We start from the raw sequence: 57,671 nt of genomic DNA on the forward strand, positions 1-57,671 counted from the left end.
CAGTGTTCATTTTGATTTTTCATAAGTGACTATCATTAATTGATGAATTTTTAGTCAACCTATTTCAGGAAAGTACAAATCAACAGTTTTTGCTAACGTGTTTGTGTATGATTTCGTTGCGTGTTTCAGCAACTAATTTAGCAAATAAATTACATATAGAAAGTCCGCGAGGACTTTCGTAAGTAGACGATAACTAGCAATGAATTATACACGGTGTTGTAACCAGTTATTATTCTATTATCTTTTCAGTACTTGCTCCAAGCCAGTATTCAATGAATGAATCAAAACTGAAAATTAATACAATAAATAGAATAGTAATTCCAAAAGTGATTAATCTTTTTTTAATAGGAATTCTAGTTTTTGAATGAAAGCTAGTAAGCTTAATGACAATATCTTTTACTATTTCTCTATTGAAAAATAGAATTAATAATAACATTAAAAGAACTATTATGGCATTTGCTAAAGCTGGATATACATCAAGAAAAATAATATCGAATACAATTATGTTTACCATTATAGGTAATAAAATCAATACTCCTATCAATTTTGTTTTATTCCATAATAGAAACCAAGCTCCTAAAAGTTGAAAAATACCAACGAACAAAATATAAGTATATGAATGTCCCATAAATGTCCAAGCCAATGAAAATCCACTTGCCTCACCTAAAGTTGTATTAGCAATTTCAGTAGGTAATTTTCCTTTCATATAAAATTGACCACCTAATAATTTAGATAGTCCATAAATATTTATGATAATAAAAACACATTGGCGTAAGACAAGTTCGATAGTCGCTTTATAATTAAATTTATTCATAGTTGCTTTTTAAAGAAGAGAAATTCAGTTGAGATTAACTTAAGAATTGAAACACTGATGGATACTTTACGGATTTCCCATTATGATATCTGAAAGTATTAGATATTATAACTATAAAATTTATAAAATACATTACGCTGATAGTTATTAGTATTCCAGCAAAAGAAATAGTTGTTAGTTCAAGCTTTGAGGTAAGAAAAAGACCAATAACTAATAAAAACAAAAGTAGTGTCCAAGATATTTGAAAATTTAAAATGGATTTTCCGACATAGTCTATGTCTTTTATCTTATCTTTTTTAGAAGTCCAAATAATTAATGGAATTAATATACCAAGCAATGGAAATGCTATAAAACCTAGTTGGGATAAATTCAATAGTAATAAAGCTTTACTATCTTCAATAATTTGCCAATCTATTAATTCGTTAGGTGTAACATTTAAGGCGCTAGATAATCTTTTAATAGAATCTCCAGTAGGTTGGGTTTCACCATTTTCAATTCTTTGAACTGTCCGTAAACTTAAACCAGAATTTTCAGCCAAGAGTTCTTGTGACATTCCGTTTCGCTTTCTTAATTCTTTTACTCTTTTTGCTAAATCTTTATTCTTCAATTGTGTGATGTTTAATTGTTGAAAGCAAAGCTAAATAAAAGCATTGGCATTGGTGTCGTCATTTATATGACATCTTTACGTCATCTGTGTTTTAATTGGTTACAACTTGTTATATCCAAACAAATATATTTGTTTTTAGTTATATTATTCCGGATAATACAAGTTTATTATTGGTTTTATCTTCTTTTTTTAATTTCTGTAATGCAATATCTAATGGATTCTGTATCTCCATTAAATCTTTTCTTCTAACATGTGTGTAAATCATAGTGGTTTCTGGTTTGGCATGTCCTAGCAAAGATTGTATATACCTAATATCAACTCCGTTTTCTAGCAAATGTGTTGCATAGCTATGCCTTAATGTATGTGGTGTTACCGTTTTTTTAATATTAGCCTTTACACAACTTTTCTTTAAAAACTGTCGTACACTTTCAGTACTGTATTTTCCACCTTTTTGACCTTCAACAAAATAAAATTTAGGTTTGTAAGAATGGTAGTAATTAGAAAGTAACGGAATAAAACTATCCGCTAAACTAACATACCTGTCTTTTCTTCCTTTTCCGTTTTTAATAACTAATTGTTTTCTTTGAATATGAAAATCAGTCAATTCTAAATTAACCTATTCACTAATTCGTAAGCCACAAGAATAAATTAATACTAAAATGGCTCTATGTTTTAGGTTTTGGGTGCTACTTATAATTTTTAATACTTCTTCTTGAGATAAAACACTGGGTAATTTTCTAGACTTTTTAGGTCTTTCTAAAACCAAATCATTAATTTCTGTATGAGGATAAAAAACAATAAAAATCTTTAAAGCACTTATAAACTGCCTTTGCGTGCTAATAGAATAGTTGCGTGTTATAAATACGTTTTCAATAAAAAGCTCTACAGCTCTATTGGTTAAATTATTTAAAGGTGTTTTTCTGTAAAAATTTATAAAATCAGCAATAAAGAAAGTATATGTTTTAATAGTACTTTGGCTGTAACGTTTTCCCTTTAAAAAAAGATAAAAATTATTTAAAAGGTTTTTCTGCTCTTTAGTTAAATTTCTTGTAAAAAGTTCTTTTTTATGAAGTTTAGAAGTGTCAACTATTGTAATATCTTAAAAACAGTAAGAATAGTTTGTAAATTTTCTTGAGAATATTTTATGTACCAAGTATTTAAGCTTTTACTCCAATAAGACCCTTTTATAGACCTTACCAATGCAATCAATTTCTTGTGATAAGAAAACTGAATTAAAAGTTGATTTTCTTTTCGGTGAGTTTTTTGTTCTAGAAAAATTTTAGGTAGCTTTTCCAGTTTTTTTATTATAGCACTATAAATATAGTAAAAATTGTTAAAACAAAGGTTTTTTAATCTGTTAATTATCAGTTATTTATTGTTTTGTTGGTTCTTTACTGATAGAATTCATGTTTCATCAGTATATAATACAAACCCCATCAGCAGGTAATATTGGTTTCTTTATATTGATGCAGCACGTCTTGAAAAGTAATTTTAATGCGCCTCTAACCAGTTTTGGCCAATACCAATTTCTACATCTAATGGAACCGTCATTTTAAAGGCATTTTCCATTTCGTATTTTATAATCGGTTTGATGGTTTCTAGCTCGTCTTTATGTGCGTCAAAAACCAATTCATCATGCACTTGTAATAACATTTTAGATGTAAAGTTTTCTTTTTCAAATCGTTTATGTATGTTAATCATTGCCAACTTAATAATGTCTGCTGCAGATCCTTGTATGGGCGCATTTACGGCATTTCTTTCTGCACCAGATCTAACCATAGCATTTCTAGAATTAATATCTTTTAAATACCTACGTCTGTTTAAAACGGTTTCTACATAGCCTTTTTCTCTAGCAAAATCTACCTGTGCAGCCATATATGCTTTTAATTTTGGGTAGGTTTCATAATAGGTATCAATCAATTCTTTGGCTTCACTTCTAGAAAGATTGGTTTGGTTGCTTAAACCAAAGGCAGAAACACCGTATACAATTCCAAAATTTACGGTTTTTGCGTTGCTACGTTGTTCACGCGTAACTTCTTCTAAAGGAACATTAAACACTTTTGCAGCGGTAGAAGCGTGAATATCTTCGCCATTTTTAAAAGCATTAATCATTGTTTCTTCTTTGCTTAAAGCAGCTATTATACGCAATTCTATTTGGCTGTAATCTGCTGCTAATAACACATAATTTTTGTCTCTTGGTACAAAAGCTTTACGTACTTCTTGACCACGTTTTGTTCTAATAGGAATGTTTTGTAAATTGGGGTTGTTAGAACTTAATCTACCAGTGGCAGCCACAGCTTGTGCATAAGCAGTATGTACTCTACTTGTTTTAGAGTTTACTTCATTTGGCAACGCATTTACATAGGTGCTTTGTAATTTTTTATACTGTCGATATTCTTGAATATCTCTTATAATTTGATGGTCTTTTGCTAAGTAAGACAAAATGTCTTCGCCTGTTTTGTACTGTCCTGTTTTTGTTTTTTTTGGTTTTTTAACCAATTCTAATTTTTCAAAAAGTACAATTCCTAATTGCTTAGGCGAACCAATGTTAAATTCTTCTCCTGCTTGCTCATAAATACTTTTTTCTAACCTGTTGATGTCATCCGTTAAGGCAACAGATAATTCTTTTAGAAAATCGGTATTTAGATTTATACCTTCAATTTCCATAGCTGTTAAAACCGAAACGAGTGGCAATTCAATTTCGTTAAAAAGTTGGGTAACGTTGCCACTTTCTAATTCGCTAGTAAATAGGTGTTTTAATTGTAAGGTGATGTCTGCATCTTCTACAGCATATTCAGTCTGCTCTGCAATAGGTACCACTCTCATAGAAAGTTGATTTTTTCCTTTTTTACCAATTAGTGCCGTAATAGAAACCGGTTGATAATTCAAATATGTTTCTGCCAAAACATCCATATTATGGCGCATATCTGGATTGATTAAGTAGTGTGCAATCATTGTATCAAATAACTTGCCTTTTACAGGCATGTTATAATTAGACAAAACTTTGATATCATATTTTAAATTGTGCCCAATTTTTTCGATATCACTTTCAAAAAAGGGTCTAAATTCTTCTAAAATAGCTTTGGTTTCTGCTTGATCTTCTGGAAACGAAACATAATAACCTTTGCCAGCTTCGTAAGAAAATGCAATGCCAATTAACTCTACTTCTAAGGCTTTTAAACCTGTGGTTTCAGTATCAAAACAAACCGAAGTTTGTTCCATTAATTTTTTTAATAATAATTTTCTAGAAAAAGCAGAATCTATATGTTGATAAAAATGATTGGTGTTTTCTATGGTTTTAAAACCAGCAGCTACATCTGCTTCAGAAACACTTCCAGCTCCTGGAGCTGCAAATAAATCAAACTGACCTTCTGGGTTTGAAGGTGCTTTTTTGGCAGTCTTTTGAACTGCGCTCGAAGTGTCATTTGTTTCATTTTTTATTTCGCCTGTGGTGCTAGCATCAAAGGTTTTTAAGAAATTGGTTAAAAGATTTCTAAACTCAAGCTCGTTAAAAAGTTCGGTTACTTTTTCCATATCTGGTTGCACTAATTCAAAATCTTCTGCATTAAAAGTTACAGGAACATCTAGCATAATGGTAGCTAATTTTTTAGAAAGCAAGCCCAATTCTTTATTGGCTTCTACTTTTTCTTTCATTTTTCCTTTTAACTGATCTGTATTTTCTAGCAACGCTTCCATAGAACCAAATTGCGCTAAGAATTTTTTGGCAGTTTTTTCGCCAACTCCAGGTAAACCTGGAATGTTATCTGCAGAATCGCCCATCATTCCTAAAAAATCAATTACTTGTAAAGGATCTGTAACCTCAAATTTTGCTTGTACTTCTGGAATACCCCAAACATCATAACCACCGCCAAAACGTGGTTTGTACATAAAAATATTATCAGAAACCAATTGTGCAAAATCCTTATCTGGTGTAACCATAAATGTTTGGTAACCTTCTTTTTCTGCTTGTTTAGAAAGTGTTCCAATAACATCATCTGCTTCAAACCCTTCTTTAACCATAATAGGAATGTGCATGGCTTTTAAAATTTCCATAATATAAGGTACAGCCAACTTTATGGCTTCAGGTGTTTCATCTCTATTGGCTTTGTAAGCTTCAAATAATTCTACTCTGTCTGTACTGCCACCTTTGTCAAAACAAACGGCTAATTTATCTGGTTTTTCTCTTTTAATTACGTCTAAAAGCGAGTTCATAAAGCCCATTATTGCAGAGGTATCTAAGCCTTTAGAATTTATTCTTGGGTTTTTAATAAATGCATAATATCCTCTAAAAATTAATGCATATGCATCAACTAAAAATACTCTTTTTTGATCTGACATTTTAATAGATTTATTTGGAATGCTAAAGCTACAAAACTTTAACATCCTATTAAAATTCATTCATGTTTTAACAAGTATATTTGTTAGGTTTTTTTAAATATTTCTATTTTATGCGTTGGTTTATTAGATTGGTAACTTTATTAGCGATTATACTTTTGTTAGAGTTTTACGCATTTCAGGCTTTAAAAACAGTTTCCAAAAGTAAAATTTTAAAATATTTTTGGATTTTTACAAGTATAGGTGCCTATCTAAATTTCTTTTATGTTGCCTTAACTTATGATAGAAGCCAAGGCCAAACCCCACAATTTCAGATGGCAATGGGGGTAATGTTAACGGTTTTAATACCTAAAATAGTTATTTTACTAGTGCTTTTTGGAGAAGATATATATAGATGGATTGTAAAAGCAATTTCTGTACTTTCTCCAGAAGAAACAAAAGCCTTACCAAGTAGAAGAAAATTTATAGCACAACTTGCTTTAGGATTGGCTGCAATACCTTTTGCAGGTTTTATTTATGGTATTGTTCAAGGAAAGTACAATTATAAAGTTTTAAAATATCAACTAGCATTTAAAGATTTACCAGACGCTTTTGATGGTTATACCATCACACAAATATCAGACATACATTCTGGTAGTTTTACCAACAAAGAAAAAATACAATACGGGGTTGATTTAATTAATCAACAAAAATCAGATTTGATCTTATTTACAGGAGATATTGTAAATAATAAAGCGGATGAGATGGATAATTGGATTGCTGTTTTTGACAAGTTAGAAGCTAAAGAAGGTAAGTATTCCATTTTAGGAAATCACGATTATGGAGATTATATGGATTGGAAAAACCCACAAGATAAAATAGATAATTTTCAAAAAGTAAAAGACATTCACCAAAAAATAGGGTTCGATTTGTTATTAGATGAACATCGGTATTTAAAAAAAGACGGACAACAAATTGCGCTTTTAGGTGTAGAAAATTGGGGAAAAGGGTTTAACCAAGCTGGAGATTTAGACAAAGCTGCAAAAGGAGTACATAAACACGATTTTAAAATTTTAATGACTCATGATCCAAGTCATTGGGAATATCGAGTAAAAGAAGACCCTTTTCATTATCATTTAACATTAAGTGGGCACACGCATGGTTTGCAAATGGGTATAGAAATACCCGGTTGGTTAAAATGGAGCCCATCTAAATATGTCTACAAGCAATGGGCAGGTTTGTACCAAGAAGCAGATAAATTTATCAATGTAAATAGAGGTTTTGGCTATCATGCTTTTCCTGGTAGAGTAGGTATTTGGCCAGAAATTACAGTGATAGAACTTAAGAAAGCATGATAATTATTTCATTTAAAAGCTTTTAACTATATTTGTGTATTAACTAAACTCATTTTTTTACGTTATTCCCCTTTAAAATAATTATGTTGTGACTAAATTTGGAGAAATAATTAGTAAACAAAAGCCAGTTCTTATAGATTTTTATACAGATTGGGATGATACAGAAAATACTTTAGATACGCTTAGAAGTGTTGCAGCTGCATTAGGAGACAAAGCTAAAGTAATTAAAATTGATATTAAAAAGAACGAAATACTTGCAGACGCTTTGCATGTAAATGGAAACCCAATTTTTATTATTTATAAAGATGGCGAAATGAAATGGCGGCAAACAGGTTTTCAAGATGCAAAAACTCTTATTGGCTTAGTAGAGGAGTACCTTTAATTTTTAAGGCTGAATTTGTTTTAGTTTTTTTAATAAGTAGCTATTCCTGCTTTCATTACTCGCTTTTTTTTCGTTCCTCAAAAAAGAGCTCAAACACGCCATTCAATCAGGGCTAAACTTGTTAGCTAACTTATGGTATTGCTTTAAACACAAAGCCTTGTTGGGTAAATTGGGTTAATACTTTGGGCAAAACATATCGAAGTTTTTTACTGGCTTTTACACTATCATGAAAAACAACAATACTTCCATTTGTGGTGTTTTGTAGAACGTTTTCTAAACATTCTTCTTTGGTAATGCTGGTATCAAAATCTGCAGACAAAACAGACCACATAATAATTTTGTAGCCTTTTTTTAGTATTTTTTTGGCTTGTTTCTTTTTTAATTTCCCATAAGGAGGTCTAAATAGTTGCTGTTTTTGACATTTCTGTATTGCGTTTGAAATTTCAGATTCGCACTCTAAAAAATTTTCAACATACTCTTTTTTAGAAGTTTTCCAACCATTTAAGTGGTTTTGTGTATGGTTACCAACAGCGTGTTTTTCGGCAATAATTCGCTTAAAAATTTCTGGTTCATTTTTAATGTTTTTACCAATACAAAAAAAAGTAGCTTTTGCCTCGTATTTTTGTAATTCGTCTAAAACAAAGTTGGTAATTTCGGGTGTTGGTCCATCATCAAAAGTTAAATATATTTCTTTTTTTTCTAAAGAAAAACGCCAAATATATTTAGATAATAATCTCATAATACTATTTGCCGTTCTGGGGAAATATAATTTCAACTTATTTTTTAATTAGCTCTAAATCTTCTGTGCTATCTTCATCTGGCATTAAATATTCAAAACGCCTAATAGTTATCATAAAATCATCTTGAATTTTAGATATAAACTCCTTGTTATTACTACCCTGTTCTACTTGGTCTATTAAGTTTTTAAACATGTATAAAGAGGTATCTATTTCATCAAAAATAATATCAGAATCTTCTTTATCAAAGGTACTTAACCAAACTAATTTTTCGGTAATTAAGCGTTGTAAGGTTTGGACAGTTTTTTCTGCTTTTTCTTGCTCACCTAAACTGTAATACATTTCTGGATAGCCTAAAGATAGGCTGTAATGGTCAAATTTTTCTATCGGCATTTTATCAATAGATAAATCTAAAACTTCAACAGCTTTTAGCGTATCTCCTTCTTTTGCAAAGGCTTCAGATAATCGCATTAAGCTATTTCTTAAAGAAATGGCATTTCTTTTGGTTTGTTCGTCTAAATAAATTTCGCCACTATTTATGTTTCTCCACTCTAATTTGTTAATATTTGCATACATTTTTTCTGGATCTATTCTACCAATATCAAACAAACTAATTTCTCTAACTCTACCACTTTGGTCTTTGTATTTAGAAGGTGTTCTTATAGGTACTAGTTTAAACGCCAAACCATCTAATTGTAGATAGTCTTTTAACCAAATATATTCTTCGTCTGCATTTGCACCGCCCGTAAAATAAATAGGTCGTTCCCAATCATTATTTGCTAAAATGTCTAACATTAAAATACGGTTTTTTGTAATGCCTCTATCATCTATTTCGATATCTATATAAGGTACAATTTTGTCTGCATCTTTTTGAGCAACAATACCGTTTTCTAGTACGTTTTTTTTGTTAACAGGAATTCTAATTCTGTTGGTTGGATAGTATTTTTCTTTAATTCCATTCTCTTCATCTATGTAATACGTTGCGTCATTATCAGAAGCAATCCAACGCATAAAATCTTTAATATTTATAATAGAATCTTTAAATCTTGGATGCTCTATACTGTAAGCAATATCCAAACTTCCATACTTATATTGGTCATGTGTTAATTGACTTGGTATTGGAGCAGCTTCATAGGTAGCACGTTTCATTTGATCTATGTACCAATCTGTGGCAAATAAACTAGTATTTACCAATTTTATATCGGTTCTAATACCTTCTACTTCTTGCATGTACCAAAGAGGGAAGGTGTCATTATCACCAATGGTAAACATAATGGCATTTTTATCTGTACTTTCTATATAAGCTTGCGAGTTTAAGCGTGTTGTAAATCGGTCTGATCTATCATGGTCATCCCAATTTTGTGAAGCCATTAAAGTTGGCACTGCTAAAAGTGAAATTACAGAAATTGCAATAGCAATAGTTTTCTTGTTGGCAAATTTCTTTAAATATTCATACATAGCTAAAACACCAAAGCCAATCCAAATCGCAAAAATGTAGAAACTACCTACTACTGCATAATCTCTTTCTCTAGGTTCAAAAGGTTTTGGGTTGGTATAAAATATGATGGCAAAACCTGTAAAAGCGAAAAATAGAAAGAGCACAAAAAAGTTTTCTTTGTCCCATTTTATCTGAAAAAATAAGCCAATAAGCCCTAAAATTAGCGGTAAAAAGTAATACGTATTTCTTCCTTTATTTTCTAAAGCTTGTGTTGGCAATTGTTTTTGAGAACCCAATCTCATTTCATCAATGGCGTCAATGCCACTTAGCCAATTTCCATTAAAAATATCTAATCGACCTTGTATATCATTTTGTCTTCCAACAAAATTCCACATAAAATAACGCCCATACATATAGCCAAATTGATAGCTAAACATAAACTTTAAGTTTTCGGCAAAAGTGGGTCTTCTTTTACTATTTGGTGGTATGCCAGCAATGGCTTTGTACATTTTTTCTGATGCTGGATCTACCATTCTTGGGATAAAACCTTTGTGTTTATCAGAATAATTAGGGGATACGTTTTTGTATTTATTTACAATTACATATTTACCGTTTTTCTTCTCGTATTTTGGTTTATCGTCTTTATAGGGATTGTCTGTATCTTGTTCCCTTTGGTAAGAATTAGAGTAATAGGTGTCGTAAAAAACATTGGCATCTCCATATTGCTCACGTTCGTAATATGCTAATAATTCACGTGCACTAGATGGGTTGTTTTCGTTAATTGTTGTATTTGCATTGGCTCTAATGGGTAACATAATCCAAGACGAAAAACCAATCATGATAAACAAAACCGATAAAATAAGGGTATTTGTATGTATTTTGTTGTGTTTGCGAGTGTATTTTAATCCGAAGTAAAAAAGCGCCACTAAAATTATACCTGCTATAATAGTACCAGAATTGTAAGGTAAACCTATAGAGTTTATAAAAAATAACTCAGAAGCACTAAAGAATTTTAAGGTAAATGGGAACAAGAATTTAAACACAAAAGCCAATACCAAAACCGATAAAACTGTTGCAATAGCAGTTGATTTTAAGGTGATGTTTTTATAAGTTTTAAAGAAATATAGCATTACAATTGCTGGTATTACCAGTAAAGAAAGGATGTGTACCCCAAATGATAAACCTACAACAAAGCTGATTAATATCAACCATTTGTTACCTCTTGGTGTGGTAATTTCGCTTTCCCATTTTAAACCCAACCAAAATAAAATAGCCATTAAAAAAGATGACATGGCATAAACTTCACCTTCTACAGCACTAAACCAAAAACTATCTGAAAACGTGTATGCTAAAGAGCCAACAACACTACTACCTAAAATGGCGATATAGCTACCTTCAGTAATTTTATTTGCTTTTAAGGCTAATTTTTCACCTAAATTGGTAATCGTCCAAAACATAAAAAGAATGGTAAATGCACTAGCCAAGGCAGACATGAAATTTACCATTTTAGCAATGTCTGAAACATCTGAGGTAAACATCGCAAAAAATGCACCCAACATTTGAAAAAGAGGTGCTCCTGGCGGATGCCCAACTTGTAATTTAATAGCGGTTGCAATGTATTCTCCAACGTCCCAAGAACTTACGGTTGGTTCTATAGTTAAAGAATAGGTTGTTAGGGCAATTACAAATGTAATCCATCCTAAGATGATGTTCCATTTTTTAAAGTTTGCTACTGTCATAAATTACGTAATAATATGTGGCGAATTTAATAATAATTATGAATAATAAGTAGCTTTCGGTTTTTTAATCCCTTTTAAAATCCTCATAAAACTTTGTTAAAGAAAAAAATTATTTAAAAATGTTTGTAAAATTAAAAGAATAGATTAAATTTGCACCCGCAATTAATGCATTGGCCTATGGTGTAATTGGTAACACACCGGTTTTTGGTACCGACATTCAAGGTTCGAGTCCTTGTAGGCCAACAAAAAGCTTCATTTTCTTATTAGAATTTGAAGCTTTTTTTTATACCCTTAAATCAATTTAACAACAAATTTTAAATGAGGAGTCTATTTTTTAAAGATATTGCCTTATTTTTATAAAGACAAAAATTATTAGAAATTTAAACTTTTTTGAAACTCATAAAATTTACTAAAAAAGGCATTTATTGTATACCAGGAAAATTCTATTTAGATCCTTGGTATCCTGTAAAATATGCAGTTATTTCTCATGGTCATGCAGATCATGCACGTTGGGGAAACCAACATTATTTATGTCAAAACGATTCTAAAGCAATTTTAAAACATAGATTAGGGAAAGATATTTCTATAGAAAGTTTAGGATATAATCAGCCAAAAAATATCAACGGAGTTCAAGTATGTTTTTTTCCTGCAGGACATGTAATTGGTTCTGCTCAAATTAAATTAGAATACAAAGGTTTTGTAGTTGTTTTTTCTGGAGATTATAAAACGCAACCCGATTTTATTTCAACACCTTTTGAGCCTGTAAAATGTCACGAATTTATTACAGAAAGTACTTTTGGTTTGCCCATTTACAAATGGAAAACAGAACAAGAATTACAACAAGAATTACAAAATTGGGTACTTCAAAATCAACAAAACAATAGAACAAGTGTTTTTTTAGGTTACAGTTTAGGGAAAGCGCAACGTATTTTAAAGTTGATAGAGCATGTAGATGACGTTTTTGTGCACAGTGCCATACACAACTTAAATACAGCTATTTCAAATAGTGGCATCGATATACCAAAATCTACTTTGATTACATCAGATTTTAAAAAAGAGAATGTACAGCGTAAAATTGTCATTTTACCACCTGCTTTGTTAGGTTCTAAATTGATTAAAAAAATACCAAACGCAGCAACAGCCATTTGTTCTGGTTGGATGCACATTCGTGGTAACAGACGTTGGAAAGGGGTTGATGCTGGTTTTGCAGTAAGTGATCATGCAGATTGGGAGGGTTTGCTACAAGCAGTAAAAGCAACAGAAGCAGAAAAAGTTTATGTAACTCACGGCTCGCAAGCTGTTTTTTCTAAATATTTGAATGAAATTGGTATAGAAGCTCATGAGTTAAAAACCGAATTTGGTGACGAAGAAATTGCAGATAAAGAACCTCAAAAATCGGCAACTTTATAAGCTATGAAAGATTTTTCTAACTTAATAAGTGCTATTGAAATCACTAATAAAACCAATGCAAAAATAGAGGCATTGGTTCATTATTTTAACACCGCACCAGATAAAGATAAGCTGTGGTTAATTGCTTTGTTTACAGGAAAAAGACCTTCTAGACCTGTAAAATCTAACTTGATGAAAGAATGGTGTATGGAGCTTACAAAACTTCCTGAATGGTTGTTTTTAGAGAGTTATAGTGCTGTTGGAGATTTAGGGGAAACCTTAGCTTTATTGTTGCCAAATCCTAAAAATACTATAGAAAAACCATTACATATTTGGGTTGATGAACTTATCAACCTAAAACAAAAAACAGACGAAGAAAAAAAAGTATATGTTTTACAGGCTTGGAATGGCTTAGAAGCACAAGAACGCTTAATTTTTAATAAATTAATTGGAGGAAGTTTTAGAATCGGTGTTTCTAAAAAAACCTTAGTAAATGCGTTGGCAAAATTATCTGGTATAGATCCCAATCAGTTAATGCATAGCATTATTGGTAATTGGACGCCAAATTCCATCACTTTTGATGATTTACTAAATGGCGAACATATTAATTATGATAAATCAAAACCTTATCCTTTTTGTTTGGCGTATGCTTTAGAAAAAGACTTAACAGATTTAGGTAATGAAAACGATTGGCAAGTAGAGTATAAGTGGGATGGAATTCGTGGGCAAATTATTAAAAGAAAAGAAGAGGTTTTTATTTGGTCTAGAGGAGAAGAATTGGTGACACAACAATTTCCAGAATTGGTTGCAGCCATTTCTAAATTTCACAATGATTTTGTAATTGATGGAGAAATTTTAGCCGTTAAAGACAGTGCAGTATTGCTTTTTAACGATTTACAAAAACGCTTAAATCGTAAAAACGTAACTAAAAAATTATTAGAAGAAGTACCAGTAGGTTTCTATGTTTACGATATTTTAGAGTTAAATGATGAAGATTTTCGAGCACAATCTATGGAAAATAGACGAGTGAAATTAGAGCAATTATTTAAGGAAAATACGACTGATATTTTAAAGTTATCAGAAATGATTGATTTTAAAAATTGGAACGAATTAGATGCCTTAAGAAATGATGCAAGAAGTTTTAATTCAGAAGGTTTGATGTTAAAAAGAAAAACATCAATCTATCATGTAGGAAGAAAAAAAGGCGATTGGTGGAAATGGAAAGTAGATCCATTAACCATTGATGTGGTTATGATTTATGCGCAAAAAGGAAGTGGAAGACGAAGTTCTAAATACACAGATTATACATTTGCTGTAAAAAACCAAGATCACTTTGTAACAGTTGCCAAAGCCTATTCTGGCTTAACGGATAAAGAAATTACAGAAATTTCTAAGTGGGTCAATAAAAATGCAATTGAAAAATTTGGCCCAGTAAGAACCGTAAAACCAGTACTGGTTTTCGAAATTGCATTTGAAGGAATTGCCTATAGCAAAAGACATAAAAGTGGTGTAGCTTTGCGTTTTCCAAGAATAAAACGTTGGCGAAAAGACAAAACCGTAAAAGATATTGATACCATTGAAAGTGTAAAAGCGCTCATTGAAAATTAAGATTAAAGTATAACAACAAATAAAAATTAATTTTAAATAATACGAAAACTATAAATTCAAAAATATTTTATTTTGATATTCAAATTTTGAATTTAAAATTTTAAACTCGGAATTACAAAATTGAGCAACTTCAAAGAAACCCCCGGCTATCAAATCATTCAAAATTGGATGGAAGAAAAAGGGAATACACCCTTTAGTTTTCAGCACCAAACCTGGGAACGTTATGCAAATAACTTTAGTGGAATGGTGGTAGCTCCAACAGGTTTCGGAAAAACATTTTCTGTGTTTTTAGCTGTGGTGATTGACTATTTAAATTATCCAGAAAACTACAAAAAAGGGTTAAAACTTATTTGGATAAGTCCTTTGCGTTCTTTGGCAAAAGATTTAGCAAAAGCGATGACTACAGCTGTAGAAGAAATTGGTTTAGATTGGGAAATCGCTGTTAGAAATGGAGATACACCCACCAATATCCGTAGAAAACAAGAGCGTTCAATGCCAGATATTTTGTTAACTACTCCAGAAACTTTACATCTTTTATTTTCCCAAAAAAGAAATTCGCGCTGGTTTAAAAATGTGAATTGTATTGCTGTTGATGAATGGCACGAATTGTTAGGTTCAAAACGTGGTGTATTAACAGAGTTGGCAATTGCAAGAATTAGAAATCTATCAACAAAAACTAGAATTTGGGGTATTACCGCTACCATTGGTAATTTAGAAGAAGCCAAAAATGTTTTGATTCCTTATGATGTAAAAACCACGATGATTCGTGCCAAAGAAAAGAAAAAAATAGATATTATTTCTTTGTTGCCAGATCAAGTAGAAGAGTTGTCTTGGGCGGGGCATTTGGGTAAAACCATGAGTTCAAAAATCATCCCAATTATTTACGAGAATACCACCACTTTAATTTTTACAAATACCAGAAATCAAAGTGAATTGTGGTATCAAATAATTATAGAAGAAGAACCCGATTTAATTGGACAAATTGCTATTCATCATGGATCTATAGATAAAAAACAACGTAATTTTATAGAAGACGCTATTTCAAACGGAATGTTAAAAGCAGTGGTTTGTACATCGTCTTTAGATTTAGGTGTCGATTTTAAACCTGTAGATTGTGTTATTCAAATTGGTTCTGCCAAAGGAATTGCACGTTTTTTGCAGCGTGCAGGAAGAAGTGGTCATTCGCCTTTTGAACGCTCTAAAATTTATGCAGTTCCTACACATTCGTTACAATTAATAGAAGTGGCCGCAGTAAAAGAAGCAGTTAAACAAAACGAAATTGAAAATAGAAATCCGTTTGTTTTAACGTACGATGTTTTGGTACAATTTCTTGTAACATTGGCGGTTGGCGAGGGTTTTAAACTAGAAGAAACCTATCAATTAATTAATAAAATTCATGCTTTTTATTACTTAACTAAAGAAGAATTTAATTGGTGTATTCATTTTATCACCAAAGGCGGAAACACTTTAAATGCCTATGAAGAATTCCATAAAGTGGTTGTAGATGATGATGGCTTTTATCGTGTAAAAAGCAGAAGAATAGCTATGATGCACAGAATGAATATTGGTGTAATTGTAAGTGAAGCCATGTTGATGGTAAAGTTTTTTTCGGGTGGATATATTGGTATGATTGAAGAGTATTTTGTTTCGAAATTAAAAAAAGGAGATGCGTTTGTTTTAGGAGGAAGAGTTTTAGAAATGAAACAGATAAAAGACATGAAAGTTTTGGTAAAACGCAGCAAAAAAAAGAAAGCCATTACACCAAGTTGGTTGGGTGGCAGGTTACCATTAACCTCTTATTTAACTCATTTTTTAAGGCTTAAATTAAGCGATGCTTTAACGCCCAATAATAGAGAAAAAGAGTTAAAGTTTTTGCATCCGTTATTAAACAATCAGCATATTAACTCTCACATCCCAAAACACGATGAGTTTTTGGTAGAAATGATTGAAACCAAAGAAGGTTTTCATCTTTTTGCTTATCCTTTTGAAGGAAGATTGGTGCACGAAATTATGGCATCATTAATAGCTTATAGAATTAGCCAAATTGCAAAAAGAACCTTTACAATTGCCATGAACGATTATGGTTTTGAGTTGTTAAGCGATCAAGAAATTCCGTTAAATGAAGAAAATATTAACCCTATTTTTTCAAAAGAAAACTTAATACAAGACGTTACAGCCAGCATAAATGCGAGTGAAATGGCTTCTAGGAAATTTAGAGATATTGCTGTGGTTGCTGGTTTGGTAATACAAACTCAACCAGGAAATAAAAAAACCAGTAAAAGTTTACAATCTTCTTCAGGTTTAATATTTAGAGTTTTAGAAGATTATGAACCCGATAATTTACTTCTAAAACAAGCTTATAATGAAGTGTTTGATTACGAGTTGGAAAAAGTGCGTTTACAAGCCGCTTTTAAACGAATTTCTGAGAGTAAAATCATTTTGAAAAACGCCCAAAATTTTACACCTTTAAGCTTTCCATTAAAAGTAGATAGTTTACGAGGAACCATGAGTAACGAAGATTTGAGCAAACGTATAGAACGCATACAAAAACAAGCTTTAAAAGACTTAAAATGATCTATAAAATGCATATAGTTTCTAAAAAAATCACCCGTAAAGATGCTGTTTTAGAGATTACAAATCAACGTGTTATTTTTTGGGAAGCACAAAAAAGTTTAATTTTAAGCGATTTGCATATTGGTAAAGCTGCACATTTTCAAAAAAGCGGAATTCCCATTCCAAAAAATGTTTTAACTACAGATTTAGAACGTTTAAAACAGTTAATTCTTCATTTTAAAGCAGAAAATTTAATTATTGTTGGCGATTTATTTCATGCAGCATACAACAAAGATTTAGATGAATTTAAAGCGTGGCTCATTCAGTTTCCGTATATAAAAATTCGTTTGATAAAAGGCAATCACGATCGATTAAGCAATGCTATCTACCAACAATTTAATATGGAAGTTTTTAAAACAGAACTCACCATAAATTCCCTAAAACTTGTGCATGATGCTGTAGAAAAACCAACCAATTCTTTTATCATTTCAGGGCATATTCACCCAGGAGTTTTTATCAAAGGTAGAGGTAAACAGCGCATAAAATTACCATGTTTTCAAGTAACCGAAAACCAATTAATTTTACCTGCATTTAGTTTGTTTACAGGTTTAAATACCCGACAAAGTTTACAGAAATGTAAAAATTTTGCATTTACCAACGATGGTATTTTTGAGGTATAGAAAAAAATATTTTTTGCAGCTATTTCCTGCTTTCACTACTCGCTTTTTTAGTGCCTCAAAAGAGCTCAAACAAACCGTTCAATCAGGGCTAAACTTGTTTGCTAATACTTAGCTTTTTTAAAATTATTAAATTCTATTTAATAACGCTTTTTAGAGCTTACAGGTTTTTAAAACCTGTGAGGTCTAAAATAATTACTTCATTAAAAAAGCTTTTAAATCTTCATAAGATTTGGCTTTAATGGCTACTTTTTTATTATTTATTACTTTCTGTATTTGTGCAGGGATTTCCACTTTTACAGGCAATGTTTCTTCTACAACATCTAAAAATTTAACAGGATGAGCAGTTTCTAAAAACACCCCAAATTCGTTTTCTTGTAAACCATATTTTTCTAAACCTAAATAACCAACAGCGCCGTGAGGATCAGCAACATAACCAGATCTCGCATAAATATCTTTCATCTTTTTACGAGTTGCATCATCTGTAAAACTAAAAGAAGAAAAATGCTTTTTTAAAGTTTCAAAATCGTTGTTGTACAATTCTTGAATTCTAATAAAGTTACTTGGGTTTCCAACATCCATGGCATTAGAAATAGTAGCTTTAGATGGTTTTGGGTTGTATGTACCATTTACTAAATAATTAGGAACTGTATCATTTACATTGGTAGCAGCTATAAAATGTTTGACAGGTAAGCCTAATTTTTGAGCCATAATTCCCGCACAAATATTTCCAAAATTTCCACTTGGTACAGAAAAAACCAGTTCTTTATTCTTTGATTTTAATTGCTTGTAAGCAAAGAAAAAATAGAACATTTGTGGTAACCAACGTGCTACATTAATAGAGTTTGCAGAGGTTAATGTGCGTGCAATTTCTTCGTCTAAAAAAGCGGTTTTCACCATTTCTTGGCAATCATCAAAAACACCCTCTACTTCTAAAGCTGTAATATTTTGTCCTAAAGTGGTTAATTGTTTTTCTTGAATGTCACTAACTTTTCCTGAAGGATATAAAATAACCACATTTACGCCTTTTGCACCCAAAAAGCCATTGGCAACTGCACCTCCAGTATCTCCAGAAGTGGCTACTAAAACCGTAACTTCATCGTTATTATCTTTGTTAAAATACTCTAAGCATTTTGCCATAAACTTAGCACCAACATCTTTAAAAGCCATGGTTGGCCCATGAAACAATTCTAAAGACGCAATATGATCATCTGTATTTACCAATGGGAAATCGAAAGAAACAGTAGCTTCAATAATTTCTTTTAAGGTTTCTGTTGGAATTTCATCACCTACAAATTGTTTAATTACTTCAAATGCAATTTCGTGATTGGAATAGTTTTCGATATTTTCAATAAAATCTTTTGAAAGAGGTGTAATGTTATCTGGAAAATAAATTCCTCTATCTTTTGCCAAACCTTGCACAACTGCATTTTTAAATGTTGTTTTTGGCGATTTATGGTGTAAACTGTAGTAGTTCATTATTTTTTTGCTTTGTGCCTTAAGCTTTATGCAATAGGCAGTGTTTACGAATAGCTTAAAGCATATAGCCAAAAGCTTATTGCTTTTAAATTATTTTTATTCCCTCAGGATTTACTTTCGAGATAAATAACTCAAAATTAATACCTGTTTTTTGATAGGTTTCGTTAATGTTTTTATATACTTTTTGAGCAATTTCATCACCTTTACAAAGGGCGAAAATTGTGGGTCCAGAACCACTAATCCCTGCTCCTAAAGCACCTGCATTTAGAGCGCTATTTTTTACATTATCAAAATGAGGAATTAAGTTTTTTCTGGCGGGTTCAGCAACCAAGTCTACCAAAGAATTGCTAATTAATGTGTAATCATTTGTAAATAAACCACTAACCAAACCACCTACATTTGCCCATTGTGTAATGGCGTTTTTTAAAGGAATTTCTTTCGGCAACACCTCTCTAGCGTCTTTGGTTTTTACTTCTATTTGTGGGTGAATTGCCACAACTCTTAATGCTGTTGGTACTGGTAATTTTACAATTTCTAGAGGTTGGTAACTTCTTACCAAAACAAAGCCACCATAAATGGCAGCAGCAACATTATCTGCAATTGCAGAACCACAAGCTACTTCTTCGCCAAAAATGGCAAATTTTGTAAGTTCTAATTCAGAATATTTATTGCCTAATAATTGGTTTGCACCAAAAGCAGCACCCGCAGCACTTGCAGCAGAGCTACCTAAACCACTTCCTGGAGAAAACCCTTTGTGGATGGTTAATTCGATTCCGAAATTGGCATTTGCTTCTAACAGCATTTTTTTAACCACAGCACTTGCAGCATTTTTATCAACATTATAGGTTAAATCTGCACCTGTAATATTTGTTATTTTAACACCCTTTTCTTTGGTTTTGGTAAATGTCATTTCATCACCAATGTCATCTACAGCAAAACCCATAGAATCGAAACCACAAGAAACATTGGCAACAGTTGCTGGAGAAAATATTTTTAAATAATCCATTTATTTTGGTTTGTGGTTATTAGATTTTGGTTAATTATTCAAAAGAGAACCATAAACCAAAATCGATCAACCCATAACTATTTGTTTGCGATTCTAATTACATCTGCAAAAATACCAGAAGCAGTTACATCTGCACCTGCACCCGCACCTTTAATAATTAAAGGATTTTCTGGATATCTATCTGTAAAAAACAGCACAATATTATCACTACCTTCTAAATTGTAAAAAGGATGATTAGACGGTATGTGTTGCAAACCAACGTTGGCTTTACCATCGTTAAATTCAGCTACATATTTTAAACGACAATCTTTATCATTTGCAGCTTTAAAAATTTCCTGAAAATGACTTTCATTTTTAGTTAGAGAAGTATAAAAATCATCATTATTTGTAGTTTCTAAACTTTCTTTTGGTAAAAAGGCATTGTTTGCAATGTGCTCTAATTCTAGTTGATAACCACTTTCTCTTGCTAAAATTAAGATTTTTCTAGCAACATCAACTCCACTTAAATCAATTTTAGGATCTGGTTCTGTAAACCCTTCTTTTTGAGCTTGTGCAACCACATCATGAAAAGTAGTTTTTTGATTAAAGTTATTAAATACAAAATTTAAACTTCCTGACAATACAGCCTGAATTTTATGAATTCTGTCTCCAGAATTTACCAAGTTTTTTAAAGTATCTATAATTGGTAAACCTGCACCTACATTTGTTTCAAACAAGAAATCTGCATTGTATTTTCTAGAAACCTCTTTTAAAGTTTTATAGTTTTCGAAGTTAGAAGCACAAGCAATTTTATTACAAGTTACTACAGAAATACTATCTCTTAAATATTTTTCATAGACTTCAGAAACAGATTGATTTGCTGTATTGTCTATAAAAACACTGTTTCTATGATTAGATGCTTTTACTTTTTTGTGAAAATTTTCTAAACTAGTTGGTTCGCCATTTTCTAGAGCTTCTTTCCAGTTTTCTAGATCGATTCCAGAGTTATCAAAAACCATTTTTCTAGAGTTTGAAATACCAATAACTCTAATTTTTAATTTTAAGTTTTCTTTTAAAAACTTTTTTTGTTGATGAATTTGAGCTAAAAATCGTTCGCCAACATTACCAACACCTGTAACAAATAAGTTTAATTGTTTTGTTTTTTCTTCAAAAAATTGCTCATGTAAAGTGTTTAGAGCTTTTTTAGCATCGTATTTGTTAATAACTGCAGAAATGTTTTTTTCTGAAGAGCCTTGTGCTATGGCTCTTACATTAACATTGTTTTTACCTAAAGCGCTAAACATTTGGCCACTTAAACCTTGAAAGTTTTTCATACTTTCTCCAACAACAGCAATAATTGCCAAATCATTTTCTACAATAATGGGTTTTATTTTTTTTCTGTTGATTTCTATGCTAAAGGTTTCATCTAAAAGTTCTTGTGCTTTTTTGGCATCATTTTCATAAACACCTACACAAATAGAATGTTCTGAAGAGGCTTGTGTAATAAAAACCACATTTATTTTTGCTAACGAAAGTGTTTCAAATAAACGTTTAGAAAAACCTGGAATTCCTATCATACCACCGCCTTCTAAAGTAATTAAACTGATGTCTTCTATGTGAGAAATCCCTTTTACTTCATTGCCGTTTTTAGGTTTTTTAGTTATTAAAGTACCTGTGTTTTCTGGTTCAAAAGTATTTTTAATTCTTATTGGGATTTGCTTTCTTAAAGCAGGTTGTATTGTTGGCGGATACAAAACTTTTGCACCAAAGTGCGATAATTCCATAGCTTCTTCATAAGAAATTTCTGAAATTGCATAAGCTTGTTTTACAACTCTTGGGTTTGCAGTAAACATACCTGCAACATCTGTCCAAATTTGTAATTCGTTAGCACCTAAAGCAGCAGCATAAATAGCAGCTGTAAAATCAGAGCCTCCTCTACCCAACGTAGTAGTTTCGTTTTCTAAATTAGAAGAAATAAATCCGCCTAAAACAGTAATTTGAGCCTTATTTTCTTTAAAGAAAGAAGCAATATTTTGATTGGTAATTTTAAAATTTACCTGTGCGTTTAAGTAATCGTTATTGGTAAGTATTAAATCTCTACTTTCTTTATGGATTGCATTTAAATTTTCGCTAGTTGCATTCGCAATAATGTAAGAAGATAATCTTTCGCCAAAACTAGAAACTTTTGCCAATGTTTTGTTAGATAATTCTTGTAACAAAAAAATACCTTCATAAATAGATGTTAATCTTTCAAATAAAGAAGAAACTTCTAAAGTAACTTCTTTTTTGTTTTTGAGGATTAAATCATCTATGACTTTATAGTGCAGTGTTTTGATATTTTCTAGGGTTTCTTTTGCAACTTTAATATCTTCTAGCGCAAGATTTGCACCTGCTAAAAGATTATTTGTGGTTTTGCCAAAAGCAGAAACGACTACTGCAATTTTTTCTTTTTTAGAGGCATTTGCAACAATGGCAATTACTTTTTGTATGTTTTCTGAATTTGCGACAGATGAACCGCCGAATTTTAATACTTTCATTTTTTAGTTCTTAATGAAAATTAGTTTTATGATTTTTTATTTTCGATGACCTCGAAAAATTTTATCCTGTGTTTATATAATAATGAATAACCCCTAAAGGGTAGTTGTTGTAGAAGTGCGCGTAATATTTCCCATAGAAATACCCACTATAGATATAGTTTTGAAGGTTTTTATGTTTAAATTTGAAATACTCACAAAGCAAAAGTATTATTAAAATTTAAAAAGCACTTACTAATTAAAGATTTTTTTTAGTATTTACTTAATTAATATGATATCTATAAAAAATAGATTTATAAATTAAAAAATTACGATTATTTACTATGTAGTTTCGATTTTTCTTTAATAATTGTTGCTATGGGTTTATTTTGAATTTTACTTTCTAGCCAAGACAAAATATCTAAATATAAGAAAGCACGTTTTTCATAAGGATGATTTTCGAACTTCTTTAATTTGGTGTGTATCTTCTTGAATTCGTTTTTAATTTCATGAGGAAAAACATCACTTAAATCTCTGATAGATTCTAAGAAAACTTTTTGTACTTCCTGTAAGTTTTCCATCTTAAGTAAAAATTTGTAAGTATCTACAAATTGTCTTTCTAAGTCGTAGTCTAAACCACATTCGTAATGTGCTATTAAATTTAAAATTCTTGCAAAACATTGTAAATCTTCTGCAGAACCTAAGTGTTTAGATCTAATTATTTTTTGCAAATAGTCGATACATAACTTGTTTTTGCCCATCCCAAAATACAAACAAGCTATTTTGTAATAAAGTAAAACAATGTAATGATTGTCTAATCTATTTTTATATTTTTCAATTTTAGTATTAATAATATCTACCAAATATTCTCCTTTTTCAAAAGTACCTTCTAAAAAATGTAAGTGTAATTTATTTGAGTACAAATACATAAAAATTAGTAGTTCTGTATTGGTATTTAAAGGAATTTGTTTTTCATCAATTTCAGTTTCAAATTTTATCAATTCATTTTTAAAAATAGAGTTGTTTTTAACTAAAAAAGATGCTTCTAATAAATAGTTTTTAGATTTTAAATAAAAAACGGGGTGTAAATTTACCAACTTATTGTTGTCAAATAAATCTACACATTTGCGTGCGTATTTGTAACTAAGTAAAAAATCTTGAATTAAAAAACTATGCCATAAATGGGCTTTGTACAACCATAATTTTTCTCTAAAGCCTAAAGAATTATACTTGTATTTTGGCATTCTATTACTAAAATATTCGTTTACAAAAGTTAACTCTTCTTCATTTTTAACATATCCATTTTGTAATAAATGGCTGTATAATTGTAAAGATAAGTTAGAGAGTTTACTAGCAATTACATTGTGCTGGCTCAACTCTTTTGCTTGTATAGAAAGTTGGTTTGCTCTGTTGCTAATACTTCTTGTAATATATTGCGTTTCAATTACTTTTTCTAATTCTACAATTTCGTAGGCAATGTTTTTTTCTTCGTTATCTAAAGCCATATTTTTAGCTTTTTCTAACAATTTTAAACTTTGTTTGTACAGCCCTTTTTGATATAAAACTGTAGCAAAATCTAGTTGTTCTCTAATTTGAATACGAACGTTTTTATGTGCAGGATTTAACCGTAAACTAATTAATATTTGTTTGTATAAATGTGCTTTTAGATTTGAGAGTTGTTGTTTAGAAACAATACCACTTCCAGTAATTACTTTTTCGTTGTAAACTTTTAATTTTTCTAAAAATTTAAAAAGTGAAAAAAACTTAGCATCAATATTACCACCTAACCTACCTACATAGAGGTTAAATTGTCTTTTTTCGGACTTAGTTAAAGATTTAATAAGTACAAAAAGAGCATCATTTTGTTGATTGGCGGATGTAGATACTTTACTCATAACTAACTAATATTCAATTTATTAAATGTTGTTTATTTCGGTTAGAAATCGTTGTTGATAGCAAAATTGATAAAAAATTTAGAATGCAAGATATATATTTGATTTATAATAAAGACAATCTTTAGAAAAATTATGCAAGACAATCAAGTACAAATATTTGACACTACATTAAGAGATGGTGAACAAGTTCCAGGATGTAAATTAGATACAAAGCAAAAATTAGTGATTGCAGAAAGATTAGATTTATTAGGAGTAAATGTAATTGAAGCTGGTTTTCCTGTTTCTAGTCCTGGAGATTTTACTTCGGTTTCTGAAATAGCAAAAATTGTTAAAAATGCTACTGTTTGTGGTTTAACAAGAGCTGTAGAAAACGATATCAAAGTAGCTGCTGAAGCTTTAAAATTTGCAAAATACCCAAGAATACATACAGGTATTGGTACAAGTGATTCTCATATACAATTCAAATTTAACTCTACTAGAGATAAAGTTATAGAGCGTGCTGTAAAAGCAGTTTCTTATGCAAAATCTTTTGTAGAAGATGTAGAATTTTATGCAGAAGATGCAGGTAGAACAGATAATGATTTTTTAGCAAAAGTTTGCGAAGCAGTTATTAAAGCAGGTGCTACTGTATTAAATATTCCAGATACAACGGGTTATTGTTTACCAGAAGAATATGGTGCAAAAATGAAATATTTACGAGAAAATGTAAAAGGTATTGAAAATGTAATTCTTTCATGTCACTGTCATAACGATTTAGGAATGGCAACTGCCAATTCAATTTCGGGAGTTATAAATGGTGCTCGTCAAATAGAATGTACTATAAATGGTATTGGAGAACGTGCCGGAAATACGGCCCTAGAAGAAGTAGTAATGGTGTTAAAACAACATCCTTATTTAAATTTAGAAACCTCTGTTAATACCAAACTTTTGTACGACACAAGTATAATGGTAAGAGAAAGTATGGGAATGCCTGTACAACCTAATAAAGCAATTGTAGGCGCAAACGCGTTTGCTCATAGCTCTGGAATTCATCAAGATGGTGTTATAAAAAATAGAGAAACCTACGAAATTATGGATCCAGAAGACGTAGGTGTTACAGAAAGCGCTATCGTTTTAACCGCAAGAAGTGGTAGAGCCGCTTTGGCTTACAGAGCAAAAAAAATTGGCTATGAGTTAACTAAAGTACAGTTAGACACTGCTTATGCATCTTTTTTAGAAGCAGCAGATCAACAAAAAGAAATTAAAGATGATGATATTCATCAAATTATGACAAAAGTAAACAAGGTTTCTAAAATAGCTATTGTTTAATTTTTGTAAAAATACTTTGTCTTCTAAGGTAGTTGTTGCTTTTAATACATCACAATATTAATTTTTTCAGCTGCCTTAGATAAAGACAAATCCATAAGAAAATAGAGAATGAAATATACAATAGCTGTACTTCCTGGAGACGGTATTGGGCCAGAGGTTACCAATCAAGCTAAAAAAGCATTAGATGCAGTTGCAGAAGCGTATGATCATATTTTTTTATACAAAGAAGCAGAAATAGGAGCTTGTGCAATAGAAACATCAGGCAATCCATTGCCAAAAAAAACAATAGAAATTTGTAAAAAAGCAGATGCTATTCTTTATGGTGCTATTGGAGATCCTAAGTTTGATAAAGATCCATCATTAAAAATAAGACCAGAACAAGGTTTATTACAATTAAGAAAAGAATTAGATCTTTTTTGTAATGTAAACCCTGTGAAAGCCTTTGATCAATTAATTAAAAACTCTCCTTTAAGAAGAGAAATTATTAAAGGAACAGATCTTGTTATTTATAGAGAGTTAACATCGGGTATTTATTTTGGAGACAAACAATCTAGCAAAGATGGTAAAAAGGCCTATGATATTTGCACCTATTCAGAAGATGAAATTGCAAGAATTACACATTTAGCTTTTAAAGCCGCTCAAGATAGAAAAAGAAAACTAACGTTAATTGATAAGTCTAATGTATTAGAAACATCAAAGTTATGGCGTAAAACTGTCACAAAAATTAGTAAAGAGTATAAAGGTGTAACCCTAGAATATTTGTATGCAGATAATGCAGCAATGAAACTAATTTTGAACCCTAAAAAGTTTGATGTGATCTTAACAGATAACTTGTTTGGAGATTTGTTTTCTGATGAAGCCAGTGTAATCTCTGGTTCAATTGGGGTGTTGGCATCTTCATCAATTGGTGATAAAAACTCCTTATTTGCACCAGTTCATGGTACTTTTCCAGCTGCGGTAGGTAAAGATATTGCAAACCCATTAGCCTCTATTTTATCAGCAGCTATGTTACTAGAACATTTAGGTTTGCACGAAGAAGCAGACGCTGTAGAAAGAGCTGTAGAAAAATCTTTAGATTTAAATATAACAACAGAAGATATTAAAGGGAAAAATAAATATTCTGCATCGACTTCTAAAGTAGGTGATTTTATTTCAGATTACATTCTAAATCAAGAAGATAGTAGTCTTAATTTTATGAATATTCATGCAGGGCAAAGTACAATTATTTAAAAAAAATCAATTTTATTTGGATAAAAAATTTTAAATATTTGAAAAGTGAAAAATCAAATAGTAAATATTATTTTTAGTGTCACTGTCATCGTAATTATTGCGACATGATAAGGAAGCGATATTTGTATATTTTATAAACAAACCTTCCTATAAAATGGAAGGTTTTTTTATGTAAATAATTTGCTAATTGAACATCATTTGCTAATTGGGTTAAAGTATTGAAAAACAGGGTTATAAACGTTTTTTTTAACATCTGAAATTAAAAGTTATAAATACAATTAATTTAATAAAAACAGTAAAACATAGTAATTTAGTCAACAATTAGAAGATTTTAATAAATGGAATTAAACAAACATAGCAAAAGATTAACACAAGACCAATCTCAGCCAGCTTCGCAAGCAATGCTGTATGCAGTAGGTTTAACTGATGAAGATATGAGCAAAGCCCAAGTTGGTATTGCAAGTACTGGTTACGATGGTAACCCATGTAATATGCATTTAAATCGTTTAAAAGACGAAGTTAAAGTGGAGTGTAATATTGCTGATATGGTTGGTTTAGGTTTCAATACCATTGGGGTTTCCGATGGAATTTCTATGGGAACTTCAGGGATGAATTACTCTCTAGTTTCTAGAGATATTATAGCAGATTCTATAGAAACCGTAATGAATGCACAAAGTTATGATGCATTGGTTGCAATTGTAGGTTGTGATAAAAATATGCCAGGAGCCGTAATTTCTATGTTGCGTTTAAACAGACCATCAATAATGATGTATGGAGGTACCATTGCTTCTGGAAATTATAAGGGAAGAAAATTAAATATTGTTTCTGCTTTTGAGGCTTTAGGACAAAAAGTAGCTGGTGAAATAGAAGAAGAAGAATACAAAGAAATTATTAAAAGAGCCATACCTGGTGCAGGTGCTTGTGGTGGTATGTACACTGCAAATACAATGGCTTCTGCTATAGAATGCATGGGGTTTGCATTGCCTTACAATTCATCAATTCCTGCAGAAAATCCCAACAAATTGTCTGAAGCAGAACGCACAGCTTTGGCAATTAAAAACTTATTAGAATTAGACTTAAAACCTTTAGATATTATTTCTAAAAAATCTTTAGAAAATGCAGTTGCTTTGGTAAATGCTTTAGGAGGTTCTACCAATGCAGTGTTGCACTTTTTAGCTATTGCACATGCAGCAGATATCGATTTTACTCTAGAAGATTTTCAAAGAGTAAGTGATAGAACACCATTAATTGCAGATTTAAAACCCTCTGGAAAATATTTAATGGAAGATGTACATGGAGTTGGGGGTACACCAGCAATAATGAAATATTTATTAGACAATGGTTATTTACATGGCGATTGTTTAACAGTAACTGGTAAAACATTGGCAGAAAATTTAGCAGATGTAGAAGCTATGGAATTTGAAGATCAAGATGTAATTTATCCAAAAGATAAAGCATTAAAATCATCTGGTAATATTCAAATAATTTATGGAAACTTAGCAACAGAAGGTGCTGTGGCAAAAATTTCTGGAAACGAAGGTTTGTTATTTGAAGGAAAAGCTGTGGTTTATGATGGTGAACAAGCAGCAAATAAAGGAATTTCTAATGGAGAAGTAGAAAAAGGCGATGTCGTCGTCATTAGGTATGTTGGACCTAAAGGAGGACCAGGAATGCCAGAAATGTTAAAACCAACATCGTTAATTATGGGAGCAGGTTTAGGTAAATCTGTAGCATTAATTACTGATGGACGTTTTTCTGGAGGAACACACGGTTTTGTGGTCGGACATATTACACCAGAAGCACAATCTGGTGGTGCAATTGGCTTGATAGAAACTGGAGATAAAATTAGAATTAGTGCAGAAGATAACTCGATAAACGTTTTAATTTCTGAAGAAGAACTGGAAGAAAGAAGAGCAAAATGGGTGGCACCACCGTTAAAACACAAAAAAGGAATCTTATACAAATATGCAAAATCAGTAGCATCTGCATCTAAAGGCTGTGTTACCGATTTATAAAAAAATATAGAAAAGAGAGTATAGAAAAAAGAAGAAAGATGATAATATACTAGAAAGTCTTAATTCTTTTCTTTTTATTCTTTAATCCAAAAAGAAAAAAATATGGAAACACAAACCATAAATAAACAACAGCAAACCACCAAAACTACCGAGCGTATTTCTGGTAGCGAGGCCATTGTTAGATGTTTAATAGAGGAAAAAATAAAAGTAATTTACGGTTATCCTGGAGGTGCAATTATGCCTTTGTATGATGAGTTGTATAAATATCAAGATAAAATTCATCATGTATTAACACGTCATGAGCAAGGGGCAACACATGCTGCACAAGGTTTTGCAAGAATTTCTGGTGAAGTTGGGGTTGCAATAGCTACTTCTGGTCCAGGAGCAACCAATTTAATTACGGGTATTGCAGACGCACAAATAGACTCTACACCAATGGTGTGTATTACTGGGCAAGTATTTTCTCATTTGTTAGGTAGTGATGCTTTTCAAGAAACAGACATTGTAGGTATTTCTACACCTGTTACAAAATGGAATTGCCAAGTAACCAGAGCAGAAGATATTCCTGCAGTTTTAGCCAAAGCATTTTACATTGCAAAAAGTGGAAGGCCAGGTCCTGTTTTAATAGATATTACAAAAGATGCACAATTAGATACTTTTGATTTTTCGTACGAAAAATGTACAAAAATTAGAAGCTATAACCCAGTACCAAAAACAGAAGATAGTAGTTTAGAAGCAGCTGCAAAATTAATAAACGAAGCAAAAAGACCTTTTATTATTTGGGGTCAAGGTGTTATTTTAAGCGAAGCTGAAGAGCAATTTAAAGCTTTTATAGAAAAAGCAGGTATACCTGCAGCATGGACTATTTTAGGAGCCTCAGCTATACCAACTTCGCATCCATTAAATGTAGGTATGCTTGGTATGCATGGTAATTATGCACCCAATGTTTTAACCAATGAATGCGATGTTTTAATTGCAATCGGAATGCGTTTTGATGATAGAGTTACTGGCGATTTAAGCAAATATGCCAAACAAGCTAAAGTAATTCATTTTGAAATTGATCCCGCAGAGATAGATAAAAACGTAAAATCGGATGTTGCTGTTTTAGGTGATGCAAAAGCTAGTTTAGAAGGTATTTTACCACTAATTAATCAAAATTCTCATAAAGAATGGCATCAAAAATTTAAAGATTTATATAAAATTGAATATGAAAAAGTAATTAAAAACGATATCCACCCCACTAAAGAAGGGTTAACGATGGGTGAAGTTGTAAAAGAAATTAATATTCAAACAAAAGGCGAAGCAGCTATCGTAACAGATGTTGGTCAACACCAAATGATTGCTTGTAGATATGCTGATTTTAACAAGTCTAAAAGTAACATTACTTCTGGAGGTTTAGGAACTATGGGTTTTGGTTTGCCAGCAGCAATTGGTGCAAAAATGGCAGCTCCAGAACGCGAAGTTATTTCTATTTCTGGTGATGGTGGTTATCAAATGACAATACAAGAATTAGGAACCATTTTTCAGCAAAAAGCAGCTGTAAAAGTAGTTGTTTTAAACAACGAATTTTTAGGAATGGTTCGTCAATGGCAACAGTTGTTTTTCGACAAGCGATATGCTTCTACAGAAATGACAAACCCAGACTTTGTTGCCATTGCAAAAGGATATTATTTAAATGCAAGAAAGGTGGTAAAAAGAGAAGACTTAAAAGAAGCAGTTGCAGAAATGATTGCAAGTAAAGAAGCTTATTTTTTAGAAGTATGTGTAGAAAAAGAAGACAACGTATTTCCAATGGTGCCTTCTGGAGCTAGTGTTTCAGATATTCGTTTAGAGTAGATTTTTTTAAGTTGATAAAATGTCTCCTCGAGCGCAGTCGAGAGGTTTATTAAGGTTTCGACTGCGCTCGACCTGACAAGTTAAAATTAGCATATGAGTACAGATAAACAATTGTATACAATATCAGTTTATACAGAAAATAATATTGGTTTGTTGAATAGAATTTCAGCAATATTTCAAAGAAGACATATAAATATAGAAAGTTTAAATACTTCTCCATCAGAAATAGAAGGTGTTTCTAAATTTACCATTGTTGTAAATATGGATGAGGTAAATATTAAAAAGATTATTGGCCAAATAGAAAAACAAGTAGAGGTAATTAAAGCTTACTATCACAATCTTGATGAAATTATTTATCAAATTGCAGGTTTGTTTAAAATCAAATCAGAATTATTGTTTGAAGAACGCCAAATACAAAACATTATAAAAGAAAGTAATGCAAGAATTGTAACTGTAAATAAAGAATTTTTTGTGCTAGAAAAATCTGGCAAAAAAGAAGAAATTATAGCGCTTTACAATCAATTAAGTCCTTATGGTATTATGCAATACACACGTTCTGGTTTAATTGCAGTATCTAAAGACGAAATGAAAATATCAACATTGTTAAAAACATACAACAACTAAATTAAAAAAAATGTCAAATTATTTTAACACATTAACATTAAGAGAAAAATTAGAACAATTAGGAAAATGTCGTTTTATGGACGCTTCAGAGTTTGAAGACGGTGTAAGCGCATTAAAAGGAAAGAAAATTGTTATTGTGGGCTGTGGAGCACAAGGCTTAAACCAAGGTTTAAATATGAGAGATTCTGGTTTAGATATTTCTTATACGTTAAGACAAGCTGCTATCGACCAAAAAAGAGAATCTTACGTAAACGCAACTTCTAATGATTTTGCAGTAGGTACTTATGAAGAGTTGTTGCCATCAGCAGATTTGGTAATCAATTTAACACCAGACAAACAACACACAAATGTTGTAAAAACAGTAATGCCTTTAATGAAAAAAGGAGCCACATTATCATATTCTCATGGTTTTAATATTGTTGAAGAAGGAATGCAAATTCGTGAGGATTTAACAGTAATTATGGTAGCACCAAAATGTCCAGGTTCTGAAGTTCGTGAAGAATATAAACGAGGTTTTGGAGTGCCAACATTAATTGCAGTACACCCAGAAAACGATCCAGAAAATAAAGGTTGGGCACAAGCAAAAGCCTATGCAGTAGCAACTGGAGGTCATAGAGCAGGTGTTTTAGCGTCTTCTTTTGTTGCAGAGGTAAAATCAGACCTAATGGGAGAGCAAACTATTTTATGTGGTTTGTTACAAACAGGTGCAATTTTATCTTTTGATAAAATGGTAGCAGAAGGAATCGATGCTGGTTATGCTGCTAAATTAATTCAATATGGTTGGGAAACTGTAACAGAAGCCTTAAAACATGGTGGAATTACAAACATGATGGATAGATTGTCTAACCCAGCAAAAGTAGAAGCATTTAGACTTTCAGAAGAATTAAAAGACATTATGCGTCCATTATTCCAAAAGCATATGGATGATATTATGACGGGTCACTTTTCTAAAACAATGATGGAAGATTGGGCAAATGATGATAAAAATCTTTTAACTTGGAGAGCTGCAACTGGTGAAACTGCTTTCGAAAAACAAGCAATAACTTCAGAAGAAATTACTGAACAAGAATATTTTGATCACGGAACTTTATTAGTTGCTTTTGTAAGAGCTGGTGTAGAATTAGCTTTTGAAGCAATGACAGAATCTGGAATTATAGACGCATCTGCATATTATGAGTCTTTACATGAAACTCCATTAATTGCAAACACCATTGCACGTAAAAAGTTATACGAAATGAATCGTGTAATTTCTGATACTGCAGAATATGGTTGTTATTTATTTGATCATGCTTGTAAACCGTTATTAGCTGATTTTATGAAAACCGTATCAACAAATGTTATTGGTAAAAAATTCTCAGATTCTAATGATGTAGACAATCAAGAATTAATTAAAATTAATAAGATTATTAGAAATCATCCTGTAGAAATTGTAGGAGAAAGATTAAGAGCTTCTATGACAGCAATGAAAGTGATAAAATCTGCATAATTACATAAAGATTTTAAAATTTATAAACCTGTCAGATCGTTAAATTTGACAGGTTTCTTTTTTACTTCTAAAACATGCAATCAAAATAAATAGATAAAATGGTGCAGCAGTGGTTGGTTTAGAACTAAAAGCATCTAAAGATTACAACCTTTAATTAAAAGAATGAAAGAAAGAAAATTTTATAGCGAGTATTTAAATGACAAACCAGATTTGTTTTCGTTGTTTGTCTAACTATTTTTTTAAATAAAAAAGCATAAAAACTCGAAAGGTTTTTCGTTATTTAAGACACTAAAGGATAGTTGATAAACTATTTTTAATTAATTTTGAAGAGTAAGTGTCGTCTAAAAACTTACCATACAACAATCAAGTATTAGACAATTATTAAATTGAAATTTATGAAGAATACTTTTAAAGAAATACCAAACGAATATAAAATTACATCATTAGTAGAACAAAACACCTACTTAGTGGGTGGCGAGTTAAAAGAATGGAAAGGTGAAAAAGCTGAGGTTTACTCAACTATTTCATCAACCAAAGAATACAACCCCACTTTATTAGGTACTGTGCCAAGTTTAACAGCAGAAGAAGGTTTAGAGGCTTTAAATGCAGCTTCTAAAGCCTATGATAGAGGGCAAGGCTTATGGCCAACTATGAAAGTAGAAGGTAGAATTGCAGCTATGGAAAAGTTTGTGGTTCAAATGAAAACCAAGCGTGAAGAGATTGTAAAGTTATTAATGTGGGAAATTGGAAAATCTTTACCAGATTCTGAAAAAGAATTTGATAGAACTGTAGAATATATTTACGATACTATTGAAGATTATAAACAAATGGATAGAAATTCTGCAAAATTTGAAAAAAATAGCGGAGTTCATGCACATATTAGACGTGGTCCTTTAGGGGTAGTTTTATGTTTAGGACCCTATAATTACCCTTTAAACGAAACGTTTGCATTGTTAATTCCCGCTTTAATTATGGGGAATACAACCATTTTTAAACCTGCAAAACATGGAGTTTTATTATTATCGCCTTTATTAGAAGCATTTCAAAGTAGTTTTCCTGCAGGTGTTGTAAATATTATTTATGGTAGAGGTAGAGTTTTAGCGACACCAATTATGAAAACAGGTTTGGTAGATGTACTGGCTTTGATTGGTAATAGTAAATCTGCCAATGCAATTCAAGCCAATCATCCACAGAAAAATAGATTGCGTTTGGTGTTAGGTTTAGAGGCCAAAAACCCAGGCATTGTATTACCAGATGCAGATTTAGATTTGGCAATTAGCGAGTGTATTTCTGGTGCAACGTCTTTTAATGGGCAACGTTGTACAGCTTTAAAAATATTGTATGTGCACGAGCATATTGTAGACGAATTTAACAAGCGTTTTGCAAAAGCTGTAGATGCATTAAAGTTTGGAAATCCTTGGGAAGACAATGTAAAATTAACGCCATTGCCAGAACCAGGTAAACCAGCTTATATACAAGAATTAATAGACGACGCTACAGAAAAAGGAGCAGAAATCATTAATAAAAAAGGAGGCATAACTACTGAAAATTATATTTTTCCAGCAGTTTTATATCCTGTTTCTAAAGAATCTAGAGTTTTTGATGAAGAGCAATTTGGACCTGTAATTCCTGTTGTTTCTTTTAAAAATATTCAAGAGCCATTAGATGATATGGCTGCTTCTAATTATGGGCAACAAGTAAGTGTTTTTGGTAGCCAAGTAAAAACATTAGCGCCTTTAATTGATACTTTGGTAAATTTAGTATGTAGAGTAAATTTAAATTCTGCAGCACAAAGAGGACCAGATGTATATCCGTTTACAGGTAGAAAAGATTCTGCTGTTGCAACTTTAAGTGTACATGATGCTTTACGTTCTTTTTCAATTAGAACCTTTGTAGCTTCTAAAGACACAGAATACAACAACGCCATTTTACAAGAATTGTTAGATAAAAAAGCTTCTAATTTTATTAGTACAGATTATATTTTGTAATAAAAAAAGATTTTAATTATAAGAAAACCTTCATTATTGAAGGTTTTTTTTATCTGTTATATACGCATGTTGGTAAGAATTTTTATCAAAAAAAAATTAATTCTCTTTTTTTAGGAGTCAAAGTTCACTTTTCGTACAGTTGGTTAAATTCTGATTTCATTTTTCCATTCCTTAAAATTACTTGCATAGTACTTGTGAATCGTTAAATTATTTTTTTATGCACTTAACTTAGCCAATAATTAATCATCAAGAAAGCTAGTAAGGTTTTTGTAAGAATGCAAAATGCTAGCAATTAAGTATAAATTTTTTGAGCGTTCATTTTTATTTTTAAAGTATTAAAGGCAATGCAAATAAGGCTATTCCTAAGACAAATAAGAATGTCAAAATATGCATTTTTATATGGTTTATTTGCAAAAACACAAATTGCTCAATTGTTCTACCAAGCCAAAATATCGAATTACCGATTAAGAATACTTTTCCTAATTCTGTTGTGTGTAATTCGGTTGGGAAAGAAAAACAAATAATAGCGACAAAAAAGAAATAATATATCAATCGTAAATTTAGTATTTGCATTATTGCTCTATTGGGCAATGTAAGTTTTTGTAATGCTGTTTTCCAATTAAAAAATTTCCAAAAAAGAATATGAAAAACTCCGAAAAGAAAGGAGTAAATTCCACATATGTAAATTATAGTATTCATTCTCCAGTCATTATTTTATATTCGGTTGGTATTTCTACTCCATTGAATCTGTTTGTGAGACCGTATAATATTACTAAAGTTAGGAGTATACCACTAATCAGAATAATATAGGATTGTTTATTTGGATTAATTCCAAGTATTTTATGGTGCATTTTTTTAGAGTGAACCGCAGAGATATGTGCAAAAAATGAAACTATTGCAAGTCCATAATATGGTATGAAAAACAAGTTTAGGGGAAATGTATTTAAACCAGACACACCAAAATAAAAATTAGTATCTAAATTTAAAATTAGCCTACCAGATAATACAGCACTTACATGAATTAGTAAGAAGATAGTAAGGTAAACTCCAGTCCAAATTTGTAATTTTTCAAAAAAGTTAGATACATTCTTCCTTTTTTTTAAGAATAGTTTTATTCCTGAAATAATTTGAATTCCAACTGCTATAAGCAATATAGTTTCTATAATTATATTTCTATAAACAAGTCTAAAATTATTCATTAATTCAATATGGGCTTTTGCTCCAAAAACGCTGTATAAGTGGTTGATAAGGTGCAGTCCTACAAAAATAGAAATCGTAATCCCAGAGAAATAATGTATTTTTTTTATGTTCATGTTCTGTTTCGTAGTTCTATTTTTTTTTTCAAATAAGTTACAACCTAATTTAATACGGAAAGTTACATAGCCTAAACAGTTAGGTTAATACCACAACAAGAATGTCAAAATTTAAGAAAACTGTTATAAATTAGTTTTTAATAGCAACTTTGTTAGATCATATTGCCAATTCTTTTTTAACCTAAAATGAATTTAGCTATTTAATCTGTAAGGTTCTTTTATAGATTAATCTATCTACATGTTAATATGTTTGTTTTACCTTTATTTTAAAGTACTTCAGTCTTTTTGGGGTAAGATGATTTCTTTCTATTTAACCAATCTTTAAAGCTTGCTTCTTCAAGTTATTTTTTATAGGTTTAGCGTTAACAGTTGTCTCTTTAAAGTTTACAGACACATTAAAAGGATACCTTCCATATCTTACAACAGCGATAACAAGTAAGGCATAATCTTTGCCTACATTTTTAATGAGTTTATTAATTATTGCTTCTTCATTATAATAGGACGTAATTCCTTTTTTAACTTTTCAAAGTCTTCTTTAGTTATCATATCAATTTCCATTAATTCTTTAGCTTCTTTTAACTTTAAAATAGCTTCTTCTCTAGTCATTTTTCTATTTTTCAATAAAATTTCACCAGATTCAATTGCTAATTCAGTATCCAAAACACTTAAATATTTATTAAAACCAAAGGCTCTTCCATTTATTTCCCCTAAAACCATAACAAGATATAATGGTTTCTTTTTACTTCCTCTGTGATAAGCTTTTATTTCATTAACGATGACTTGAGTATTTTTTAAACTGTTACTAGCCATAACTTGAGCATCTCCATCCACAAAAGTCATAATACTTCCAAGTCCAGCAGGCCTTCCCATTTTTATAAACTCATACGTTTTTTTTGTTGTACTTCTTGTGTTAGAAAAACCACCACTAGCTTCTTTTCCATAACTTGCTGTGTAAGTATCTGAATTTATTTCTTGATTTGTAGGATTTCCTAAAACAACCGTGTCTCCAATTCTAATTACGTTGTTATTAATTGTTCTATACTTTTTTACTAACGTTCTATTTTTTATTTTTTTAAAAAAATTAATGTCTTGTGTGTTCTCATAAGTTAAAGAATCGATTTCTCTTTGGGCATTTAGGTTTAAAATTGATAATACGATAAATGCAAATAATGTAATAACCTTTTTCATAATTTTTGTTTTAGATTAATTTTTAGTTTGTGTTCGAGTTTGATTTATAACGATTTTTTGTTTTAGAAAGTTGCTATTTTATAAGATCGTTATTTTTCGTAAGAAAATATAAGATGCTAAAAAAGTAACAAACTTTGTATAAGCTAAAAATAGCAATTTTTTACACACGGTGTTGTAAAATGCGTGTTTAATTTTACTGTTTTAATGTTTAATAATTTCAATTTAAAGTTTTTATTTTTTTAAAATTCACTTTTTTTCAGAATTCAGTTTTACAAATAGTGAAAAATCAAACAAAAAACTCCCAAAAAAGTATTTGGGAGTTTTAATTTTTTATATAATTCTCTCACAAATGTGAGGTACTAAAAGGAATAAGCGTTTTCTAGCCTAAATAAGTCATTAATATTTTAGATCTAGAAGTATGCTTTAATCTTCTAATTGCTTTTTCTTTAATTTGACGAACACGTTCTCTTGTTAAGTCGAATGTTTCTCCAATTTCCTCTAAGGTCATAGGTTGGTGTTCACCTAGGCCAAAGTATAACTTTACAACATCTGCTTCTCTGGGTGTTAAAGTTTCTAAAGCTCTGCTTATTTCGATTCTTAAAGATTCGTGTAACAAAGTTCTATCTGGGTTTGGAGATTCTCCAGAGTTTAAAACGTCGTATAAATTAGAATCTTCACCTTCAATTAGAGGGGCATCCATAGATACATGACGTCCAGAATTTTTCATAGATTCTTTTACGTCATTAACAGTCATATCTAATTTCTTAGCAATTTCTTCTGCACTTGGTGGACGTTCGTTTTCTTGTTCTAAAAACGCGTACATTTTGTTAATTTTATTGATAGAACCAATTTTATTTAACGGTAAACGTACAATTCTAGATTGTTCTGCTAGGGCTTGTAAGATAGATTGGCGAATCCACCAAACAGCATAAGAGATAAATTTAAAACCTCTGGTTTCATCAAAGCGTTTTGCTGCCTTAATTAATCCTAAATTACCCTCATTAATTAAATCTGGTAATGTTAACCCTTGGTTTTGATATTGTTTTGCAACAGATACCACAAAACGTAAGTTTGCTTTTGTTAATTTTTCTAGCGCTCTTTGGTCTCCAGCTTTTATTAATTGTGCTAATTCTACTTCTTCATCAGCTGTAATTAAGTCTACTTTACCAATTTCTTGTAAGTATTTGTCTAAAGATGCAGTTTCTCTGTTAGTAACCTGCTTTGTAATTTTAAGTTGTCTCATGTATTCTAAGTTATAGGCTATTTTAGGATTAATGAGAAGCCTACAACAACTTATACGGAAGATGGATAGTTTATGTTACAAAAAAAAATATTTTTTTTAAAAAGCTGCTTATAATTCAATAAATATTAAAAAGAACAAAATTTAATTTTTTATAGTAAAGGTATTACCTTCTAAATAATAATTGGCTCTAACTTTTAATTCTTCTTCAAAATAAACAACTTGTTCGGGTTGCTTTTTAGTGAGGTAATTTCCTGTGTCCCACTTGTTATTTTTATTTTCATCTATAATAGCCCTAATTCTATAGGTTTTTGGTTCTAACAAATCAAACACTAAAGTTTCAGTATTTTTGATGTATTTTCTTTCTACAATTACATCATTTTCTTTACCACTTAACAAATCTATAATTAAATAATCTTGATTTGTATTTACAATATTGATAGTAATTTTACCATAATCCTCTAATTCTAATGTTTTTAAACGATATAATAAGGTGTCATTTTCTATGTTGTAAATATCTTTAAATGAGCCAGGTAAAGCTTTTATGTTATAGTGTTGTTTTTGATTTTTTTTGAATAAAAAACCAATTTTATTTTCTTTTTTAGAAATAAAGTTTGTGTACTTCACGTTTAAAGTATCTTTATCTGTAAAAGTAATTTTACTGGTATCTATAGCTATAATTGGATTGTTACCTTTAATAAAAAAAGTGTCTCTTAAATGCAATGTGCCAGATGTAGAAGGAGAAAGTTTTAAGGAATCTATTTTCTTTTTTCTAAACATTACAGTAACTGTATCTAGGTAGATGTCATTTGAAACTAAAAAATTTAAAGAATCTACTTCCAAAGGGGTGTGCCAATAGCTTAAAGTGTCTTTGTCTATTTCTAGTTTAGCAATACTCTTAAAATCTTGTGGCACATTAGAAAGTAAAGAAACCTTTAAGTCTTTAACATCGCCTTCAAAACCAAACTCAATTTTTCCTTTAGAAACTTCTTTCGCTCTTTTAAATTTATAGGGTTGTCTTTCTTTAAATAGCTTTAATGGTTTGTTAATAATACTATCTTTTGGTAGTTGTAAAGTATCGCTGTAAAATGCAATTTTATCTGTTACCGGATTATATATATAATCGCTAGTACTTTCTTTTAAAGCCAGTAGTAAATAATTACCTTCTTTTAAGTTGGTAAAATTAAATTTTGTGGTATCTAAAGCTGTTGTTACATAATTAGGCTTTTGTTTATAGATTATAGAATCTACAAAAACACTATCCAATTTATATAATAAGATATTTGTTTTTTGCGGGTCTTTTTTTAAAAAAGCATCTTTTACAAAACCTTCTGTTTTCAAAGAATCTATATAAGTGCCTGTAGAAAACACATACTTAAAAGCTTCTAATTTATTACTTTCATTATTATCTTCTATGGCATTCCCAAAATTAAAAATATAAGTAGTGTTTGGTGCGAGCGTATCTAGAATTTCTATATTTAAAAATTTACTTGCAGTTCCTTGTGGTGTAACTAAAAGCGGATTTTTAAGTGGAGGAGATACTACCAATTGCTTATTTAAATCTCTAGTTTTTACAAATTCGTTAAAAACCAATTCAACTTCATTACTTTTAAAATTGATGGTTTCATAAGGCGGCTTAGAAGTTATAAAAAGTGGAGGGTCTTCATCTTTTGGCCCACCATCAGGTCTACCTGTTTTGGCACAACCTATAATCAATATAATAAAAGTTGATAAAAAAAGATATTTATAAAAGGGTTTCACAAATGGTAAATTTTTTACAAATTAACAATTTATTTTTCACATTAAAATCACAAAATTTATTCTGTATATGCTATTGTTAAAATACTTATTTTAATCTTCTCGGTTTTAAAAAGAGCTATGGCACATGCTTCTAAAGTTGCACCTGTTGTAACAACATCATCTATAATTAAAATGTGTTTATTTTTAAAAAAGGTTTTATTGGTTAATAAGAATTGGGTTTCTTGGTTACTAAACCTTTCAAAACGAGATTTAAACGTTTGAGTTTTTGTAGCATCTTTTCTAATTAAAATATCTTCGATAAATGGTTTTTTTAAGTGATGACTCAACCTTTTGCCAAATTTTGTAACTTGATTATACCCCCTTTTTTTTCTTCTTTTGTAATGTATTGGCACTGGGACAATCACATCAATATTAGAAAATTGATTGTTCTCTGCCAAAAATGCTCCCAACCAATTTCCAAAAAGGATGCCAATTTCTTCGTTTCCTTTGTATTTTAAATCGTGAATTAACTTTTGGGTAATTCCTTTTTTTCTGAAAAATAACAAAGCATACGCTTTTTCTATGGTAACTCTTCCATAAAACATTTTAGCAACTTTGTTATCTGTAAAAGAGTTAAAGTTAGTTAAAGGTAAATCGTGTCTACAAATTGTACAAATTACATATTCATTTTGTAGTAATTTTGTGGTGCAATTTGCACAGGTTTTTGGATAAAATAAATCAAAAAAATCTTTTAAAATTTTCATTTCAATACATAGCAATCGTATTTAAAGATACTTAAAATTGGTGAATTTAATTTTTAATCTGCAAAAAAGAAGTTTCTATACTTATTCTTTCATAGAGTTTATTTAGAAAATGATGTTATTTTTTTCTTGAAAAAGTTAGCTAAACGTTTATCTTTGTCGGCATTATGGCAAAACAAGAAGATCAATTTAAAAAGGTATTATCGCACGCAAAAGAATACGGTTATGTATTTCAATCATCAGAAATTTATGATGGTTTAAGTGCTGTATACGATTATGCTCAAAATGGAGTTGAGTTAAAGAAAAATATAAGAGATTATTGGTGGAAAGCAATGGTGCAAATGCACGAAAACATTGTAGGTATAGATGCTTCTATTTTAATGCACCCAACTACCTGGAAAGCTTCTGGGCACGTAGATGCTTTTAATGATCCGTTGATAGATAATAAAGATTCAAAAAAGCGATATAGAGCAGATGTTTTAATAGAAGATTACTGTGCTAAAATTGAAGGAAAAATAGATAAAGAAGTTGCAAAAGCAGCCAAACGCTTTGGAGAGGCTTTCAACAAAGAAGAGTTTTTAGCAACCAATGGTAGAGTTTTAGGTTATCAAGAAAAAATAAATACCATTTTAGCAAGAATGGGTAAATCTCTAGAAAATGAAGATTTAGAAGATGTAAAATTGCTGATTGAAGAATTACAAATTGCAGACCCACTAACAGGTTCTAGAAACTGGACAGAAGTAAAGCAGTTCAACTTAATGTTTGGTACTCAAATTGGTGCCTCTGCAGATAGCTCTACGCAAGTATACTTAAGGCCAGAAACTGCCCAAGGTATTTTTGTAAACTTTTTAAATGTGCAAAAAACTGGACGTATGAAAATTCCTTTCGGAATTGCACAAACAGGTAAAGCCTTTAGAAATGAGATTGTTGCAAGACAGTTTATTTTTAGAATGCGCGAATTTGAGCAAATGGAAATGCAATTTTTTGTAAAACCAGGTACACAAAAAAAATGGTATGAAAACTGGAAAGAAACCCGTTTAAAATGGCATTTAAGTTTAGGGATGGGAGCAGAAAATTATCGTTTTCATGACCATGATAAATTAGCTCATTATGCGGATGCAGCTGCAGATATCGAGTTTAAATTTCCATTTGGATTTAAAGAATTAGAAGGAATTCACTCTAGAACTGATTTCGATTTAAAAGCACACGAAGAATATTCTGGTAAGAAATTACAATATTTTGATCATGAAGAAAATAAAAGCTACGTACCTTACGTAGTAGAAACTTCTATTGGTTTAGACAGAATGTTTTTAGCTGTTTTTTCTAATTCTTTACAAGAAGAAGCATTAGAAAACGGAACCACAAGAACTGTTTTAAAATTACCAGCAGTTTTAGCACCTTTTAAAGCGGCTGTTTTACCATTAGTTAAAAAAGATGGTTTGCCAGAAGTTGCTAGAAAAATAATGAACGATTTAAAATGGGATTTCAATGTTTTTTATGATGAAAAAGATGCTGTTGGAAAACGTTACAGAAGACAAGATGCAGCAGGCACACCTTTTTGTATTACAGTAGATCATGATACGTTAGAAGATGATTCTGTTACCATACGTCATAGAGATACTATGGAGCAAAAAAGAGTAAAAATTTCTGAGTTAAAAGAAATGATAAAACAAGAAGTTGAAGTAAAAAACTGGCTTCAGAAAATGTAAGTTAGTCTTTAAAATAAGCTTTCAACTTTGCTTGCTTAGATATAAGTTGTTTTTAAATAAAAAAAATCCGTTAGAAAATTTCTAACGGATTTTTTTTATTTTGAGATTTCTCCACAAGGTCGAAATATCAAGTTGATGAATAAATAATTATTTTGCACAACAGTGAAATAATTATTCGAAGCGATTCGCTGTTTACATCATTCCTGGCATTCCACCACCCATTGGAGGCATTGCACCACCTGCAGGAGCATCTTCTTTAATATCTACCAAAGCACACTCAGTGGTTAAAATCATCCCAGCAACAGAAGCTGCATTTTCTAAAGCAACTCTAGTTACTTTTTTAGGATCTATAATTCCAGCTTCAAGCATGTCTACATATTGATCAGATTTAGCATCATAACCAAAATCTTTTTTGCCTTCTAATACTTTATTGATAACTACAGAACCTTCACCACCCGCATTTTCTACGATAGTTCTTAAAGGAGACTCAATTGCTTTGTTTACAATTTGTACACCTGTAGTTTCATCTAAGTTCTCTGTAGTTAACTTTTCTAATACTTTTTTAGAACGTACTAAAGCAACACCACCACCAGCAACAATACCTTCTTCAACAGCAGCTCTTGTAGCGTGTAAAGCATCATCAACTCTATCTTTCTTTTCTTTCATTTCTACTTCAGAAGCAGCGCCCACATACAAAACTGCAACACCACCAGCTAATTTAGCAAGTCGTTCTTGTAGTTTTTCTTTATCATAATCTGATGTTGTACTTTCTATTTGAGTTTTAATTTGAGAAACTCTTGCTTTAATGCTATCTGCATCTCCAGAACCATTTACAATAGTTGTGTTGTCTTTATCTATAGTAATACTTTCTGCAGTTCCTAATAAATCTAAAGTTGCATTTTCTAAAGAGAAACCTCTTTCTTCAGAAATTACAGTACCACCTGTTAAAATTGCAATGTCTTCTAACATTGCTTTTCTACGGTCTCCAAAACCAGGTGCTTTTACAGCAGCAATTTTTAAACCACCACGTAATTTGTTAACCACTAAAGTAGCTAATGCTTGCCCATCTACGTCTTCTGCAATAATTAATAAAGGACGACCAGATTGTGAAACAGGTTCTAAGATTGGTAAAATCTCTTGTAAGTTAGAAATCTTTTTGTCGAATAATAATACATACGGATTTTCTAAATCTGCAATCATTTTATCTGCATCTGTTACAAAGTAAGGTGATAAATAACCTCTGTCAAACTGCATTCCTTCTACAACATCTACATACGTGTCTGTACCTTTTGCTTCTTCTACAGTAATCACACCTTCTTTACCTACTTTACCAAAAGCAGTTGCAATTAAATCGCCAATAACAGCATCATTATTTGCAGAAATAGAAGCTACTTGTTGTATTTTTTCTGAAGAATTACCAACTTTTTTAGTTTGTTTTTCTAAATCAGCAACAATTGCTTCTACAGCTTTATCAATACCACGCTTTAAATCCATAGGATTTGCGCCAGCAGCAACATTTTTTAAGCCTTCTTTTACAATTGCTTGTGCTAAAACAGTTGCAGTTGTAGTTCCATCACCCGCTAAATCGTTGGTTTTAGAAGCTACTTCTTTTACCATTTGAGCTCCCATATTTTCTAGCTCATTTTCTAACTCAACTTCTTTTGCTACAGAAACCCCATCTTTAGTTACTGTAGGCGCACCAAAAGATTTAGAAATAATTACATTTCTACCTTTTGGTCCTAAAGTTACTTTTACTGCATTTGCTAATGCATCAACTCCACGTTTTAAGCCATCTCTAGCTTCTATATCAAATTTTATATCTTTTGCCATTTTTATTATGCTTTATGCTAAAGGCTATATGCTGTATGCAAGAAAGCCAAAAGCTGATTTATTTTTTTAATTTTTGTTTTAATGAATAAATTTTTCTTTTAATGATATTAACTTCTTCATTTAAATTTATATATGAATTTTCATCTATATAATTTAAATCTTTAGAAAGAATTATTAAGTACTCAACTTCTGATGCTGAGCCTAAAGCAATTGTTAAAAAACGATTAAATTCACTATCCGAATCTCTACCACAACCTTCGCTAATATTTGTTGGAATAGAGGAGGATGCTCTTCTTAATTGAGAAATTATTCCATAAATCTCATCTTTTGGATAGTGTTTGGTGATGTCATATACTTTTAAAGTGAATGAATGACTCAATTTCCAAATATCATATTTTCTAAAATCTCTCATAGCTTAAGGCTTACAGCATTTTGCTTAAAGCTTAGATAATTGCTAAAATATCAGATTCACGCATCATTAAATAATCTGTTCCTTCTAATTTTAAGTCTGTTCCACCATATTTACTATATAAAACAGTGTCGCCAACTTTTACAGTTAAAGGCTCGTCTTTTTTACCATTACCAATGGCAACAACAGTTCCTTTTTGTGGCTTTTCTTTTGCATTATCTGGTATAATTATTCCAGATGCTGTTTTTGTTTCTGCTGGAGCAGGTTCTACAAGAACTCTATCTGCTAAAGGTTTAATGTTTAATCCCATTTTATTATAAATTTTGATTAATTAAATTATTTTCTCTTTCAAAATAATCAGAAATTGTGCCAACACAATAAAACTGACAATTTTTCAAAGAAATGTTTTGGTTAGTATTTTATGATAAAAAAAAATGCCAACGTGTCATTTACGTTGGCATTTTTATTTTCTTGAAAAGAAAATTATTTTAAACTATCGTTTGTAGTAGTTTCTTCTGGTTGCGTTGTAGGTGTTGTTTCTACACCATCCAATGTATTATTTAATTGAAAGTTATCATCACCAGCTCTTGGAATAGCAAAGTTGGCTAATAAAATTAAAGCAAACATTGCAATTGCTAAGGTCCATGTTGTTCGGTCTAAAAAGTTGTTTGTGTTTTGAACACCACCTAAAGATTGTGCACCACCGCCACCAAAAGAAGAAGATAAACCTCCACCTTTAGGGTTTTGTACCATAACAATTAATATTAAAGCTACTGCTACAATCAGAATTAGAATTAAAAAAGCTGTATAACTCATGATTTATGTTTTTGTAAAATTTGTATTCTTTTAATTTGGTCTGCAAAGAAACCACTTTTTTCTGGATATTTCAAACTTAAAATTCGATAAGCTTGTATTGCATTTTCGAACTTTTTTTGCTCTAGATAAACTTTGGCTAAAGTTTCGGTCATTAAAGCATCATTTTGCTTGTTATCTGCAATAGGTACTGTAATAGTTTTTCCTTTTTCTAAAGGTTCTAATTTAGGATTGGTTTCTATAAACTTATCTATTATTTCTAATGCCTTTGCAGTTTTTTTAACAGGCTTTTCTTCTGTATTTCTAACAATAGTTTTTTTAGTAGATAATTGTAGCCACTGGTGAAAAGAGTGACTTTCGTTTGCCGAAAAAGAAATAGGTTTCCCAATCGATAAATCTTTTTTAGCTTCTTCTATATCTTTCTTTTCTTCTTTTTTTGATGTTATTGCAACCTCTGCTTGCGAAGTAGTTGCATCAGCAGGTTTTTCTAAAGCTATTTTTTTTGATATTTCTTCATGAATATCCTTTTTAGAAGTAGTTGTTTTAAAGTTAGTGATATAATCGAATAAAATACTTCTGTCTGTTGTATAAGCTGCAGTAATTTTTAACTCATTATTATATTTAAAACTATCTTGATTTTTAAGTCCCTTTAAATACAGCGCTCTTGCATTTTGAAAATAAGGATATTTTTCTACAACAGCCTTTAATTGGGCAGTTTCTAATTGCTGAATTTCTTTTTTATTTTCTAATAAATCAATAAAACTGTTACTATCCAAAATTGTGTTTTTTTAAACGTCCAACTTTCTACCACTTTCCAACAGAAGCGTTAAAAATATCTTGTGTTATTCTGTCTATTATTTCTTCAAAAGCGGCTTCTTGCACTGCACCTGATAATTGTGATGTTGCTGGATAATCTGAATAAAATGAGAAAGATTTTTCGAAATCTTTCTTTTCATCTAACCTGTTTACATATCTTACATTTACAGTAATTGTAAGTCTGTTTTGCGCAGAGGTTTGGTTAGAAGATGCACTCATAGGCGCAATCCTATAACTTGTAATTTCTCCACTAAAATGCAAATCGCCACTATTAGAGTTTAGTACTAAATTGGTTTGTCTTGTAAATAAATCTCTTAATTCTTCTGTAAATTGCTGACTTAAGGTGGGTTCTATTAATTGAGCTTGATTAGGGAAAAAATCAATTTGTATTGTTTTTGCATCACCAACATCACCACCTGTAAAAGAGTAGGCGCCACAAGCAACAATGCTTAATGAGGTTACAATAAATGCTACTATTTTAAGTGTTTTTTTCATTTGTGTTATTTAAAATTCAATACATGTAATTTTAAAAAGTTTTCATGAGAATTTTGATCAAAAATAGAAATTTCTCAAAATGATATTTTTTTAAGGATTACACACTTTTTTTACAAATCGTATTGTTTAATTTTTCTGTAAAGCGTTCTTTCAGAAATGCCCAACTCTTTTGCTGCCAATTTACGTTTATTATTATTTTTTTCTAAAGATTTTTTTATCATCTCTATTTCTTTGTCTTGTAAAGATAAAGATTCATCTTCTTCTATAGTCTCTATAAAATCATAATCTTTTTCTTTGCTAGAATTTTGTGGTATGTTTAAAACCTCAATATCATGGTCTTTTAATTTTTGATCGCCATAAATTTTTTGAAGCAAATCATGATTTTCTTCTTCCAATTCTTCTACACTTCCATTTTTCATTAAGTCTAGCGTTAATTTTTTTAAATCGTTGATATCATTACGCATATCAAATAAAATTTTATACATAATATCTCTTTCGCTAGAAAAATCGTTGTCTTTTTTACCACCTATTATTGCTGGTAAATTGCCTGAAGCATTGGGTAAATATTGTTGAAGTTTGTCAGCAGTAATTGTTCTGCTTTCTTCAATCACAGAAATTTGTTCTGCTAGATTTTTTAATTGACGAATGTTACCAGGAAATCTATAATTTAAAAGTACTTTAATGGCAGTTTCTTCTAATCTAATAGACGGCATTCTGTATTTTTGTGCAAAATCTGATGCAAATTTTCTAAAGAGCAAATGAATATCTTCATTACGTTCTCTTAAAGGGGGTAAACTAATTTCTACTGTGCTTAACCTGTAATACAAATCTTCTCTAAAACGCTCTTTTTGTATAGCTTCTTGCATGTTTACATTCGTAGCTGCAACAATTCTAACATTTGTTTTTTGCGTTTTAGAAGAACCTACTTTTATAAATTCGCCATTTTCTAAAACACGTAGTAAACGAACTTGTGTGGTTAATGGAAGCTCGCCAACTTCATCTAAAAAAATGGTACCACCATCTGCCACTTCAAAATAACCTTTTCTGTCTTGTGTTGCTCCTGTAAAAGAACCTTTTTCGTGTCCAAAAAGCTCACTATCTATAGTTCCTTCTGGAATTGCACCGCAGTTTACTGCAATATATTTTGCGTGTTTTCTGTGTGATAAAGAATGAATAATTTTAGGAATATTTTCTTTACCAACACCACTTTCTCCAGTAACTAAAACAGAAATATCTGTAGGCGCAACTCTTACCGCTTTTTCTAAAGCACGGTTTAACTGCACATCATTACCAATAATGCCAAAACGTTGTTTTATTGCTTGTAAATTTTCCATATTGCCCCTTTTAATTTCCCCCAAGGGGAAAAATACTCTTGTGTTATTTTTTTTCTCTAAACTATACTCTGTAAAATTTTTTTATCCCTAATATTGGAGTTCCTTCCCTTTGGGAAGGTTAGGATGGGCTGTTTTTAATTATTATCAGAATAGCCTACTGCAATTCCTTTTAAGGTTGCAGAGGTACAGTCTTCTACTTTTACCATCACAAAATCACCTAATTTATAGTGTTCTTTAGGGAACACAATAACTGTGTTTTGTGTATTTCTTCCTTTCCATTCATTAGGGTTTTTCTTAGAAGTTCCTTCAATTAAAACTTCTTCTGTTTTACCTAAATGTTGTTGTGTTCTATATAAAGAGTGTTCTTGTTGTAAATCGATTACTTCTTGTAAACGATGTTTTTTTACTTCCGCAGGCACATCATCATCCATTTTTTTTCCTGCTAAAGTTCCTGGTCTTTCAGAATAGGCAAACATAAAACCGAAATCGTATTTTACATAACGCATTAATGCTAAAGTATCTTGATGATCTTGCTCTGTTTCACCACAAAAACCAACAATCATATCTTGAGAAAGTGCCATTTCTGGTACCATTTTATAGATATTGTCTACCAACTCCATATACTCTTCACGAGTATGTTGTCTGTTCATGGCTTTTAACATAGCATTACTACCACTTTGAACTGGTAAGTGAATGTATTTGCAAATATTTTTGTGTTTTGCCATTACATGTATCACATCTAAACTCATATCTTGTGGATTAGATGTAGAAAAACGAAAACGTGTTTTAGGGAATTTGGTAGCACACATGTCTAACAATTCTGCAAATCCTACAGCCGTTGCTTGTGCTATTTCAGAAGCTTTTTTAAAGTCTTTTTTCAAACCACCTCCATACCAAAGAAAACTATCTACATTTTGCCCAAGCAAAGTAATTTCTTTAAAGTTTTTATCTACCATGGTTTGTATTTCCTCTAAAATACTTTTAGGATCTCTACTTCTTTCACGACCTCGAGTAAACGGAACCACACAAAAGGTACACATATTGTCACAACCTCTTGTAATAGAAACAAATGCAGAAACTCCATTTGAGTTTAAACGCACAGGAGAAATATCTCCATAAGTTTCTTCTTTAGATAAAATTACATTTACGGCATCTCTACCTTCGTAAACTTCTTCTAAAAGATTTGGTAAATCTTTATAAGCATCTGGTCCAACAACAAGATCTACAATTTTTTCTTCCTCTAAAAATTTTTCCTTTAAGCGTTCAGCCATACAACCTAAAACACCAACCTTCATTTTATGATTAGATTGCTGTTTTACTCTATTATATTTTTGTAATCTTTTACGAACTGTAGTTTCTGCCTTTTCACGAATAGAACATGTATTTACCAAAACTAAGTCTGCCTCTTCTAATATTTGTGTAGTATTGTAACCTTCTTTATTTAAAATAGAAGCTACAATTTCACTATCATTCATATTCATTTGGCAACCATAACTTTCTATAAAAAGCTTTTTGGTATTTTCCTTTTTATTTTCGGTTACAAGAGCTTTCCCTTGTATTTTTTCATCTATTACCTTTTCAACTGTTTTCATATCTAAAAAATGAATTGCAAATATACAACCAAAAAAGAAATTTAATGACATATTGGCAGAAAACAAAAACTCCTTTTTAAAATAAAGTGAAATAAAATTTTTTATGTATTCATTCTTTTTTCGGCAGTCATTTATTTGATAATATTAAATTTGATGAAAATATTTGTTCATAAGAATTGTATTTTTGCTTTTCTTGTAGATAAAAATTCTTATTCTTAAAAGTAATTATTGTTTTTAGTTTTCTAGAATTTTTACTTTTTGTGGGCGGAAATTCATCAACAGAGATGAAACAAAAGATAGTTGTACAGTAATTTTTGTCTTAAAATTGTTGTAAAAATTAACTAATAAAAAATTAATAAAAAAAAACTGCATACTTTTGCAGTTCAAAAACACGCAGTTTACACTGCCAGAATTACGACAAAAAAATATACATGGCAAAGAATTTAGTAATTGTAGAGTCACCAGCAAAAGCAAAAACCATCGAGAAATTTCTTGGAAAAGATTTTCAAGTAGAATCTAGTTATGGGCATATTGCAGATTTACCTTCTAAAGAATTGGGTATAGATGTAGATGGTGATTTTAGTCCTAAATATATAGTTTCTGAAGATAAAAAACCCGTTGTTAAAAAGTTAAGAACGTTAGCAAACAAAGCAGATATTGTATGGTTAGCAAGTGATGAAGATAGAGAGGGAGAAGCAATTGCGTGGCATTTAAAAGAGCAATTAAAATTAAAAGATGTCAATACAAAACGCATTGTTTTTCATGAAATTACTAAAAAAGCCATCTTAAAAGCAGTCGAAAATCCTAGAGATATAGACTACAATATGGTAAACGCACAACAAGCACGTAGAGTTTTAGATAGGCTTGTTGGGTACGAGTTATCGCCAGTTTTATGGAGAAAGGTAAAAGGAGGTTTGTCTGCAGGTAGAGTACAATCTGTAGCAGTGCGTTTAATTGTAGAAAGAGAACGTAGCATACAAGAATTTAAACCAGAAACACATTATAAGGTAGTTGCAGAGTTTTCAAATAAAGAAGGCAAATCGTTTAAAGCCACCATTCCAAAAAATTTCGACTCTAAAAAAGCAGCAGAAGATTTTTTAAAATCTTGTGCAAATGCTGATTTTTCTATTGCAGATTTAACAAAAAAACCTGCCAAAAAATCGCCAGCAGCACCTTTTACAACATCTACTTTACAACAAGAGGCGTCGCGTAAATTAGGTTTTCCTGTTGGAAAAACCATGCAAGTTGCACAACGTTTGTACGAAGCTGGTTTAATAACTTATATGAGAACAGATAGTGTAAACTTATCTGTAGATGCTAGAAACGAAGCAGAAGAAGAAATTACCAATTATTACGGAAAAGAATATAGCAAACAACGTGTTTTTAAGTCGAAAGCAAAAGGTGCACAAGAAGCCCATGAAGCAATTAGACCAACCAACATGAAAATGCATGCAATAGATACAGAGTATGACCAAAATAGATTGTACGATTTAATTTGGAAAAGAACTCTGGCTTCTCAAATGAGTGATGCACAATTAGAGCGTACTAATGTAAAAATTGAAAACTCAGAAAACACTAAGCTTTTTACAGCGAATGGAGAAATGATAAAATTTGATGGTTTCTTAAAAGTCTATTTAGAAGGAAATGACGACGAAGATGGAGAAGAACAATCAGGTATGCTACCAAACCTAAAAGTAAAAGATCAATTAAATTATACTTTTATAAATGCAACACAGCGTTTTACAAGTCCACCGTATCGATTTACAGAAGCATCTTTGGTAAAGCAATTAGAAGAATTAGGTATTGGTCGTCCATCTACTTATGCACCAACAATTTCTACCGTACAAAGAAGAGGTTATATAGAAAAAGGGCAAAATGAAGGTATTGAAAGAGAATATCAACAAATTATTTTAAAAGATGCCAATGTTAAAACGCAAACGTTAACAGAAAAAACAGGTTCAGACAAAAATAAGTTGGTGCCAACAGATATAGGTAACATTGTAAACGATTTTTTAGTAGCTAATTTTTCTAATATTTTAGATTTTGGTTTTACAGCCAAAGTAGAAAATTCTTTTGATGATATTTCTGAAGGTGATGAAAACTGGACAGAAATGATTAAAGATTTTTATACCAAATTTCACGACAATGTAGAAGATGTGAAAGAAAATGCTGATAGAGAAAGTGGAGAGCGTATTTTAGGCGAACATCCAAAATCGGGTAAAACAGTTTTAGTACGTTTAGGTAAATTTGGCCCAATTGCACAAATTGGGGCACCAGAAGACGACGAAAAACAATTTGCAAGTTTAAATAAAGATCAAAATCTTGGCACTATAACTCTAGAAGAAGCTTTAGAATTATTTTTATTACCAAAAAGTTTAGGAATTTATGAAGGTGAAGAAGTAATTGTTTCTAATGGACGCTTTGGACCTTATATTCGATTTGGAAAAATGTTTGTTTCTCTAGATAAAGGAGAAAACCCTATGGAAGTAGATTTGCCTAGAGCTCAAGAGTTAATTGTTGCAAAACAAAAAGCAGATGCACCCATAGCGCATTACGAAGATTTGCCTGTACAAAAAGGAGTTGGACGTTTTGGGCCTTTTTTAAAATGGAATGGTATGTTTATCAACGTAAATAAAAAATACGATTTTGATAATCTTACAGAAGCCGATATTGAAGAGTTGATAGAAACCAAAAAGCAAAAAGAAATCGACAAAGTAATTCATCATTGGGAAGATGTTGATATTCGTGTAGAAAAAGCAAGATGGGGTCGTTTTAATGTGTTAAAAGGTAAAATTAAAATAGAATTACCTAAAACTACAGCCATAGAAAAACTTACGAAAGACGAAGCTGTTAAAATGATTGAAGCAAAAACACCAAAGAAAAAAGCACCAAAAAGAAAAACATCAACAAAAAAAACCACTAAAAAGAAATAAGGATTTCTTATATTGCAGTTGTTTTATAATATTATATGAACGCAGACTTTTTATCCCCCATAAAAGATTCTGTTGTGGCGCATTTAGCATCACAGCAAGACAAATCTTTGGGTAATTTTATACGTTTTCATACAGAAGAAGGTGGTTTACCAGATTTAGGAAATGTAGAAATTGCAATATTCGGTGTCCAAGAAGATAGAAATTCTCAAGATAATTTTGGATGCGGAGAAGACTTACACTTCATTAGAAAAAAACTATATCAATTATTTCCTGGTAATTGGCATACAGCCATTGCAGATTTGGGCAATGTAAAAAAAGGAAACACAGTTTCAGACACTTATTTTGCTGTAAAAGAAATAGTTACTACGCTTTTAAAACAAAATGTAATCCCCATAATTATAGGTGGTGGACAAGATATCACATATGTAAATTATAGAGCTTATGATAGTTTAGAGCAAACCGTAAATATAACTACCGTAGACAGTAGATTCGATTTGGGTAATTTAGAAGACGAATTAACCTCACAATCTTACCTTAGCAAAATCATCATGCAAGAACCCAGTAATTTGTTTAATTATTGCAATGTTGGGTATCAAACATATTTTAACTCGCAAGAAGAAATAAATCTTTTAGATAATTTATTTTTTGATGCCTATAGGTTAGGAAATTCAAAAGAATTAGAAAGTGTAGAGCCCGCTTTTAGAAATTCAGATATTGTTTCTATAGACATTGGGGCCATCCGTCAAAGTGAAGCACCAGCAAACAATAACGCTTCTCCAAATGGTTTTTTTGGTGAAGAAATTTGTGCAATTGCAAGATATGCAGGTATAAGTGATAAAGTTTCGTCTTTTGGAATTTACGAGTATAATCCTAAACACGATAAAAATCATCAAACAGCCCATTTAATAGCGCAAATGATATGGTATTTTATAGAAGGAGTTAATTTTAGAGTAAACGATTATCCGTTTTCTGGTAAAGAAAATTATCAAAAATTTACCGTCTTGTTAGAAGATGATGATCCGCTTACGTTTTATAAAAGCAATAAATCTGGCAGATGGTGGATAGAAATAAATATTTTATCAAATAATAAATACAAAAGACATGCGTTAGTACCATGTACATATAAAGATTACACAGAAGCAACAAAGCAGGTTATACCAGAGAAATGGTATAAAGCAATGAAAAAAATGGTGTAATTGATTAAAAAATAAAATCCGATACGTTAAATGCGAATTCAACATTGTTTTTTAGAAAAAAAAATAATAGGTTTACGAACTTTTTAGTAAAGATATATCAGAATATGAAGAAAGCAGCATTATTTGCACTTTTAATAATAGTATTTTACAGTTGTGGCTCTAATGATAGGGGAGAATTGGTAGGTGTAAAAGTCAAGAAAAAATGGTTTTCAGAAAAACCATACGGTATGACTTTAATTCCTGGTGGTTCTTTTACTATGGGTAAGCAAGATCAAGATATTATTGGTACCATGAATGCACCAACAAAAACAGTTACTGTAAGACCTTATTACATGGACGAAACAGAAATTACCAATAGTGAGTACAAAGAATTTGTGCATTGGGTTAGAGATTCTATTGTGAGAACAAAATTAGCGTACCAAGCAGAATTTGCTGCAATGGGTGCAAACCCAAGTCCAGATGGCACACCACTTTCTGGGGGTATACACGATTATGCTTTTGCAACAGTAGATACTACAGATGCCTCACCATACCAAAAATATATGTACGAAAATTATTGGAGTTTCGATTCTATAAAACCCCTGAATTGGGAAACAGAATTGGTTTGGAAAAAAGAAGATTATCCAGACATAGATTATGTAGAAGTCATGGACTCTTTATACATTTCTAGAGAAGAAGCAGTAGATGGTATTAGAACATTTAATACAAAATTTTTAAAATACAGATATTCTTGGTTTGATAGAGACAATGCTGCAAGAAAAGGAGGGAATAGAAGAGATTTTATAAATGATACAACTTTTCACATTTACCCAGACACCACAGCTTGGGTTAAAGATTTTAATTATTCTTACAATGACCCAATGCACCAAGATTATTTTCATCATCAATCATATGGAGATTATCCTGTGGTGGGTGTTACTTGGAATCAAGCAAACGCTTTTTGTAACTGGAGAACAAAAAAGAAAAACGATTATTTAAGAGGTAAAAAAAACGTAACACAAGTTCCAGATTTTAGATTACCTACAGAAGCTGAATGGGAATATGCTGCAAGAGGTGGTTTAGAATTTGCAACCTATCCTTGGGGTACAGGAAGTACAACAAGTGATAGAGGTTGTTTTTTAGCAAACTTTAAACCAGTAAGAGGTAATTATGCAGTAGATGGTGCTTTATATACCATGGAAGCAAAATCTTTTAACGCAAACGATTATGGCTTATACAATATGGCTGGTAATGTTTCTGAATGGACAAATACAGCTTACAACTTGTCTTCTTACTATATGGCCTCAACTATGAACCCAAATTTAGAAGATAGAAAAAATAAAAGAAAAATTGTACGGGGAGGTTCTTGGAAAGATGTAGCCTATTTTTTAGAAGTAAGTTCTAGAGATTATGAATATGTTGATACAGCAAGAAGTTATATCGGTTTTAGAACCGTACAAGATTACATAGGAACAACTAAAAAATAATAAAAGTACCCTAAAAATAAATTAAAAAAAATCATGGCACAATCAAAATCATACAAAAAAATAATGAATTTCGTTTACGGAATGGGAGCAGCAGTAGTAATTATTGGAGCCCTATTTAAAATTCAACACATATCATTTGGGTTTTTAACCGGAGGTGTAATGTTAACTCTTGGATTGGTAACAGAAGCTTTAGTATTTGCAATATCTGCTTTTGATCCACCAGAAGAAGACTTAGATTGGTCTAAAGTTTATCCAGAATTGGCAGATGGAACTCTATCGTCAGAAAAAGAAACGACGAAATTAGGAGCAGATGGTATGTTGTCTCAAAAATTAGACAACTTGTTACAAGAGGCTAAAATTGATTCAAGTTTAATGGAAAGTCTAGGTGCTAGTATGAAGAATTTTCAAAATGCAGCAGAAGGTTTATCTGCAGCATCAGAATCTGTGGCATCTACAAATAAATATAATGAAGAAATGTCTAAAGCTGCCTTACAAATGGAGTCTTTAAATAACTTGTATAAAGTACAAGTAGAAAATACAAGCAAACAAGCAGACTTAAATACAGCTGTTGTAGAAAATACAGAAAAATTAAAAGAACAAATGGATGCTTTGGCACAAAACATGTCTTCTTTAAATGGAGTTTATGGTGGTATGCTTTCTGCAATGTCTACAAAATAATAATTAGTTAAAACAAATGTATAACAACTTAAAAACTAATTAGAATGGCAGGAGGAAAAATGTCCGCAAGACAAAAGATGATTAACTTAATGTACCTCGTATTTATTGCAATGTTAGCAATGAATATGAGTAAAGAGGTTTTATCAGCTTTTGGTTTTATGAACGAAAAATTGGTAGAGAATAATATTTCTACAATCAAGAAAAATAAAGAAGCTTATGCAAATTTAGATTTGAAAGCATCAGAACAGAAAGAAAAATTTGGACCGTTAAAAGTTCAAGCAGATAAAATTAAAACCTATTCAAATGATTTTTATGATTATTTAGCTGTAATAAAGTCTAAAATGTTGACTGAAATTGAAGATAAATATGATTATGAAGCAATGGACAAAACCGATTGGTTAGATACATATTTCTTTAAAGGAGATTCCTACACTGCAGAAGGTCAAGAATTTTTAGATAGAATAAATACTTACAGAACAAATGTAATAGAAGTCATTGGGAGTGATAGTAAATTTGTAAACGTTTTAAATAAAAGATTTTCTACAAATCCAGTAATAGATTCTGAAACAGAAAAAGAAGTTCCATTTTTAAAAGCTAGATATGAAGGTTTTCCAATGATAGCCTCATTAACAAGCTTTACACAAATGCAGGCAGATATCAGAAATACAGAATCTGATATTGTTACAGACCTTTTAGGAGGTAAGTTAGAAGAAGCTCTATCATTAAACAATTATACGGGTATTGTACGTCTAAATAAAAGTGCATATTTTGCAGGAGAAAAGATTACAGGAGAAGTTGTTTTAGGTAGATACGATGCATCTTTAGTGCCAGATAAAGTTATTTTAAATGGCAAAGACGCAACAGATGCTGTACAAAACGGACAAGTAATTTTAAACATGCCAGCAGGTAATGTTGGTGAGAAAACAATAAAAGGTACAATTTACTTCAGAGAAAATGGAGAGGAAGTTCCAGTACCATTTGAAAGTAAATATTCTGTAATAGCAGAGCCAAGTTCTGCAGTAGTATCTGCAGATAAAATGAATGTGGTTTATAGAGGTGTACAAAACCCGATATCTGTATCTTTGCCAGGTGTAAGTGGTAATAATTTAAATGTTTCTGCCACAGGTGGTAGATTATCAGGTTCTGGTAGTAAATATAATCTAAGTGCAGGCTCTGGAAATACAGC

The 57,671-nt window shown here is 30.9% G+C and carries 43 protein-coding genes and 1 tRNA gene (1 of these 44 running past the window's edge); 20 read left to right on the forward strand and 24 right to left on the reverse strand.

What is annotated here, in order from left to right; all coding sequences use genetic code 11:
• Nucleotides 1-229: 229 nt before the first annotated feature.
• From Q0662_RS04215 to polA, 5 genes are all read right to left on the reverse strand, one after another.
• Entirely contained in the window at nucleotides 230-814 is a 585-nt protein-coding gene (locus Q0662_RS04215; protein WP_298947468.1) for a hypothetical protein, read from the reverse strand.
• 34 nt (nucleotides 815-848) lie between these two features.
• Nucleotides 849-1,421 (reverse strand): helix-turn-helix domain-containing protein, encoded by a 573-nt coding sequence (locus Q0662_RS04220; RefSeq protein WP_298947470.1) that lies wholly within the window; start codon nucleotides 1,419-1,421, stop codon nucleotides 849-851.
• A gap of 139 nt (nucleotides 1,422-1,560) precedes the next feature.
• Complete coding sequence (locus Q0662_RS04225; RefSeq protein ID WP_298947472.1) at nucleotides 1,561-2,025, reverse strand: tyrosine-type recombinase/integrase; 465 nt, start codon at nucleotides 2,023-2,025, stop codon at nucleotides 1,561-1,563.
• Nucleotides 2,026-2,037: 12 nt separating this feature from the next.
• Nucleotides 2,038-2,517, reverse strand: coding sequence for a tyrosine-type recombinase/integrase (locus Q0662_RS04230; RefSeq protein WP_367181287.1), 480 nt, complete (start codon nucleotides 2,515-2,517; stop codon nucleotides 2,038-2,040).
• Between the two features lie 395 nt (nucleotides 2,518-2,912).
• Nucleotides 2,913-5,759, reverse strand: coding sequence for a DNA polymerase I (polA, locus tag Q0662_RS04235; protein ID WP_298947474.1), 2,847 nt, complete (start codon nucleotides 5,757-5,759; stop codon nucleotides 2,913-2,915).
• Between the two features lie 110 nt (nucleotides 5,760-5,869).
• On the opposite strand from polA, the gene Q0662_RS04240 reads away from it, so the two are divergent.
• Together Q0662_RS04240 and Q0662_RS04245 are read left to right on the forward strand one after the other, a co-directional pair.
• The gene (locus Q0662_RS04240) at nucleotides 5,870-7,090 is read left to right on the forward strand and encodes a metallophosphoesterase (RefSeq protein WP_298947476.1); all 1,221 of its coding nucleotides are present in this window, start codon (nucleotides 5,870-5,872) and stop codon (nucleotides 7,088-7,090) included.
• Between the two features lie 88 nt (nucleotides 7,091-7,178).
• Complete coding sequence (locus Q0662_RS04245; RefSeq protein WP_298947478.1) at nucleotides 7,179-7,472, forward strand: co-chaperone YbbN; 294 nt, start codon at nucleotides 7,179-7,181, stop codon at nucleotides 7,470-7,472.
• A gap of 130 nt (nucleotides 7,473-7,602) precedes the next feature.
• Here Q0662_RS04245 and Q0662_RS04250 read toward each other — a convergent pair whose 3' ends face one another.
• Nucleotides 7,603-8,211, reverse strand: coding sequence for a polysaccharide deacetylase family protein (locus tag Q0662_RS04250; RefSeq protein ID WP_298947480.1), 609 nt, complete (start codon nucleotides 8,209-8,211; stop codon nucleotides 7,603-7,605).
• Between the two features lie 37 nt (nucleotides 8,212-8,248).
• Entirely contained in the window at nucleotides 8,249-11,386 is a 3,138-nt protein-coding gene (locus Q0662_RS04255) for a DUF2723 domain-containing protein (protein WP_298947482.1), read from the reverse strand.
• A gap of 171 nt (nucleotides 11,387-11,557) precedes the next feature.
• On the opposite strand from Q0662_RS04255, the gene Q0662_RS04260 reads away from it, so the two are divergent.
• The 5 genes from Q0662_RS04260 to pdeM all read left to right on the forward strand — a co-directional run bounded on the left by Q0662_RS04260 (nucleotide 11,558) and on the right by pdeM (nucleotide 17,616).
• Nucleotides 11,558-11,629: transfer RNA gene (locus Q0662_RS04260), tRNA-Gln, on the forward strand.
• 147 nt (nucleotides 11,630-11,776) lie between these two features.
• Complete coding sequence (locus tag Q0662_RS04265) at nucleotides 11,777-12,796, forward strand: ligase-associated DNA damage response exonuclease (protein WP_298947484.1); 1,020 nt, start codon at nucleotides 11,777-11,779, stop codon at nucleotides 12,794-12,796.
• 3 nt (nucleotides 12,797-12,799) lie between these two features.
• Nucleotides 12,800-14,383, forward strand: coding sequence for an ATP-dependent DNA ligase (locus Q0662_RS04270; RefSeq protein WP_298947486.1), 1,584 nt, complete (start codon nucleotides 12,800-12,802; stop codon nucleotides 14,381-14,383).
• A 120-nt stretch (nucleotides 14,384-14,503) separates the two neighbouring features.
• Nucleotides 14,504-16,957 (forward strand): ligase-associated DNA damage response DEXH box helicase, encoded by a 2,454-nt coding sequence (locus tag Q0662_RS04275; protein WP_298947487.1) that lies wholly within the window; start codon nucleotides 14,504-14,506, stop codon nucleotides 16,955-16,957.
• A gap of 8 nt (nucleotides 16,958-16,965) precedes the next feature.
• On the forward strand, nucleotides 16,966-17,616 hold the full coding sequence (pdeM, locus tag Q0662_RS04280; protein WP_298947489.1) for a ligase-associated DNA damage response endonuclease PdeM: 651 nt from the start codon (nucleotides 16,966-16,968) through the stop codon (nucleotides 17,614-17,616).
• A 192-nt stretch (nucleotides 17,617-17,808) separates the two neighbouring features.
• On the opposite strand, the gene thrC is transcribed toward pdeM, so the two are convergent.
• From thrC to Q0662_RS04300, 4 genes are all read right to left on the reverse strand, one after another.
• Complete coding sequence (gene thrC, locus Q0662_RS04285) at nucleotides 17,809-19,092, reverse strand: threonine synthase (RefSeq protein ID WP_298947491.1); 1,284 nt, start codon at nucleotides 19,090-19,092, stop codon at nucleotides 17,809-17,811.
• 85 nt (nucleotides 19,093-19,177) lie between these two features.
• Nucleotides 19,178-20,098 (reverse strand): homoserine kinase, encoded by a 921-nt coding sequence (locus tag Q0662_RS04290; protein WP_298947493.1) that lies wholly within the window; start codon nucleotides 20,096-20,098, stop codon nucleotides 19,178-19,180.
• A gap of 77 nt (nucleotides 20,099-20,175) precedes the next feature.
• The gene (thrA, locus tag Q0662_RS04295; RefSeq protein ID WP_298947495.1) at nucleotides 20,176-22,614 is read right to left on the reverse strand and encodes a bifunctional aspartate kinase/homoserine dehydrogenase I; all 2,439 of its coding nucleotides are present in this window, start codon (nucleotides 22,612-22,614) and stop codon (nucleotides 20,176-20,178) included.
• A 311-nt stretch (nucleotides 22,615-22,925) separates the two neighbouring features.
• Nucleotides 22,926-24,485: a hypothetical protein gene (locus Q0662_RS04300; RefSeq protein WP_298947497.1), complete on the reverse strand. Its 1,560-nt coding sequence runs from the start codon at nucleotides 24,483-24,485 to the stop codon at nucleotides 22,926-22,928.
• Nucleotides 24,486-24,617: 132 nt separating this feature from the next.
• On the opposite strand from Q0662_RS04300, the gene Q0662_RS04305 reads away from it, so the two are divergent.
• The 7 genes from Q0662_RS04305 (at nucleotide 24,618) to Q0662_RS04335 (ending at nucleotide 34,972) form a co-directional block, all read left to right on the forward strand.
• Nucleotides 24,618-25,793, forward strand: coding sequence for a 2-isopropylmalate synthase (locus Q0662_RS04305; RefSeq protein WP_298947499.1), 1,176 nt, complete (start codon nucleotides 24,618-24,620; stop codon nucleotides 25,791-25,793).
• A gap of 108 nt (nucleotides 25,794-25,901) precedes the next feature.
• Nucleotides 25,902-27,023, forward strand: coding sequence for a 3-isopropylmalate dehydrogenase (gene leuB / locus Q0662_RS04310; RefSeq protein ID WP_298947501.1), 1,122 nt, complete (start codon nucleotides 25,902-25,904; stop codon nucleotides 27,021-27,023).
• Between the two features lie 338 nt (nucleotides 27,024-27,361).
• On the forward strand, nucleotides 27,362-29,038 hold the full coding sequence (gene ilvD / locus Q0662_RS04315) for a dihydroxy-acid dehydratase (RefSeq protein ID WP_298947503.1): 1,677 nt from the start codon (nucleotides 27,362-27,364) through the stop codon (nucleotides 29,036-29,038).
• A 102-nt stretch (nucleotides 29,039-29,140) separates the two neighbouring features.
• Entirely contained in the window at nucleotides 29,141-30,874 is a 1,734-nt protein-coding gene (gene ilvB / locus Q0662_RS04320) for a biosynthetic-type acetolactate synthase large subunit (protein ID WP_298947506.1), read from the forward strand.
• A 93-nt stretch (nucleotides 30,875-30,967) separates the two neighbouring features.
• A complete protein-coding gene (ilvN, locus tag Q0662_RS04325; RefSeq protein WP_298947509.1) occupies nucleotides 30,968-31,498 on the forward strand; it encodes an acetolactate synthase small subunit in 531 nt (176 codons plus the stop codon).
• A 10-nt stretch (nucleotides 31,499-31,508) separates the two neighbouring features.
• Nucleotides 31,509-32,984 carry a ketol-acid reductoisomerase gene (gene ilvC / locus Q0662_RS04330; RefSeq protein WP_298947511.1) on the forward strand — a complete coding sequence of 492 codons (1,476 nt, stop codon included), beginning with the start codon at nucleotides 31,509-31,511 and terminating at the stop codon, nucleotides 32,982-32,984.
• A 395-nt stretch (nucleotides 32,985-33,379) separates the two neighbouring features.
• On the forward strand, nucleotides 33,380-34,972 hold the full coding sequence (locus Q0662_RS04335; RefSeq protein WP_298947513.1) for an NADP-dependent glyceraldehyde-3-phosphate dehydrogenase: 1,593 nt from the start codon (nucleotides 33,380-33,382) through the stop codon (nucleotides 34,970-34,972).
• A gap of 695 nt (nucleotides 34,973-35,667) precedes the next feature.
• Here Q0662_RS04335 and Q0662_RS04340 read toward each other — a convergent pair.
• The 5 genes from Q0662_RS04340 to Q0662_RS04360 all read right to left on the reverse strand — a co-directional run bounded on the left by Q0662_RS04340 (nucleotide 35,668) and on the right by Q0662_RS04360 (nucleotide 41,217).
• Nucleotides 35,668-36,285, reverse strand: a complete 618-nt coding sequence (locus tag Q0662_RS04340) for a hypothetical protein (protein WP_298947514.1) — start codon at nucleotides 36,283-36,285, stop codon at nucleotides 35,668-35,670.
• Between the two features lie 477 nt (nucleotides 36,286-36,762).
• Nucleotides 36,763-37,473, reverse strand: coding sequence for a hypothetical protein (locus Q0662_RS04345; protein WP_298947515.1), 711 nt, complete (start codon nucleotides 37,471-37,473; stop codon nucleotides 36,763-36,765).
• A gap of 379 nt (nucleotides 37,474-37,852) precedes the next feature.
• Nucleotides 37,853-38,716 (reverse strand): RNA polymerase sigma factor RpoD/SigA, encoded by an 864-nt coding sequence (locus tag Q0662_RS04350; protein WP_298947517.1) that lies wholly within the window; start codon nucleotides 38,714-38,716, stop codon nucleotides 37,853-37,855.
• 141 nt (nucleotides 38,717-38,857) lie between these two features.
• Complete coding sequence (locus Q0662_RS04355) at nucleotides 38,858-40,429, reverse strand: Ig-like domain-containing protein (protein WP_298947519.1); 1,572 nt, start codon at nucleotides 40,427-40,429, stop codon at nucleotides 38,858-38,860.
• 101 nt (nucleotides 40,430-40,530) lie between these two features.
• Nucleotides 40,531-41,217 (reverse strand): ComF family protein, encoded by a 687-nt coding sequence (locus Q0662_RS04360; RefSeq protein WP_298947521.1) that lies wholly within the window; start codon nucleotides 41,215-41,217, stop codon nucleotides 40,531-40,533.
• A gap of 164 nt (nucleotides 41,218-41,381) precedes the next feature.
• Here Q0662_RS04360 and Q0662_RS04365 point away from each other — a divergent pair, with 164 nt between their 5' ends.
• On the forward strand, nucleotides 41,382-42,923 hold the full coding sequence (locus Q0662_RS04365) for a glycine--tRNA ligase (RefSeq protein WP_298947523.1): 1,542 nt from the start codon (nucleotides 41,382-41,384) through the stop codon (nucleotides 42,921-42,923).
• Nucleotides 42,924-43,115: 192 nt separating this feature from the next.
• Here Q0662_RS04365 and groL read toward each other — a convergent pair whose 3' ends face one another.
• From groL to miaB, 8 genes are all read right to left on the reverse strand, one after another.
• Nucleotides 43,116-44,753, reverse strand: a complete 1,638-nt coding sequence (gene groL, locus Q0662_RS04370) for a chaperonin GroEL (RefSeq protein ID WP_298947525.1) — start codon at nucleotides 44,751-44,753, stop codon at nucleotides 43,116-43,118.
• 58 nt (nucleotides 44,754-44,811) lie between these two features.
• Nucleotides 44,812-45,165, reverse strand: a complete 354-nt coding sequence (locus tag Q0662_RS04375) for a four helix bundle protein (RefSeq protein ID WP_298947527.1) — start codon at nucleotides 45,163-45,165, stop codon at nucleotides 44,812-44,814.
• A gap of 31 nt (nucleotides 45,166-45,196) precedes the next feature.
• On the reverse strand, nucleotides 45,197-45,472 hold the full coding sequence (gene groES / locus Q0662_RS04380) for a co-chaperone GroES (protein ID WP_298947529.1): 276 nt from the start codon (nucleotides 45,470-45,472) through the stop codon (nucleotides 45,197-45,199).
• 173 nt (nucleotides 45,473-45,645) lie between these two features.
• Nucleotides 45,646-45,978, reverse strand: coding sequence for a preprotein translocase subunit SecG (gene secG / locus Q0662_RS04385; RefSeq protein ID WP_298947531.1), 333 nt, complete (start codon nucleotides 45,976-45,978; stop codon nucleotides 45,646-45,648).
• Nucleotides 45,975-46,751 (reverse strand): hypothetical protein, encoded by a 777-nt coding sequence (locus Q0662_RS04390; RefSeq protein WP_298947533.1) that lies wholly within the window; start codon nucleotides 46,749-46,751, stop codon nucleotides 45,975-45,977. Before Q0662_RS04390 ends, secG begins: the two co-directional genes overlap by 4 nt.
• 28 nt (nucleotides 46,752-46,779) lie before the next feature.
• Nucleotides 46,780-47,286, reverse strand: a complete 507-nt coding sequence (lptE, locus tag Q0662_RS04395; RefSeq protein WP_298947535.1) for an LptE family protein — start codon at nucleotides 47,284-47,286, stop codon at nucleotides 46,780-46,782.
• Nucleotides 47,287-47,396: 110 nt separating this feature from the next.
• The gene (locus tag Q0662_RS04400) at nucleotides 47,397-48,620 is read right to left on the reverse strand and encodes a sigma-54-dependent Fis family transcriptional regulator (protein WP_298947537.1); all 1,224 of its coding nucleotides are present in this window, start codon (nucleotides 48,618-48,620) and stop codon (nucleotides 47,397-47,399) included.
• A gap of 134 nt (nucleotides 48,621-48,754) precedes the next feature.
• Nucleotides 48,755-50,212, reverse strand: coding sequence for a tRNA (N6-isopentenyl adenosine(37)-C2)-methylthiotransferase MiaB (gene miaB / locus Q0662_RS04405; protein ID WP_298947539.1), 1,458 nt, complete (start codon nucleotides 50,210-50,212; stop codon nucleotides 48,755-48,757).
• A 431-nt stretch (nucleotides 50,213-50,643) separates the two neighbouring features.
• On the opposite strand from miaB, the gene topA reads away from it, so the two are divergent.
• From topA to gldM, 5 genes are all read left to right on the forward strand, one after another.
• A complete protein-coding gene (gene topA / locus Q0662_RS04410) occupies nucleotides 50,644-53,145 on the forward strand; it encodes a type I DNA topoisomerase (RefSeq protein WP_298947541.1) in 2,502 nt (833 codons plus the stop codon).
• 35 nt (nucleotides 53,146-53,180) lie between these two features.
• The gene (locus tag Q0662_RS04415) at nucleotides 53,181-54,341 is read left to right on the forward strand and encodes a formimidoylglutamase (RefSeq protein ID WP_298947543.1); all 1,161 of its coding nucleotides are present in this window, start codon (nucleotides 53,181-53,183) and stop codon (nucleotides 54,339-54,341) included.
• Between the two features lie 104 nt (nucleotides 54,342-54,445).
• Complete coding sequence (gldK, locus tag Q0662_RS04420; RefSeq protein WP_298947545.1) at nucleotides 54,446-55,807, forward strand: gliding motility lipoprotein GldK; 1,362 nt, start codon at nucleotides 54,446-54,448, stop codon at nucleotides 55,805-55,807.
• 33 nt (nucleotides 55,808-55,840) lie between these two features.
• Entirely contained in the window at nucleotides 55,841-56,485 is a 645-nt protein-coding gene (gldL, locus tag Q0662_RS04425) for a gliding motility protein GldL (protein WP_298947547.1), read from the forward strand.
• Nucleotides 56,486-56,529: 44 nt separating this feature from the next.
• Nucleotides 56,530-57,671 carry the 5' portion of a gliding motility protein GldM gene (gene gldM, locus Q0662_RS04430; protein ID WP_298947549.1) on the forward strand. Its footprint extends 400 nt past the window's final position, so 1,142 of the gene's 1,542 nt are visible here — the first part of the coding sequence; the start codon lies at nucleotides 56,530-56,532; the stop codon falls past the right edge of the window.

This window comes from uncultured Polaribacter sp. (assembly GCF_947503855.1).
Lineage (GTDB): Bacteria > Bacteroidota > Bacteroidia > Flavobacteriales > Flavobacteriaceae > Polaribacter.

What these genes read in the sequence shown, in the direction of transcription:
- Q0662_RS04215 (WP_298947468.1), bottom strand. Translation starts at nt 814, where the DNA reads ATGAATAAATTTAATTATAAAGCGACTATCGAACTTGTCTTACGCCAA.
- polA (WP_298947474.1), bottom strand. Translation starts at nt 5,759, where the DNA reads ATGTCAGATCAAAAAAGAGTATTTTTAGTTGATGCATATGCATTAATT.
- Q0662_RS04240 (WP_298947476.1), top strand. Translation starts at nt 5,870, where the DNA reads ATGCGTTGGTTTATTAGATTGGTAACTTTATTAGCGATTATACTTTTG.
- Q0662_RS04250 (WP_298947480.1), bottom strand. Translation starts at nt 8,211, where the DNA reads ATGAGATTATTATCTAAATATATTTGGCGTTTTTCTTTAGAAAAAAAA.
- Q0662_RS04255 (WP_298947482.1), bottom strand. Translation starts at nt 11,386, where the DNA reads ATGACAGTAGCAAACTTTAAAAAATGGAACATCATCTTAGGATGGATT.
- Q0662_RS04270 (WP_298947486.1), top strand. Translation starts at nt 12,800, where the DNA reads ATGAAAGATTTTTCTAACTTAATAAGTGCTATTGAAATCACTAATAAA.
- pdeM (WP_298947489.1), top strand. Translation starts at nt 16,966, where the DNA reads ATGCATATAGTTTCTAAAAAAATCACCCGTAAAGATGCTGTTTTAGAG.
- thrC (WP_298947491.1), bottom strand. Translation starts at nt 19,092, where the DNA reads ATGAACTACTACAGTTTACACCATAAATCGCCAAAAACAACATTTAAA.
- Q0662_RS04290 (WP_298947493.1), bottom strand. Translation starts at nt 20,098, where the DNA reads ATGGATTATTTAAAAATATTTTCTCCAGCAACTGTTGCCAATGTTTCT.
- thrA (WP_298947495.1), bottom strand. Translation starts at nt 22,614, where the DNA reads ATGAAAGTATTAAAATTCGGCGGTTCATCTGTCGCAAATTCAGAAAAC.
- Q0662_RS04300 (WP_298947497.1), bottom strand. Translation starts at nt 24,485, where the DNA reads ATGAGTAAAGTATCTACATCCGCCAATCAACAAAATGATGCTCTTTTT.
- Q0662_RS04305 (WP_298947499.1), top strand. Translation starts at nt 24,618, where the DNA reads ATGCAAGACAATCAAGTACAAATATTTGACACTACATTAAGAGATGGT.
- leuB (WP_298947501.1), top strand. Translation starts at nt 25,902, where the DNA reads ATGAAATATACAATAGCTGTACTTCCTGGAGACGGTATTGGGCCAGAG.
- ilvD (WP_298947503.1), top strand. Translation starts at nt 27,362, where the DNA reads ATGGAATTAAACAAACATAGCAAAAGATTAACACAAGACCAATCTCAG.
- ilvB (WP_298947506.1), top strand. Translation starts at nt 29,141, where the DNA reads ATGGAAACACAAACCATAAATAAACAACAGCAAACCACCAAAACTACC.
- ilvN (WP_298947509.1), top strand. Translation starts at nt 30,968, where the DNA reads ATGAGTACAGATAAACAATTGTATACAATATCAGTTTATACAGAAAAT.
- ilvC (WP_298947511.1), top strand. Translation starts at nt 31,509, where the DNA reads ATGTCAAATTATTTTAACACATTAACATTAAGAGAAAAATTAGAACAA.
- Q0662_RS04335 (WP_298947513.1), top strand. Translation starts at nt 33,380, where the DNA reads ATGAAGAATACTTTTAAAGAAATACCAAACGAATATAAAATTACATCA.
- Q0662_RS04340 (WP_298947514.1), bottom strand. Translation starts at nt 36,285, where the DNA reads ATGAACATAAAAAAAATACATTATTTCTCTGGGATTACGATTTCTATT.
- Q0662_RS04345 (WP_298947515.1), bottom strand. Translation starts at nt 37,473, where the DNA reads ATGAAAAAGGTTATTACATTATTTGCATTTATCGTATTATCAATTTTA.
- Q0662_RS04350 (WP_298947517.1), bottom strand. Translation starts at nt 38,716, where the DNA reads ATGAGACAACTTAAAATTACAAAGCAGGTTACTAACAGAGAAACTGCA.
- Q0662_RS04360 (WP_298947521.1), bottom strand. Translation starts at nt 41,217, where the DNA reads ATGAAAATTTTAAAAGATTTTTTTGATTTATTTTATCCAAAAACCTGT.
- Q0662_RS04365 (WP_298947523.1), top strand. Translation starts at nt 41,382, where the DNA reads ATGGCAAAACAAGAAGATCAATTTAAAAAGGTATTATCGCACGCAAAA.
- groL (WP_298947525.1), bottom strand. Translation starts at nt 44,753, where the DNA reads ATGGCAAAAGATATAAAATTTGATATAGAAGCTAGAGATGGCTTAAAA.
- Q0662_RS04375 (WP_298947527.1), bottom strand. Translation starts at nt 45,165, where the DNA reads ATGAGAGATTTTAGAAAATATGATATTTGGAAATTGAGTCATTCATTC.
- groES (WP_298947529.1), bottom strand. Translation starts at nt 45,472, where the DNA reads ATGGGATTAAACATTAAACCTTTAGCAGATAGAGTTCTTGTAGAACCT.
- secG (WP_298947531.1), bottom strand. Translation starts at nt 45,978, where the DNA reads ATGAGTTATACAGCTTTTTTAATTCTAATTCTGATTGTAGCAGTAGCT.
- lptE (WP_298947535.1), bottom strand. Translation starts at nt 47,286, where the DNA reads ATGAAAAAAACACTTAAAATAGTAGCATTTATTGTAACCTCATTAAGC.
- Q0662_RS04400 (WP_298947537.1), bottom strand. Translation starts at nt 48,620, where the DNA reads ATGGAAAATTTACAAGCAATAAAACAACGTTTTGGCATTATTGGTAAT.
- miaB (WP_298947539.1), bottom strand. Translation starts at nt 50,212, where the DNA reads ATGAAAACAGTTGAAAAGGTAATAGATGAAAAAATACAAGGGAAAGCT.
- topA (WP_298947541.1), top strand. Translation starts at nt 50,644, where the DNA reads ATGGCAAAGAATTTAGTAATTGTAGAGTCACCAGCAAAAGCAAAAACC.
- Q0662_RS04415 (WP_298947543.1), top strand. Translation starts at nt 53,181, where the DNA reads ATGAACGCAGACTTTTTATCCCCCATAAAAGATTCTGTTGTGGCGCAT.
- gldK (WP_298947545.1), top strand. Translation starts at nt 54,446, where the DNA reads ATGAAGAAAGCAGCATTATTTGCACTTTTAATAATAGTATTTTACAGT.
- gldL (WP_298947547.1), top strand. Translation starts at nt 55,841, where the DNA reads ATGGCACAATCAAAATCATACAAAAAAATAATGAATTTCGTTTACGGA.